The following is a 57,671-nucleotide window of genomic DNA, read 5'->3' on the forward strand; positions in this document are numbered from 1 at the left end:
TTCCATTTGATAACAATCAAGCAGAACGGGATATTCGAATGACGAAAGTTAAACAGAAAGTGTCTGGGACTTTCCGAAGTGAGAAAGGTGCAGAATCTTTTTGTCAAATACGAAGCTTTATGAGTACCATGAAAAAACAAAAACAATCTGTCTTACAAGCGATAGGCCAGGTTATAGAAACCGGAACGGTTCCTTGGAAAATCACGACTTCATAAGAGAATTTCTCGATTTGATCTAGATTCATTCTCTGATTGGAGTCTTTTCTTTATCATGTTTTCAAATCGGAAACATGTATTTGGCATGCCTTGTTTCCTAACTAAGCTGAGTAGTTACAAAGATACTATATATATTCAATCCATTTTCCACTAGTATATTTCACTTTTTCCCTACTGAGATTTACATAACGGAGGTATAACATGACAAATAAAAAAGATATGCAGTACATACTTGCTCTATATGGCATTCTTCTAGGATCTATAGTAGGAGCTACAGTCTGGTTATTTTTAGTCACAATAAATATTGGAATCCACTTTATTTGGGGATACTTGCCTGAAGTTCTCTCTTATCCCTCTTATTACACCCTTTGCGTAACAATAATTGGCGGGGTCCTCGTTGGTCTATCACAAAAATATTTCGGTATATATCCACGCCTTATGCCTGAAGTGATGACTGAATATAAAAAAACTGGTCGAATCGAATATCGCTTTGTCCATCAGGCTACTTTAACAGCGATTATTGTTTTAATTTTCGGAGCTAGTCTTGGTCCAGAAGCCGCACTAGTTGGAATTATAGGCGGACTGTGCACATGGGTAGGGGATCGCTTTAAATTTGCCTTAAAGGGTATGAATGAGCTAACCGAGATTGGAATTGGCGCTACTTTAAGTGTCATTTTTAACGCACCATTATTCGGTTATTTAGCACCGAATGAAAATGAGGGGGAACAAATTGCTGCTTTTTCTAAAGGAAAAAAGGCAATTGTATACTTAGCTACTACTTTCGCAGGTTTTTCTGTTTATTTACTACTGAGTAAACTCGATAATCGTGGATCCTTTATTGTTGATTTCGAGGAAGGTGCACTTTCTTTCAATGAATGGATCGCATTTCTTCCACTTGCTAGTATCGGTGCTATAGTTGGTTTCTTTTATTTCAAGTTAGAATTCACATTAGAGAAGTTAATTCACCCTTTTAGGGAATACAAGCTGACACTCGGAATTATCGGTGGCATTTTATTAGGAATTGCAGGAACTTTTCTTCCGTACACATTATTTTCAGGGGAACATCAATTAAAAGAGTTAGTTGTTGAATGGAGCCATTTATCTTTTTGGATACTACTTCTTTCAGGGATTTTAAAGTTGTGTATTACTGCCGTTTGTTTGAACACAGGGTGGCGGGGTGGACATATCTTCCCAATTATATTTTCTGGGTCAAGTATCGGATACGCTGTAGCATCTATTCTTCCTATAGATCCAGTAGCATCCGTTGCTATCGTAACGACAGCAATTTCAAGCTATGCGTTACGAAAGCCAATAGCTATAACATTACTATTACTTATGTTTTTCCCGCTTAATTTACTATTGCCCATGCTTGGTGCAGCTGCTATCGGGAATGCCTTTCCACTCCCAAAACATAACGAAAATAAAAATTAATAAAAATAGGCAGTGGGGACGAAAGCTCCACTGCCTATTTTTTTATTACACATGCTGCTTTAATAACGCTTCTAACTCCTCAAAATTATGCACTTCATATGTCGGTATAATCCCACTATCATTTAATTTCCTTTCTGGATTAAACCAACAAGTATCAATTCCCGCTACATATCCACCTTTAATATCAGCGCTTAATGAATCACCAATAATCAGCCCTTCTTCAGGTGCAAAGTTAGGAATCCGTTCAAAAACATAATCAAAATACTCTTTCATCGGCTTTTGAAAACCTGTATCTTCTGAAACAAAAACATCTTTAAACAATGAATGTAACCCTGCATTACGCAAACGTTTATCTTGCGTCTTAGAAACACCATTTGTCACTATATACAACTCATACTCCCCTTGAATTTGATTTATAAATTCAAACGCACCTTGCATGAGTTGATTTCCTTCTTCTAAGTAGTTACGGTAATTATTTTCGAATAATATTCCGTCTACTTCTTCTCCATACTCTTGAAACAACAGAGAGAATCGTGTATTTATAACTTCATTGCGTGATAGTTCACCTTTTTCAAAAGCATCCCAAAGACCCTTATTTATTTTTTTATAACGAGCCTCTATCTCGTCTGTTAAAGAGATTCCCTTCTCTTCAAAAAGCACCCGTAAAGCCATTTTTTCAGCCTTTTGGAAATCTAATAATGTATCATCTACATCAAATAGCAATGTTTTATATTTTTTCATAAACTCATCACACTCTCTTTTCTACAAAAACAAATTTACATAAATCGTATCATTCCTTCTTGTAAAGATAATAGGAGATATCTCATACTATAAATAGGGGTGAAAATATGAAAATCAGCAAAAATGAGGAAGAAATTTATCAATACATGCAAATCCATCAATTCCATACCCTATTTTCATTTCATGTCTTGCCATATGTAGAGCTACATTCTTTTCAAACGAAAGAGATGATATGTAGCGAAGGAAATACTCTCCCTTATCTCTATTACTTAATTTCTGGGAAGGCAAAAATATATATGAGTCATAAAAACGGGAAGGTTTCATTAATTAATTTTATTCAAGCACCATCTTTTATCGGGGAATTAGGATTAATAGGAGTAGAAAATATTACTAAGTCCGTTGAAGTACTAGAAGATTGTGTTTGTTTGGCACTTCCTCTTAAAGATTGTCAGCAACTTTTATTACAAGATGCAACGTTTTTACAGCACTTATGCAAATTTATTGGAGAAAAGACAATTACTCGCACTGAAAATTACGCAAAAAACTATAGTTATCCTTTTGAAAATCGATTAGCTGCTTTTATTTTATTAACAGAACAAAATAATTGTTATATAGAAAAGCATACTGAGGCCTCGGAATATTTAAATGTCAGCTACCGTCATCTTTTATATGTATTAAATCAGTTTTGCCAACAAAATTACTTAAAAAAAGACGGAAGAACCTATTACATACGAGATCGAATTCAATTAAAAAAACTTGCTGATGAACTAAAAATATAAAAAAACAGCATTAACGTTTACATGTTAATGCTGCCTTTTCGAGTGACGATTATACTTTTAATTAAAATTTACTTGCTACTTTAGCTGCTTCTTCAAGACCTGCAGCAATGATTTCTTCCGCTTTATCTGGGAATTGGTTATGTCCTTCAATAATTACTGTTTCCATGTTTGTTGCGCCGAAGAAGCCCATCATACTTGCTACATATTTAACAGCCATTTCTACCTCAGCTGCTGGACCTTCTGAATATACGCCGCCTCGTGCATTTAATAATGCAATCTTCTTATCACCGATTGGGCCAACTGGACCCTCTGGCGTGTATTTGAACGTTTTACCAGCACGGTTTAAATAATCAATATATGTGTGTAGCACTGCTGGAATCGTTAAGTTCCATAATGGGAAGCCGAAAACAACTTTATCAGCTTCTAGGAATTGATTTAAATACTTATCAGCAACTGCTACTGCTTTTGCCTCTTCTTCTGTTAAATCAAATCCTTTACCTGCCTTGAATGTACCATTGATCATGTCTACACCTACATATGGTAATTCTTCTTTATATAAATCCAGTTCTACTACTGTATCATTTGGGTGTGCTTCTTTATAGTTTGCTAAAAATGCCTCATATAATTTTACACTAACTGCTTGTTCCGCTGGACGGTTGTTTGCTTTAACGAATAAAACTGTTTCCATTATTTCTTCCTCCTAGTACTCACTCTTATGTTGTTATATGCTTTCAAAAAAGGTATCCCTTGTAATTGTTGTTTTGTTGCTTACAAACATATTTTATCTTTATATCAAGACAATTTCGTCCTCACATAGACGTATTTTTCCATAAAAAAAGTCCACCTTCTAAAGGCGAACTAGGTCTTACGACTTTTGTCTTATACAATTCCATTTTTCACTGCATATAACGCCGCTTGTGTACGATCGGATAAATTTAATTTACTCAAAATGCTACTTACATGCGCCTTAACTGTCTTTTCTGTAATAACTAAAACAGATGCAATTTCCTTATTGCTCATCCCTTTTGCTAATAGTTGCAACACCTCATTTTCTCTCGCTGTTAGCACATCTACTTGAATAGAAGGTTCTTCTTCCTTTTCTTCTACAGGTAATGTTTGAGAGAGAAGAGCATTTGCTATATCCGGATGTAATTGAATATTACCTTTATATGCACTTCGAATAGCCTCAACAAGCTGATCCGGTTCTACATCTTTTAAAATATACCCACTTGCTCCAGCCCTTAATGCAGGTAACACATGCGCCTGATCAGAAAAGCTAGTTAACACAATTACTTTCACATTTGGATACTCTTTTTTAATATATGCCGTCGCCTCAACACCATCCATTTCAGGCATATATAAATCCATTAATATAACATCAGGATTTGTTTCTCCTACTTTCACTAACGCTTCTTTCCCATTATTCGCTTCTCCAACTAAATCTAAATCTTCCTGTGTGCTTAAGAAAAACGCTAATCCTTTTAAAACAACTGTATGATCATCAACTAACAATACTTTTATTTTCACAAAATTCCCTCATTTTCACATCATAATGGTACATTTACTTTTACGCTCGTTCGTTTATTACTACTTACAATTTTAATTGTTCCACCAACTAATTCTACTCTTTCACGCATCGTAGTCATACCTAGTGATTTCTTTTCTTTTATATTCTTTTCCACAAAGCCCTTTCCTTGATCAACTATTTCTAATGATACATTTTTCTCATTCACTGTAAAATAAATCGTCGCTTCTTTTACACCTGCATGCTTACTTACATTGTTCAGTGCTTCTTGGCCAATGCGCCATAAAGCTTCTTCTACTACACGAGGTAAATCACGAACACCCGTAACTTGCTCCCTAATTTTCAGTCCCAAATTTTCACCGTACTGCTTTAGAGCTGGCAATAATCCTTTTTCTAATCCTGCTGGACGAAGCTGCCAAATTAATGTCCTCATTTCTTTCAAAGCTCCTTGTGCAAGTTCACGCATCTCATGCAAAGATTGATCTACCTTTTCATTTTTACCTTTTAAAACTGCCTCGGCGCCTTTTGTCATGAAGGTTAATGAAAATAATTTTTGCGAAACAGAATCATGTAAATCTCTTGCTAATCGGTTTCTTTCTTCCATTCGTACAAGTTCACGGCGCTGCTCGTTTAACCTCAAATTCTCTATTATTAACGAAACATGGTTTGATAGCGCTTGAATTACATCTATTGTATTAGCATCAAACTCTCCATTATTCAAGCTAACACATAAAACACCAAATATATGGTTTTGAATATGTATTGGCGTAGCAATAACAGTTTGATTTAGATGCACATTATGCCCTATTTGATGTTTTATTAGAACTGGTTCATCTTGCTCTAACGCCTTGTTGGCCGCCTCTTTTACATCCTCTTGTAACTCTTCCTGAACGTAAGACGCTCGCAGAGATAATTCTTTTTCCTCCCTAATAAAAAGCGCTACTTGATTCCATTGAAATACTTCACCTACGTGATTTACCACCTTTTCAGGTAGTACATTAAACTTATGAATCGTTTTTAAATCTTGAATGAAACGCTCTAATTTCACATAATAATGTGCTCTTCTTTTTTCATTTTCATATAATTTTGTTCGCTTTAAAGCCGTACCAATTTGGAAAGCAACCGATTGGAGTAATACTAATTCTTCTTCCGAAAAATGTGTTTTACCCGGACTTGCAACATTTAACAACCCAAATTTTTCTCCTCCAGCTTTTAAAGGAACCGTAGCATGATGAAGAATGCCCTCCGTATCTCCCCAATTATATTCAATTGCATTATTAATTCTTTTACATTCAATAATATTAACGGCTCTCTCTAATTTCCCATCTACAAAACCTCGTAAACACCAACACTCACCTTCGCACATCGGGCGTTTATTTTCATATGTAAGTGCCTCTGGTAATTGGTAATCAATCAACTTCGTATACTTCCCATTTTCATCTGCAAGAAAAATCCATCCTGTCGTTAAGCCTGTCACACTTAGTAATTTCTCTAGGACAGCTTGCAATACATGATACGTATCATTTGATGTATTTAATGTTTCTGCAATTTCCTTTAATATAACTAATTCATTTGTACGATTATCTCGAAACATACTCAGTCTCCTGCATACAAGATTTTAAATAGCTCTTAAAATAAATCATCTACTTTTCACTTTGTACTTATTCGTAACATTGATATAATGGTGAAAACATAGTTTTCATTATATCACTTGAGGGGGCTTTCATAATGACATTAAATAAAGCACTTACTATCGCTGGTTCTGACACAAGTGGCGGTGCTGGTATACAAGCAGATTTAAAAACATTCCAAGAACTTGGCGTATACGGAATGACATCTCTTACAACAATCGTAACGATGGATCCACATAACGGTTGGGCACATAACGTATTTCCAATCCCAGCTTCTACATTAAAACCACAATTAGAAACAACAATTGAAGGTGTTGGCGTAGATGCTTTAAAAACAGGTATGCTTGGATCAGTAGAAATTATTGAAATGGTTGCAGAAACAATCGAAAAGCACAATTTCAAAAATGTAGTAGTTGACCCTGTTATGGTATGTAAAGGTGCAGATGAAGCATTACATCCTGAAACGAACGATTGCTTACGTGACGTTCTTGTGCCAAAGGCATTAGTTGTAACGCCAAACTTATTTGAAGCTTACCAATTAAGCGGTGTGAAAATTAATTCTCTTGAGGACATGAAAGAAGCAGCGAAGAAAATCCACGCTTTAGGTGCCAAATACGTACTAATTAAAGGCGGAAGCAAACTTGGTACGGAAACTGCAATCGACGTCCTATATGATGGAGAAACATTCGAACTTCTAGAATCAGAAAAAATCGATACAACCAATACACACGGTGCAGGTTGTACATATTCTGCTGCAATTACAGCAGAACTTGCAAAAGGAAAACCTGTGAAAGAAGCAGTAAAAACTGCTAAAGAATTCATCACAGCCGCTATTCGTTACTCATTCAAAATTAACGAATACGTAGGTCCAACTCACCATGGTGCATATCGTAAATTCGTTGTATCAAAAGAACTTGTCTAATATATAAATAAAAACACTCACAAGGTTCATACATTGACTCTGTGAGTGTTTTTTATAAGCTTTATGTCTTCTGGTCATCTTATCTTTAAGATGCAGAACTAACCTTATTTCTACCATTTCGTTTCGAGTAGTATAACGCATCATCCGCCGCTTGAATAAATTGCTCTGATGACCCTTCATACTCTGAAACCCCTACCGAAACCGTAATTTTTATTTTTGTTCCATCTAACAATTGAAATGGGTGACTTTCAACAGCTGTACGAATTTGCTCGCCCATACAAATTCCGTAAGCTAATCCCTTATTCGGTATCAAAAGCGCAAACTCCTCTCCACCCTTTCGAAAAGCCAAATCTGGAAATTGTGAAGTTTCTCGTAAAATACATCCTACTTGTTTTAACACTTCGTCCCCTGCAGGATGCCCGTACGTATCATTTACATACTTAAAGTGATCAATATCTATAAGGAGTAAACAAAGCGAATCATTTTTCATGTTCTTATTACTAATATGACAATTCATCTCTAAATCAAACTGTCTTACGTTTCCTAAACCTGTCAATGCATCTATCGTTGCGTATTGTTTCATCTTTTGAAATAACTCATTGGATTGTAAAACATAGTTTGTACTTACGAATGTTATGTAACCTGTAGTAATACTTGAAATTAAATATAGTACAACTACAGATATATCATTAAATAATATATACATCGGTACTATCAAAATAGAAAGGCAGTATACGTGTAACCATACTAACTTTAACGTAATCGAAGTTTGTATTCTTGCAATAAAGATAACACCAATTCCACTTAGTAGAATTGTATAGCAAGCCAATTCGGAAGCTAAAGAGTACTCAGTAAAAATTAGCCGAGTAATTAAAATTATAGTAACTGTTATACTACTAGCTACCGGACCTCCAACTATAATTGCCAAAATAACGGCTAAATAACGTAAATCCAACATAATATCTTCAATGTGTACACCAAAATGCATTAACAGTACACCTAATATTCCAGTAAAAATACCGATTACACACTTCTGCAAAAAAGAGAATCCTTCTTTTAACGGCTTATCTCTTAAAAGCTGACCTCCAACAAAAATAAAGGAAATAATAATTGTTGTATTTACAAATAAGTCCCTTAACATAAAATAATCTCCCTACTTTTCCATCTATCCCCTTCCTCACTTTATTGTATACGAAATCCCTATAATTCCCAAAGTTTTTTGTTTATTTTTTTGCTGTTCCACGTGAAACAGCAAAAAAAATAAAAAGGGCGAAAACTCGCCCTTTTTCATTAACAACAGCGTGATATTTTTCCACCCTTTGCGTTAAATCTTGCTTCTTGTGCCTCAGCAAAAAACTGCTTTTGACATACAATCTCTTCTTCTGGATGATGCTTTTTCATATGCTCTACGTATATTTCATAACTTGGTACCCCAACGAGCAAACTAATAAAGCGCTTCCTTTCCCCCCATACTTGCCACAGCTTTTTAAGCATAGTTCCTCGACTCACTTTCATCTCTAGGAATATATGGTGCCTCTTTTAACGGCATTGGCTTATTTCTTAATACTTGTATCCAAATTCGAAGTGCTGAAATTAACACAGCGATTACAACTATCATAAAAATCCCACAAAGCGCTGCATCGATATAATCATTAAAAATAATTTGCTTCATTTGAGTAACATTTTTAGCTGGTGCTAACACTTTCCCTTCATCTAACGCTCCCTGAAACACCTTCGCGTGAGATAGAAATCCGATTTTAGGATTTTCATGAAATAGCTTTTGATAACCAGCTGTCATTGTTACAATAAGCAATCCCACAGTTGGAATAAGTGTTACCCAAACGTACGCCTTTTTCCCCATTTTGAACAAAATTGTCGTTCCAAGTAATAATGCAATACCTGCTAGCATTTGATTTGCAATACCGAAAAGTGGCCATAATGTATTAATTCCACCGAGCGGATCTATTACCCCTTGGTATAAGAAATATCCCCACCCTAATACACATAACGTTGTAGCTATTACATTAGCTAATGTAGAATCTGTTTTCGCAAACGGCTTATATACATGCCCTAAAATATCTTGAATCATAAATCGTCCTACACGAGTTCCTGCGTCAATCGTTGTTAAAATAAATAGGGCTTCAAAAAGAATGGCAAAATGATACCAGAATGCCATCATCGCCGTTCCACCTATTACTTGTGAGAAAATATATGCCATACCTATTGCTAACGTTGGTGCTCCACCTGTACGTGATAAAATTGTTTGCTCTCCAACATTTACAGCAAGTTCTTTTAATTCATTTGGTGTAATAGCAAATCCCCATGAAGAAATAACTTGAGCTGCCTGCGATACATCCGTACCAATAAGTGCCGCCGGACTATTAATCGCAAAATAAGTTCCTGGCGTTAATACACAAGCTGCAATCATTGCCATCGCTGCTACAAATGACTCCATTAACATTGCTCCGTAACCAATTGGCTGTGCATGTCCCTCTTGCTCAATCATTTTTGGAGTTGTACCAGATGAAACGAGAGCATGGAATCCAGAGACCGCACCACAGGCAATCGTAATAAATAAGAACGGGAATAAATTGCCGGAGAAAACAGGACCAGTTCCATCAATAAATTGCGAAACTGCTGGCATTTGTAAATTGGGTGCTACAATTAAAATACCTATCGCCAATCCAACGATTGTTCCAACTTTTAAAAATGTACTTAAATAATCACGTGGTGCTAATAGCATCCAAACTGGTAATGCAGATGCAATAAATCCATATACAATAAGCATAATAGCAATTGTTTCACCACTAAATGTGAACATACTTGCAAGTGTTGGGTTTTCTGCTACATACTGTCCTCCAATAAGAGATAAAATAAGTAGGATAATACCAATTACTGACCCTTCTCCAACACGACCAGGCCTAATATAGCGCATATAAACTCCCATTAAAATAGCGATAGGAATCGTTGCTGCTATCGTAAACATTCCCCAAGGACTTCCGATCAGTGCCTTTACTACGACTAACGCTAATACTGCTAATAAAATAATCATAATTCCTAAAATACCTATCATTGCAATTAGTCCTGTAACAGGTCCAATCTCATCCTTAATCATTTCTCCTAACGATTTACCATTACGTCTCATCGAAGCAAATAAAATGACAAAATCTTGAACAGCCCCCGCAACAACTACCCCAACAATAATCCAAATGGTCCCTGGTAAATATCCCATTTGTGCTGCTAAAATCGGTCCTACTAAAGGTCCCGCCCCAGCAATCGCTGCAAAGTGATGTCCAAATAATACCCACTTATTTGTCGGAACATAGTCTTTCCCATCGTTTAATGTATGGGCTGGTGTTTGCCGATTATCATCTAAATTAAAAACCTTTCTCGCTATAAATCTACTATAAAAACGATAAGCAACTGCATATACACATACGGCAGCTACTAAGAGCCATACAGCATTAATGGTTTCACCTTGTGATAAAGCTATTACCCCAAAAGCACCTGCTCCTACTGCTGTAATAACGCCCCAAAGTAAGATCGATTTCAATGTCTTCACATACAATTCCCCCAATACTATTTCTTAGTGGAGATTGTACTAAATTTTCTGAATATTTAACTTGAATCCTCCTTATCATGAAGGATTTTCAGTTTATCATGTTAAAATACTCTCATTACCTACTATAATTCAATGTTATTTCGAAGGCGTTTTACATAATTACGACTGACTGGAATCGGTTGCTCATCATACCTATCTAAATACAAATTATACGTGCCATTATAATAAGGTTTCAGTTCTTTTACATATGACATATTAATTAAATAGCTTTTATGCACACGTAAAAAATCATATGCATTTAGCTTATTTTCTAATTCCTGAAGTGTATATGTTGAAATATACTGATTATTCGTTGTGTAAATTGAAACAGTTTTATTTTCTTTATTTTTACTTACATATACGATATCTTCTGGAAGCATATATCGTATACCTTCTTGACTTTCTATCGGTAGTTTCCGCAAATAACTCTTTGCTTTCTCACCTTGTTCTTTACCTATTTTATATAAAAGAAATTGTAAATCTTCTTCACGAAATGGTCGTAATAAATAATAAAATGCTTGGAAACGAAAAGCTGTAATAGATTCCTCTATGTTTTCACCTACAAAAATAAATTTTGTATAGCAATTTATTTCTCGTAATAAACTTGCATATTCAAAACCAGTACCATCTAGTAATTTGGAACTTAAAAAAACAAAGTCTGGTATATGTTTTTTCATCATAAATAAAGATTCTGTTCCTGTCTTTGCTTCAAAACATTCTACATTTCTCATATTTTCAGTGAAATTTTCAGCTAACTCTCTTCTCTCTTCTGCCTCTTCCATGATCAGTAAAATTTTCATTTCTTCAACCACCTAATTCTTTGTCCATATGTCCTGCTGTATACATTCGCTTTTATAAGAAATAATCCCTTTTTCTTACTATACCATTATTTATCTAAAAAAACAGAAAAAAGGAAACCCCTTCGGTTTCCTCTCCCCCTTTATCCTACATTAACTGCCTAGAAAGAGCCGAGTAGTGTAGGGTAATAAACGATCAGGCATACATTTAAAATTTCACTTTATACTAATTCTCTTTGCTTCGTTTCTTGTCCAAGTATTACTACAGCAAATACACCAATTAAAATTGATCCGCAGAAAATCGTAAATATTAATGATAGTGAAGCTTCTGAGGCAACTAAATACCCCACTAATAGTGGCCCAAGAATACCACCAATACGCCCAAACGCTGCTGCCATTCCTGCACCTGTACCACGAATAACGGTTGGATACTGCTCAGGTGTATAGGCGTATAATGCTCCCCAAGCACCTAAGTTAAAGAAGGATAGTAACATACCTGCCACGATTAATACTGTTAATGAATCCGCAACCCCAAACAAATAGGCACTGCAAGCTGTCCCGATTAAATACGTAACCAAAACAAATTTACGACCGAGACGTTCAATAAACCAAGCAGCGGTGAAATACCCTGGAAGTTGAGCTAACGTCATAATAAGTACGTATTGGAAACTTTTTATTAAACTAAACCCTTTTAGCACCATTACACTCGGTAACCAAAGGAACATTCCATAATAGGAAAAGACAACACAAAACCATAGAATCCATAGCATAATTGTTGCTTTACGATATTCCCCAGACCAAACTGATTTTATATTTTCAATAACAGATGGTCTTTTTTCAACTTTTTGGAACCTTGGGGAATCCGGTAAATTCCATCTTAAATATAAAGCATATAGTGCTGGAACTGCACTCAATACCATCGCAACTTCCCAACCATATTTCGGAATAACAAAATACGAGATAAGAGCTGCAATTAACCATCCACCTGCCCAAAAACTTTCTAATAACACAACAATTTTCCCACGCTCATGTGCTTCAACACTCTCTGATACTAGTGTAGAGGCAACCGGAAGCTCTCCGCCAAGCCCCATACCAATTACAAAGCGTAAAACGAGAAACATCGCGAGTGTCGTCGTTAACGCAGTTAAACCACTACCGATAGAAAATAATAATAATGTAATAATAAAGACTGATTTTCGCCCTATTTTATCTGATAGTATCCCAAAAATAAGCGCTCCTACTGCCATACCGATTGAGTTAATACTACCTATCCAGCCCATTTCCTGGCTCGTTAATCCCCAATCCTTTTGCAAGGCTACCATTACAAATGAAAGCATTCCAACATCCATTGCATCAAATAGCCATCCAAGCCCAGCTATACCAAGTAGTTTGCGCTTCGAAATTTCTTTTACCTTGCCCACTAGAAGTCCTCCTCACACAGGTGTCTTTACACATCATTTTACATGTGTGAATTGTATAAGTAAAATACTTTTGTGTAAAAAATTTCTCCTTCATCATTCCCAAAAAGTAAAACGTCTATCCCGATTGGTGAGGGCTAATAATCAGTAGGAATGCCTCACTGATTAAAGTTTCAATTTATTAAAAATGAACAAATAAAAAAAGCAGCGATATTTCGCTACTTTTTCGAACGCATTACTTCTTTTAAAAATTCCGCTAATACTAACTGACGACGCCAGCGTGTTGGATTACTGCATAATCTATAAAACCACTCTAAATGAATCGCTTGAATCCATTTTGGTGCACGTTTTACTTCTCCAGCCCATACGTCTAAACTTCCACCCACTCCAACAGCCATTTTCGTTTCTAAACGATGCTTATTGTTTTGGATAAAGTTCTCTTGTCTCGGGAAACCGAGTGCAACAAGTAATAAATCTGGTTTTGCTTCTTGAATGCGAGAAATAATATTCTCTTCGTCTTCTTGTTTAAAATAACCATCTTGTGTACCGGCGATGGATACAGCTGAATATGTCTTTGTTAAATGATCTGCTGCAGCTTGTACAACATGTGGCTTTGCACCTAATAAGAAAACAGATACTGGTTTACTATCTTCTGATAACTTCGCAAGTAAATTACACATTAAATCAAAACCTGCTACACGCTCTTTTAAAGGTGTACCAAGCATACCACTTGCCTTTACAACCCCAATACCATCAGGTGTAATTAAATCTGTATTCAATAATGTTTGATAGAACTTTTCATCCTTTTTTGCGCACATAACAATTTCAGGATTTGCTGTTACTACCTGAAACGTATGAGTTCGTTCCGCTTCTAGTTGTTCTTTTAAATATTGGACCGTTTCATCCATTGTCATTGTAGAAAAAGGAACGCCTAGAATATCAACTGTTTGTACTGCCATAGTTAACTATCCTCTCTATCATTACAAGTTTTTCGCTATTAATTGCTTATATGTTTCTTTTGTATCTTCATATAGTTTTTGAAGTGAGAAGTTCATAGTAGCATGCTCATAAATATGTTTACCCATTGCTGCTAATTCTCCCGTTTTCCACTTATCATACGCTTCTTCTAAAGCTAATGCTAATGTCTTTCCATCACCTGTTGGCACAATCCATCCGTAAGTTTCATCTACGATTAATGGCTCAATTTCTCCAGCCCTAGTCACAATTGATGGTACACGTTGGTTTGCCGCTTCTAATAAAACTAGTGGGAACCCTTCACTATGGGAAGTTAATAAATTTACATGTGACGACGCAAATAATTGTTTTACATCTTGACGATGTCCTAAAAACTCTACTTTATCGTTAATCCCTTTTTCAGTAGCTAATGACTTTAGATTTTCTTCTAATGGGCCATCGCCAACTAATAATACTTTAATTTTCTCTAATTTTGTTTGTTGTAACGCATCGAATAAAACTTCATGTCCTTTGACGGGATGTAATCGTGCTACTTGGATTGCCGTAAATACATCTTCATCAATATTGAACATTTCTTTTTTATTATAGCCTTCTGCTTTTTCCTGATCGTATTCAATTCCATTATAAATAACATGCATCTTGTCATTTGAAATGCCTAATGCTGCCAAGCTTTTTTTCAATCTATTTGTTACAACGAAAAATAAGTCTATATTTTTTAAGGCTTTCAAATTTAATTTCGTAAAAATCCAACCTTTTAAGCCCTGTTTAGTAAAGTCTTGAAATGGATCACTATGAATAGTCGTTACCCATTTTGCCTTTATTCTCTTTTTCATTAAAGAAACATAGAAATTAGCCCTAGGACCATGTGTATGAACTACATCAAATTTTTCTTTATTAATAAATTCACTTATATTCTTTAAAATGGATAAATCATAGCGCGATTTTTGTGAAAACACATGGACTTTTATCCCTAACTCCCTTGCTTCCTTCGCAACAATTCCATCTTCAAATACTGCTAATTCTACTTCACCAGTTGGAAACTGATCGAGAAGTGAAATAATATGTGTTTTCCCCCCCCCATCTTCTGCTCCTGCATTCATATGCAATATTCTCATATTTTTTCCTCCTTTAAATCCTCGCTATGTTTCCATCTATTTTTATTTTACTGTACTAAAAAATAAAAGCTAACAAAAGTTAGCTTTTATTTTTATCATTCAATTTCTAGGTCTACTATTAGATAAGCTAACACCACTACAAAGTAAATTCCAACTCCTGGTGCTGTTAAAATATGTCCTGCAATATAAGCAATACCTAACGCTAACAATAAGCTTGCTGAAATCATTCCATATTTTATATTAAATATGTCCTTAAATCTCGTAGCAAATGCTAGTAGAATTCTTAGCCCGTAATAAATAAATGGAATCATTAGTAATACAAAGCCAATAATCCCGAAATCGTAAAACCAATCATGGAAGTCCATTTCAATTAGTTTTGGATCTGGCTGCTTTTGTTCATTGTATTTAAAGTTACCTGCATAACCCATTCCTAATAACTTTTGTGACATTGGCGCTTCTTTAAAGAACTGCTTATGTCTTTCTTCATATACTTGACGTCCACTGAAAATAAGGTTTTCTTGATTTTCTTTCTTTTGCTCTTTCTCAAGTTCTTTCTTAACTTCCTCTTCTATCTTCGCCTTTTCTTCTGGCTTTTCAACTTTATGATGATTTTCTTCTTTTGCTTTAAGTTCTTGTTCTTTTTTCAACTTATCTTTAATTTCTTGTTCTTTTTGGCCTTGCTGAGCCACATTTTGCTCTGATAAATAATTATTATGAATGCCCATATTTTGTGCTAATGGTGTTTGTTTAAACGTCCCAACTACACCAGCTAATAGGACAATAGCAATTACTGCGTTAAGTGCAAGAGATTTTTTGTTCGGATTTTTTCTATTAAATAATAATTGTAGTACAATGATCCCGATTGCTGCTGCCAACGTAGCACCAATTGAGCCCATTCCTACTTTTGTACCAACTTGAATTAATGAGTAAATCATTAAAATTGATGGAATCCAATATAAAATATGTTTCCAGCTCTTTGTTTTTTGAATAGAATATAGTACCACAATAGGGAAAATAATAGCTAAGATTGAACCTAGTTCATTCCCTGCATAGAACCAACCTCGAGAACCAACCTTCATCCATTCATAACTACCAAAGTCAGTAGATGTTGAAATAGAAATAACCATAATTGCGTTAATGATTAATGTAGAATATACAATACTATTTCGAACCTTATCACTAATATTAACTTTCGTTTTCAATGATTTTAAAGCTAAAATGTATGATCCCAGCATAATATATATATATAATGCTTTCGCAACGAATTTAACTTCTTCACTAAGTACAATAGGATCCTTAACTAGTTTGTTATTAATAAATCCTATCCCTAAAACGCCGGCTAATAATATAAGATAAATTAAAAACTTTCTATTTTCCTTCTCTTTTGCCTGAATTAAAATGTAAATACCACCAACAGCCATAATAAGGAATCTTACTAAAATTCCAACGGTAGCATTTGACTTTAATAAAGTGATGCTAAGAGACGTTAATAAATCTAAAACAGGCTGTAAAATAATAAAAAAGAGCAAAAAATGCTCAAATCTAACCCTAGCTTGATTTGCTAACATTCCAAGACCTCCATACAAAATCTTAACATTATCTTTTAATCATAATTTATTATCGTTAAAACACACCTAGCAATTATAACATAACTCATATTTAAATTGAGAACTTATTTTTATGCCGAAACTAACCAAATCCAGCTTAAGTAGTGCTAGAAAACATTATCCTTTAGCTATTCTTCCCTATCTCTATAAAAACTATCTAACACTCTTCCACTTATTATCAGCATTATAGTAACATTTGTTAATTTATTTATAAGTATATAAAATTTAATAATTACATACAAACACCCACTCGGCTATCCTACAACTAAAGATTAACCTTGCTTCGTTTTCTCCTAAGCATTTTCAAACGCTTTCTTTATGTATTTTATCCGTTTTTATACATGTAACGAAAAGTAATTGTTATTTCCAATACTTTAGTGTATATTTTTTCTCTGGAACATCTTTAAGAGAAAGGGATTAAGGCCATGTTATTAATCGATATATTTACGTTTCTTGGCATTATCGCCGCTGCCATTTCTGGTACATTAGTTGGTTTAAAAAAAGATTTAGATTTATTTGGTGTCCTTTGTTTAGCTGTAGCTACTGCGCTCGGCGGCGGTATTATTCGTGATATCATGATTGGTAACCTGCCCCCTGTCGCATTTGTAAAACCCATTTACTTTTTCGTAAGTGTATTATCAGCATTATTTACTTGTATGTTTTTTGAGCGTATCAATAAACTTCAAGTCGTTATTATGCTTTCTGATGCTGTTGGATTAGGCGTTTTTACAGCTATTGGTGCAAATGCGGCAATGTCACATCATGTTGACGCCTCATTTCTAGTTGTTTCAATGGGAGTCATTACAGGTATTGGAGGCGGTATTTTGCGTGACATTTGTGCTCAAGATATCCCTTACGTATTCCGAAAAGAGATTTACGCAATCGCTTCTATCTTAGGAGCAATTAGCTTCCTAATCACATACGCTATGGGGGCGCACGTATTAGCTTTCTATGTTTGTTTATTAGTAACATTCGTTATTCGTGTCGTCACTGTAATATATAATGTGCATTTCCCTGTTTTCTTTAAAACACATGCTAAAATTAATAAAGGCCATTAAGAGAATTCTATCTAGAATTCTCTTAATTTATATACTATTCAACGAACTAATATAGAGTAATTATATATAAGCATATATAATTACTCTATATTAGTTTTAAAATTGAAAACGTTTTATATACAGGGGGAAGAATGATGCTTGGGGTTTTCAGAAAAAATATTAATAAAACAAATGCCAGTATAATCGAATTAAGTAAGGACCAACAAATAACTTTTAATGTACCTACTAATTCTGAATTGAAAATTCAAATGGATATGCTACATATTTCAAAAGAAGATTTACAAGTTGTAAAAGTACTACAGCCTTTTATTTATGCAGAAATTGATTGGATTACTGAAAAATTCTATGCCAACATTACAAAACAACCTAATTTAATTACTATTATTGAACGTTACAGCTCTATTCCAAAACTAAAACAAACTTTAAAAACACATATTAAAGAATTATTCAGCGGCAATATGCATGAAGATTTCATTGAACAGCGTGTTAGAATTGCCAAAAGACATGTGCAAATTGGTTTACATCGAAAATGGTATACTGCTGCTTATCAAGAATTATTCCGCTCTATCATGAAGATTTTGCAAACAAAAATAAAAACAATCGATGATTTTTCCTATTCTATAAATGTCATAAATAAATTATTCACTCTTGAACAAGAACTTGTTCTTGCAGCTTATGAATCTGAATATGAAAGAATGCAAAAAGAGCATGAGAAAGAAAAAGAACTAACTGCTATGACAATTACGCATATTGCAACAGAACTAGCTGCTGTATCTGAAAAGACAAGCTCTTCTATTCAAAAACTAACCGCTAAGTCTGAAACTATTGTAGAGATTGCTAAAACAGGTACATCATTAGCTACAACATCTGAAGAAAAAGCGAATAAAGGGAAAGAACAATTAAACCAGCAAAACAAACGAATGGGATCTATTCAAATGAATATGGAAACGATTATTACAGATACTCATGAACTTCTTGATATTTCTAACAAAATTAACGAAATCATAGATATCGTTAAATCAATCGCGGAGCAAACAAATTTACTCGCACTAAATGCTGCTATCGAGTCTGCACGTGCTGGAGAATTTGGGAAGGGGTTTTCTGTTGTTGCTGGTGAAATCCGAAAATTATCAGAGCAAACGAAAGAATCTATCTTTAACGTTACAAAGCTCGTCGAAAAAACAAATGAACAAATTATCCGTGTCTCGTCTTCCGTGAAACAAATTAGCTCTCTCGTATCAGAAGGAACCGATAGTATGTCGGCAACAGATCGATACTTCCAAGAAATTGTAAAAGATATGTCTAACTCAAAAGAACAGAATAAGAAAATTGAACATGAGCTACAAGCTATTTCACAAGTAATGAAAGGAATTCAAGATGATTCCTCACAAATGGCTCTAACAGCCGATAATTTACAACTAGAACTAAATCGATAAGATAAAGTGAAACTTTAATCAGCCCTCAACAATCGGGCTTTTACAGGCAGTCCGCCCCCACCTAACTTCTTTGCTTTCGCTGATTTTGAGGTGGGGTCTAACTGTCCGGAAAATAGCGGAATAAAATTCAGGTCCGGCATACTTTCCATTTTGCACTGACTACTAAATTTCATCTTCCATCAAAAAAAAAGAATCCAGAATGGATTCTTTTTATTTTCTGAAAAATATTTTTTGACAATACACATAACTCATATAAACACCAAAGCTCTGCAAAATAAACAATGCCGGCATAATTACATTGTAATATGCCATATCTACTTGGAAAAGCCTTAACAATACGTAGCCACTAATTAAAAATAAGAACAACATATACCCTTCATTTTGTTGTTTCTTAATAAGGAAGTGCAATAGAGCTATAGTCATAAACAATGTTACGGCTATATATATCAGTTTTTCACATTTGAAAAGAATAGAATTTATCCCCTCATCTGAAAACTGATTTATCATCGGTTCTAAAAGTTTAAATCTTTCTCCCTCAATCTCTTTTAACTTTTGATCAATATGCTCTGTTACACTTTGATTTTTCGATATTTTTTCCTCATGTTTCTTTTTTCCAATTAAGACAGATTGAACATACGTCTCATTCGAAATCGTATATTGTGACAATCCCATTGCCTTAATTCCATAATTCACACCAAAATGAGTACTATAAAATAGAATAAGTATCCCTACCATCTTTAGTAACACTTTTTGTTTCGTTGCTGATTGAGACACTTCAATTAATAATACATATACAGTGATAAAAATAGGAAGAAATAATCCTATCGGGAAAATCATATTACTAAATGCAAATAAAACCGCTGAAAACACCCACATATAAGGATGATCTAACCCTTTATATAAAAGTATGTAACAAGCAAAATAAAATAAAAATATTGCAAGTGACTCAGGAGTTAATACGGAACTCAGCAATATATTTGGAATATACAGAGCATAAAATATAGAAGCAATACGACCGCATTCTTCTCCAAAAACCATTGCCGCAATACGATAAATAAAAAATGCGGTTCCTGCGCAAAATAACACATTAAATAGTTGTAAAGCGAATAATGTATCACCGAATATACGAATGATTACTGACTCATATATAATAAAAGGCAAATGAGTTACAGTCCCTATATTATTACCAATTGCAATCTGCTTTGCAGACTCATACATCACTTTCATATCACCAATTATTGGAGCATCTACAAATAACAGCATACTAAGCCTCACAACTATAGATATACTTATAAGAAAAATAAGAAATTGTTTATCTGTAAAACGATATTGTAGAATTGATGCCACTAACAAAATAAGTATGACGAAAATTGCCAATATGATTGTTACACTTGTTGTACTTCCTCCAAAGAATTGCTTACTTGTCTCAAATGCTACCCAACAACTATAAGCGAAAAATGCGAGCATCGCACCGATCGTAATTTTATTGAAGAAAGATGAAAAATTTGTTTGTATATGATTCATATGTCCATTGCACCTCTATTTCCATTCATAACAAAATGATTCTATCATGAATGGGTACACGGCTGATAGGGAATTTCTATGACGAATACATAGTCATTACTTTTTACTTGCAATGTAAGCGAATCCTCTTTTACACTACATTTTAGATAAAATAAATTTTCTTTCAGTTACATGAATACAAATACAGAAGTTTAAATAATCCTCTTTTGGAATACACTTTACTTCATTAAATATCTAATATGAGTACTCCACTTACACATATTATTCTGATTGAAAACAGACTATAGGGGCTGAATATATGGAAAAGAAATTCATGCGAGAATCTAAAGCAATTAAGACAACACGTGTTTTTCCTAACGATTTAAATAATCACCAAACACTTTTTGGAGGGAAATTATTAGCAGAAATTGATAGTATTGCTTCAATTGCGGCTGCAAGACATAGTCGTAAACATTGCGTAACAGCATCTATTGATTCAGTTGATTTTTTAACTCCAATTCACCAAGCTGATTCTGTTTGTTATGAAGCATTTGTGTGTTATACAGGGAAATCTTCAATGGAAGTTTTCGTAAAAGTAATCGCAGAAAATTTATTAGCAGGCGAGCGTAGAATTGCTGCTACTTGCTTCATTACATTTGTGGCTATAAAAGATGGAAAACCTTCGTCCGTACCACAAGTACTACCTGAAACTCAGGAAGAACATTGGTTACACACAACCGGTTTAGAACGCGCGGAAAACCGAAAAAAGGGACGTTTAAAAAGTAAAGAGATGGCTGAAGTTTTAACTTTAAGTAAGCCTTGGAATATTTAACATAATCTTCTCATCATACATGCACAGGTCCTTCCTTGCATGTATTTTTTATTATAAAAAATACTATCGCTTGCTTCATCATAATGCGGAATGGATAGCGCTTCATTAAAAGATATATAAATAATAGTATTGGATATAAAGCAACTTGTAGGCGTAAGTACAATGCTAAAAAGTAGAAAATGTTTCGTTTTATGAGTATCAGCTAATTTTAAGCTCCAATATAATAATCCCAATGAAAAGAATAGAAACTGTCCTTCTGTTAAAGTTAAATTTTCCACAACAATCTCTGGAGGATACACCGCTAATAAGAAAGCACCTATTAATCCTGCAGCGGGATTCAATAAATAAGTACCAATCTTATAAGTTAGTAAAATAATAAGTACTCCTAATAGGATAATAATTAATTTAGCTACAAAAAGGCCTTTATTACCATTTCCAAAAAAGTAAAATACAGTAACTAAAAACACTGGAAAACCTGGCATAATATGAATAGGTGGTTTATCAAGCTCATGATATATTAACATTCCTGTTTCCAATAAAATAGTTTCCATTTTTTGATAACCTATATCATCGCTAGCTAGAGTCAAATCTGCACCATGTGTTTGTAAAGTTGCAAAACGAAGCGCAAATCGCCTTAACATTTCATATTTCCCCTTAAAATACATAATTTTCAAATTTTATTTATATATTTTCACAAGAAAATATATTCTATTATTGTACTTTGTATACAAAGTACAATAATAGAAAGTTGATTTACAAAGTTTATATGCGTTAAACTGATACAGATGTTCTTGTAATCCTCTTCCTTTCAAAAGGCTTGTATATATGGTGCAAGACATAAAAAATTTGAGGAGATAAAAATTCTATGATGGAACAAAAACAACTTGTTTCTGTTGTCATACCTCTGTATAACACAGAAAAATATATTGAAGACACAATGCAGTCAATACTGGATCAAACATATAAAAACATTGAAATTGTAATTGTAGATGATGGAAGTAAAGATCAATCACCTTCTATCGTAAAAAATCTTGCAGAAAAATATCCGGGGCAAGTAAAATACGTTCACCAAAAAAACCAAGGCGTTTCAGTAGCTCGTAATACAGGGATTGAAAATGCTAGCGGGGAATACGTCGCTTTCCTTGATAGTGATGACTTATGGCATCCAACTAAAATTGAGAAACAAATCGAGAGTATGCATAAAAACAACATGGATGCGTGCTATTGTGGTTATATGAATTTTTACGAAGAAACAGGCGAAAAGATTGAGCATACAACAAACTTTATTAAAGGTGATATGGCAAAAGCATTCTTAACACACCAAGTTGTTGCTCAAACAAGTACTTGGATTTTCAAACGCTCTATCGCAATGAATCATAATATCCGTTTTACACCAGGATGTAGCTGGGGAGAAGACTTGGAGTTTTTATTTAAACTAATGAGTGTGACAAATGTATGCTATGTGGATGAATATTTAACATATTATAGAATCTTATCCGAAGGAAATCTTTCTTCTAAATATAAAGATTACGAATTAAAAACAACTAAAGAACTGGAAGTATTCAATCGTATGAAAGACTGGGTACATAATAAATCTCAAGACTTCATTACGAAAGACCCTCAGTCACTTATTGAGATTCTTGAGACTTATTTATTCCCTTATACGGTTATCAATAATGCTTGTATATACATTAAAGAAAACTCTCAATTAAATAATGCCCAAGTTCAATTAATCAAAAAAGATATAAAGAAATATTGCCGTAAAATCTATTCAAAAAATGGAAATCGTAGTAAAAAACTATATGCAATGCTTTGGTTTGTACGAATTAAATTTCTGTTTTCTTAAACTGAAAATATAGTACTCATCTCTCTTTCCGTAAACAAATCAAATTTACAAATAGGACAAACGAAAAAGGTCCTAAAGAATAGAAAGGTTTTTTCTCATGAAAACAAATAAGATTCTTAAAAATGCCTCCTACCTATTTGTAGGAAATATTACTGTTCGATTTGTACTTGCTATCGCGACGATTCTCTTCGCAAGATACGTTTCTCCTGGTGAGTATGGGATGTTTACAACTGCATTAGCAGTTTCCGCTGTTATTTGTTATTTCACAGATGCAGGTTTGACACATACGTTTATGCGTGAAGGAACGAGAAAGGATGCAAATATTAGCGTACTAATCAGTAGTTATTTACGCATTCGTTTCGTATTAGCTGTCGTAATTTCTGTACTCTTCGCTATTTTTGCTCAGTTCTTCTATACAGATGCCTACTTACGCGCCATGGTATATTGGGTTGTACTACCAACAATGTTTGGAGCAACTTTACAAGGTGTCGGGATGGCTTACTTCCAAGTAACAGAACGTATGCAATTTACAGCCATTATTTCTGTAATACAAGGTGTAACAGCCGCAGCTGCTCTTCTACTAGGAATGTCATTTAAATGGTCACTTATGATGGTCGCTGCCATGTACGGAATATCCAGTCTTGTAACAGGTGTCATCGCCTTTATAATGGTAATTCGCCATACGACAGTTCATAAGGGCTGGGACAAAGGGATTTTAGATCAACTGCTGATTTTCACAATCAATGGCATTATCATTATGCTCTTGCCACAGTTAGGGCCTATTATATTAGAAAAAGTCTCAACGTACGAGCAAGTGGGATTCTTTGGAGCTGCTTCTAAAATACCCGCTGTACTTTATCAAATACCCGGTGTAATTGCAGCAGCCTTTTATCCAAAGTTATTTGCTTTTGGAAATGAAAAAAATATTGATGAACATAGAAAACTATCTCTGTTTGAATTAAAGCTTATGTCTTTCTTAGGAATGGGGATTTCTATCCCATTCATCGCTAATCCAAGATTTTGGATTGTTACTTTATTAGGTGAAGAGTATGCCCCAGCTGGTGACGCTCTTGCAATTTTAGCCTTTATGGTCATTTTACAATCTATCAACTACCCACTTGCTGATAATTTAACGACAATTGGCCAACAGTGGAAGCGTGCGACAACGATGGGGATTGGATTAGCTGTTGCTGTCATAAGTTACATCGTATTAGGTAGCCAATTTGGAATGATGGGAGCAGCTGTAGCTGCTATCCTTACCGAGATTACATTATTAATCGGCTTTACTTTATTCGCTCGTAAAGGCTTTACATTACTATTCAAAGGAACAATATTCAATGCACTAGCATTTATAATCAGTTACGCTCTATATCGTACTGTGTTAATTAACTTACCACCACTAGTAGCTTTAACACTTACTGGTATATTGTACGGCATTATCGGTCTTGCAATTGACCCACAAATACGCAGGTTACTTTTAGGGTTTGCGAATAAAAAGCTAGGCAGATAAACAACAACGAAGCAAGTTTCTCTTCCAAATTATGAGGAGAAACTTGCTTTGTTTACTTATATACATTTTTTGAAATGATAGCATTATATCGAAGAATTTAGTATCATGATTCAAGACACTATTTAGAATTGAACGGAGGACATTATGAGCTTATTAACTGTTGAAAAATTAGGCCATACATTTGGTGATCGTACATTATTTAAAGATGTATCCATGCGCTTACTCGCAGGAGAACATGTTGGATTAGTTGGAGCAAACGGTGTTGGTAAATCAACATTTATGAATATAATTACTGGTGAACTTATCCATGATGAAGGCCGTGTCGAATGGACACCTGGCACAAATTATGGTTACTTAGACCAACATACAATTTTAACACCTGGCCGTACAATTCGTGACGTATTAGCAGATGCATTTTTACCTTTATTTAAAAAAGAAAAAGCTTTAAATGAAGTTACAGAAAAAATGGGAACTGCTACACCTGAAGAATTAGAAGAACTCCTTGAGCAAATGGCGGAAATACAAGATGCTCTTGAAGCAGGCGGTTTCTATTTATTAGATATGAAAATTGAGGAAGCAGCGCGCGGTCTTGGAATTGACGCAATTGGTTTAGATCGTGATGTTGCTGCATTAAGTGGTGGACAACGTACAAAAGTATTACTTGCAAAGTTACTACTTGAGCAACCAGAAGTATTACTATTAGATGAGCCTACCAACTATTTAGACGTTGAACATATTCATTGGTTAACAAATTATTTAAAAGAATATCCACACGCATTCCTATTAATTTCCCATGATACGGAATTTATGAATAAATGTGTCGATGTTATTTTCCATCTAGAATTCACAAAGATGACGCGTTATACAGCGACATATGAAAAATTCCTAGAGCTAGCGGAAATTAATAAAAACCAACATATTAATGCTTATGAAAAACAAAAAGAATTTATAAAAAAACAAGAAGATTTTATTGCGAAGAATAAAGCGCGCTACTCAACGACAGGTCGTGCAAAAAGTCGTCAAAAACAACTCGATCGTATGGAACGTATCGATCGTCCTGAGACGGCGATTAAACCTGAATTCTCGTTTAAAGAAAGTCGCGCAAGTAGCCGATTCGTCTTTGAAGGAGAAAATGTAGAAATTGGATATACACACCCGTTATTACCAAAACTAACAATGACAATTGAACGCGGTGAAAAAATTGCAATCGTCGGATGTAATGGCGTAGGTAAGTCTACACTATTAAAAACGATTTTAGGTAAAATCAAACCATTAAGCGGAAAAACAAGCCTTGGTGATTTCTTAAACCCATCATACTTCGAACAAGAAGTGAAAGCTGATAATATAACACCGATTGATGATGTTTGGAACACGTTCCCTAGCCTAGACCAACATCAAATACGTGCAATGTTGGCAAAGTGCGGTTTAAAAAACGAACATATTTCTCGTCCTCTAAGCCAATTAAGTGGTGGCGAACAAGCGAAAGTCCGTTTATGTAAGCTAATGGGGGAAGAGAGCAACTGGTTACTATTTGACGAGCCAACAAATCACCTTGATGTTACAGCAAAAGAAGAATTGAAGAAAGCGATGAGAGCTTACAAAGGAACAATTCTTTTAGTGTGTCATGAACCAGACTTTTATGAAGATTGGATAACAAAAGTTTGGAATGTTGAAGAATGGTCGCAACACAATTCATAACTTTCCACTACATTTTTCTTACATATTAATTTCTATGTAAGAAAAATGTATTTTTATATTCCGTCCTAATAAAAATATAAAATACATCTCCTATATAGCCCCGGGCGTATTTTGATAAGTAAACTAATCATGGTATTCTTTTAGGTGATACTCTACATACCAAGAATAGAATATTCTCAACTACTAAAATATAATTGATTTGAAGGAGTGTATAAATTTAATGCCGATTACAGCATTTAATAGAATCAATTCTTTTTTGACTAAATCTTTATTAATACTATGTCTCATTATCTTGTCATGGATTACGTGGGAATCATATCTCACAATTAGCGATAAACTAGACGTTCCAAATTCAGTAAGTCTTCCTATTATGATTGGAATTGGGCTCGTTTTTCTTATAGTAGCGTGCTTAATAAATAAATATATGTCATCGCTAACATTCGTGATTTCACTTACTTTATTAGCTTTTATCGTGCGCTTAATTTGGATTCTACAAATACCAAGCGTACCTTTATCAGATTTTGCAATAATGTATAATAGCGCTATTCAAGCTGCCCACGGTGATTTTAGTTTTACAAATACTATATATTTCACTTCGTGGGTGTATCAACTTGGATTTACGATTTATGAAGCGCTCATTATAAAGATTTTTGGAGAAGGAATATTCGCTTTACAATTTTTAAATGTCCTATTTTGTACGGGAACTACAATATTTGTTTATAAAATCACTGCGAAAACATTTAATGAATGGTCCGGACGTATCGCTGGATTGATGTATGCATTATATATTCCAAGTATTATGCTAAGTTCTGTGTTAACAAATCAACATCTAGCTACTTTCTTCTTTTACTTTGGATTTTATTTATTAGTAACTAAAGGATTGCAAAGTGAATATATGTGGATTTTTATTGGTATCTTATTATCTTTAGGGGACATTATGCGACCACTTGGTATGTTAATTTTAATTGCTGTTGCTATTTACATCTTCCTACATGGAATGCTGGGGAAACCTAAAAAAATCATTTTCAATTCTTTTAAGAAATTATGTGGGATTTTTATTGTTTTCTACTTAGTTCACTACATGATAAGCTTTGCATTTATCTCTTCTGGAATTACACAATATCCATTATCGAATCGCGATCCTCTTTGGAAATTTGTAGTCGGTCTTAACCATGAAACAAAGGGTGGGTATTCCCATGAAGACGCAGGCCATATTATGTCTCTAGAGATTGGCGAAGAACGCACTTTAGAAGAAAAGAAAATTATTAAAGAACGATTAGCTGACAAGGACAAGGTTATATCATTATTTGAAGAGAAGTTTGCACTTATGTGGGGTGATACCGATTCTTCACCATCATGGAGCTTATATACACCTAACTTTGAAATTCTGGATGGGATGCAAGATTTAAAAGAGAATGCTATTCTATATGAGCGCTATATGTATACAGCTGCGATGTTCTTCGGAATAATAGCGATTCTTTACCTTATAGTAACAAAACAAGACAATCTTCATTACACATTATTCTTACTACTAATTGTTGGATATGTATTAATTCATCTATTAATTGAATACCAAACTAGATACAGGTATTTCATAATACCAAGTTTCAGCATAATACAAAGTTATGGGATATACGTATGTTTTCAATACGTTCGAAAATTCAAAAGAAATTAAGTGCAAAGTACCTCCTTTTCAACCTTGGAGATACTTTCTTATAAATAAATAATATGAAGTTCAAAAATATGTTATACTATCTACTGGTATCTTTTTTCCTATACCACCTAAATTTATATATTTTATAAAAATGAGGATAATATTATGGAGAAACTCTTAAAGTTTGGTTTAGTAGGAATCTTTAATACGCTCATTACAATTATTAGCTTTTGGATATTATTAAAATTTGGGATGAACTACCTTATTGCGAATACCATTGCCTATTTAATTGGTGTTGCCAATAGCTACTATTGGAATAAAAATTGGGTGTTTAAACCTAATAATAAAAGCACGTCAATGTTCTTTAAATTTCTAACTGTAAATTTAATTGTATTGGCTTTTAATACATTATGTTTATTTATATTAGTAGATAAACTTGCCTTTAATGCGCTAATTGCACAGATTTTCGCAATTGGTGTCGGAATGGTTATCAATTTTGTCCTTAATAAAATTTGGACATTCAACCAAACTGAAAAGGCTACTAATTAAACTTAAACAACTTATTAAAACTACGGAGGATACAACATGCAAAAATTAATTTCGGTTGTAGTTCCTATGTACTTCGAGGAAGAAGTAGCGCAGGAATGTTATAACCGTTTAAAGTCCGTTATGCTTCAAAATGATATTAATTACGAGTTTGTCTTTGTAAACGACGGTAGCACAGACCGTACAATGGAAATCTTATCTGAGATTGCATCAAATGATTACCGTACAAAAATCGTTAATTTCGCGCGTAACTTTGGACATCAAGTAGCCGTTACAGCTGGTATTGCTGCTGCAAAAGGTGATGCTATTGTAATTATAGATGCAGACTTACAAGATCCACCTGAAGTTATTCCTGAACTTATTGCAAAATGGGAAGAAGGATATGAAGTTGTTTATGCAAAACGTAAACAACGTAAAGGTGAAACTTGGTTTAAACTTTTAACAGCTAAGTATTTCTATAAATTCTTAAATTACATGTCCGATATCGATATCCCAAAAGATACTGGTGATTTCCGAATCATCGATCGTAAAGTAGCTGATGTTTTCAATCAAATGACTGAGCGCAATCGTTTCATTCGTGGGATGATGTCTTGGGTTGGCTTCCGCCAAACGTATGTTGAATATGAACGTGACGAGCGCTTTGCTGGTGAAACAAAATACCCATTGAAGAAAATGATTAAATTTGCATCTGATGGCATTATTGCGTTTTCAACAAAACCGTTACGTATAGTTATGACTTTAGGCTTATTATCAGTTCTCATTTCAATAATTGTCTTAGTATATACAATTACTGTGAAAATTATTGGCTCTGGTACGCAAACAGGTTGGGCATCTATTATGGTCGCTATTACATTCTTTAGCGGTATTCAGTTACTTGGCCTTGGAATCGTCGGTCAATATATTGCTCGTATTTATGACGAAAGTAAAAACCGTCCAATTTATATCGTGAAAGAAACAATTAACCTTGAAAAAGAAGAGACTGTACAGAAAAAAGAAATAGTGAATATATAATAAAAAGGTAACAATGAAAACCATCATTGTTACCTTTTTATATTGTAATACTCCATAATCCGCAAGCGAAATTCCTTTAAATTTGGATATACCTCTAAGTTAGATAACATCCCTTGAATGACTGGAATTCTAGGGTTTGACCTCATTTCTGACTCTAAAACATCTAATGTAACAAGCAATTCATCATCTTCTAATTGATCAGCTAATGTTCGCTTAAACACAATGATTTCTTTTAAAAAACGTTCTTTAACTTGCTCCTTAATAAGGTCTGATTTACAAACAAACTCCCCAAGCCCTTCTTCGTGTAGAACAGGTTCTTCCAAAGATTCTATGAGCCCATCTACTAAATGATCTATCCTTTTTAAAATAAATATCGATACATAGGACAAATCAATTTCTAGTGCTTGTAAAATAATTAATTCTAAATACCCACGGCATATACCTTCTACCATAATTACTAAATCCAATAAATATGGCATAACCTTTTCACCATAAATGGACAATAAACTATTCCGATAAAATGCATGAGACTCTAACTTCATCCGCATCATAAATTCTTCCACTTCTTTATTAAACGGAATGGCATTTTCTCTTGCATGCATAATAATAAACTCTTTATGTTTTTGCACATCAGTAAACTGAAAGTATAATTGCTTTTCAAATTTTTCACGTGGTAGTAAAGACTCTTTTTCAATATCCAGCATTTTCTTTTGGATTTTTTCATAATAATATCGAAGCGTCGCTAATAAAAGCTCATCTTTCGATTTAAAGTACAAATAAAAAGCTCCCTTTGAAATACCACAAGTGGTGACGATTTCTTGTACCGACGTTGCATTTACACCCTTAGTCGCAAATAACTTCATAGCCGCTTCTATAATTAAACGCTCTTTTTCTTTCATATCTTCTCTCCTAAATTTAATCTCGCATCTTATTATAAATGTATTATACCATCTCTTTTTATTGACGATTGACCAACTGGTCAGTTATATTATGTATTAGACTGACCAGTTGGTCAATACAATAAAAAGGGAGCGCAAACATGAACAAAATCATCAATTTCTCGTTAAAAAATAAGTTCGCAGTTTGGCTACTAACCATTATTGTTACTATTGCAGGGATCTACTCTGGACTCAATATGAAGCTGGAAACAATTCCTGATATTACAACACCGATTGTAACAGTAACTACGGTCTATCCTGGTGCTACACCAGAAGAAGTAGCTGATAAAGTTTCAAAGCCGATGGAAGAACAACTACAAAATTTAAGCGGTGTTAACGTTGTAAGCTCATCATCTTTTCAAAACGCATCTTCTATTCAAGTAGAATACGATTTTGATAAAAATATGGAAAAAGCAGAAACAGAAATTAAAGAAGCTCTCACAAATGTAAAACTCCCAGAAGGTGTTAAAGATCCTAAAGTTTCACGAGTAAACTTCAATGCTTTCCCAGTTATTTCGTTAAGCGTAGCAAGCAAGAATGAATCTTTAGCTACCTTAACTGAAAATGTAGAAAAAAATGTTGTACCAGGATTAAAAGGACTTGATGGTGTTGCATCTGTCCAAATTGCTGGCCAACAAGTAGATGAAGTACAGCTTGTCTTCAAGAAAGATAAAATGAAAGAACTAGGACTAAGTGAAGATACTGTAAAAAATGTGATTAAGGGATCGGATGTATCTTTACCACTTGGCTTATACACATTTAAAGACACGGAAAAATCAGTTGTTGTAGATGGCAATATTACAACGATTAAAGCATTAAAAGAACTTAAAATCCCAGCTATACCTTCCTCACCTAACGGTCAAGGTAGTCAAAATGCTGGCGCTGGTGCACAAACGCCGCAAATGAATCCAACTGCTATGAACGGGATTCCAACAGTTACATTAGACGAAATTGCTGACATTAAAGAAGTTGGGAAAGCAGAATCCATTTCTCGAACAAATGGAAAAGAAGCAATTGGAATTCAAATTGTGAAGGCCTCTGATGCAAATACAGTTGATGTTGTAAATGCAGTAAAAGATAAAGTAAAAGATCTTGAGAAAAAATATAAAGATTTAGAGATCATTTCAACATTCGACCAAGGTGCACCTATTGAAAAATCAGTTGAAACAATGCTAAGCAAAGCAATTTTCGGTGCTATCTTTGCGATTGTTATTATTATGCTGTTCCTACGAAATATTCGAACAACGTTAATCTCTGTCGTTTCAATACCACTTTCTTTATTAATTGCTGTTTTAGTCATAAAGCAAATGGATATTACGCTTAACATTATGACACTTGGAGCAATGACCGTTGCTATAGGCCGCGTTGTCGATGACTCAATTGTTGTTATTGAAAATATTTACCGACGTATGTCGTTATCAGAAGAGAAATTGCGCGGAAAAGATTTAATTCGTGAAGCTACGAAAGAAATGTTTATCCCAATTATGTCTTCTACCATTGTAACAATTGCTGTATTTTTACCACTTGGACTAGTAAAAGGTATGATTGGTGAAATGTTCTTACCATTTGCCTTAACTATCGTCTTCGCTTTATTAGCATCATTACTAGTAGCTGTTACAATCGTACCGATGCTAGCTCACTCTTTATTTAAGAAAGAGAGTATGAGGGAAAAAGAAGTACATCATGAAGAAAAGCCAAGTAAATTAGCAAATGGTTATAAACGCATACTTGCATGGGCTTTAAATCACAAAATTATTACATCAAGTATCGCTGTCCTTCTATTGGTTGGTAGTCTTGCACTTGTACCAGTTATCGGTGTAAGTTTCTTACCTTCTGAAGAAGAAAAAATGATTATTGCAACATATAATCCTGAACCAGGTCAAACGTTAGAAGACGTTGAAAAAATTGCAACAAAAGCTGAGAAGCACTTCCAAGATAATAAAGACGTCAAAACAACTCAGTTCTCATTAGGTGGAGAGAATCCAATGAGTCCTGGTCAATCAAACCAAGCAATGTTCTTCGTGCAATATGATAACGACACGAAAAACTTCGAAAAAGAGAAAGAACAAGTCGTTAAAGATTTACAGAAGATGTCTGGCAAAGGCGAATGGAAAAACCAAGACTTCGGAGCAAGTGGCGGTAGTAATGAAATTAAACTATACGTTTACGGAGATAGCTCAGAAGACATTAAGCCTGTCGTAAAAGATATTCAAAATATCATGAAGAAAAATAAAGACTTAAAAGATATAGATTCTAGTATTGCAAAAACATATGCAGAGTACACTTTAGTCGCAGATCAAGAAAAGCTAAGTAAAATGGGCTTAACGGCTGCTCAAATTGGAATGGGACTTTCTAATCAACATGATCGCCCTGTTCTGACAACAATTAAAAAAGACGGTAAAGATATCAATGTATATGTAGAAGCTGAAAAACAAAATTATGAAACAATCGATGACTTAACAAATCGCAAAATTACAACACCACTTGGTAATGAAGTAGCTGTGAAAGATGTTATGACTGTAAAAGAAGGTGAAACATCGAATACAGTAACACACCGAGATGGACGCGTTTATGCAGAGGTTAGTGCAAAACTAACATCTGATGACGTTTCAAAAGCATCTGCTGCAGTCCAAAAAGAAGTAGATAAAATGGATCTTCCTTCCGGTGTAGATGTTTCTATGGGCGGTGTTACTAAAGATATTGAAGAATCATTCAAACAACTGGGCTTAGCGATGTTAGCTGCGATTGCCATTGTATACTTCGTTCTTGTCGTTACATTTGGCGGTGCTCTTGCACCATTCGCAATTTTATTCTCGCTACCATTCACAATTATTGGGGCTCTTGTTGCCTTATTAATCTCTGGTGAAACATTAAGTGTATCTGCAATGATTGGTGCGCTTATGTTAATCGGTATCGTTGTAACAAACGCAATCGTGCTTATCGACCGCGTTATTCATAAAGAAAATGAAGGTCTATCAACACGTGAAGCTTTATTAGAAGCTGGTGCAACACGCCTTCGTCCAATTTTAATGACTGCAATTGCAACAATCGGTGCTCTTATCCCGCTTGCATTAGGATTTGAAGGTAGTGGCTTAATTTCTAAAGGACTTGGTGTAACAGTAATTGGTGGATTAACAAGTTCAACGTTATTAACACTTCTTATTGTTCCAATCGTTTATGAAGTATTAAGCAAGTTCAAAAAGAAAAAAGCAAAATAACAAAAAAATAACCTCGCTAACTGCGAGGTTATTTTTTATTTCCAAACAAGATTAGGAAATCGCCATAGCCTTCTTTCTCTAATTCCTCTTTTGGAATAAATCGAAGAGCTGCGGAATTAATACAGTAACGAAGGCCATTTGGTCCTGGACCGTCTGGAAATACGTGCCCAAGATGTGAGTCTCCTTCTTTACTTCTCACTTCTGTACGTGTCATATTATGACTCACATCCATCTTTTCTTTCACACTTGCTGACATAACTGGTTTTGTAAAACTAGGCCATCCACATCCACTATCAAATTTGTCTAGAGAAGTAAACAGCGGCTCACCTGAAACGATGTCTACATAAAGACCTTCCTCTTTATGGTTCCAATACTTATTTCGAAATGGTGGTTCTGTACCATTTTCCTGTGTTACATAAAACTGCATCTCATTGAGTTTTTCTTTTAAATGAGCATTATCCTTTGGCCAATGTTGCTTAATAAAAGCATCTCGTCCTGAGCCTTTACGATATAACTCATAGCGGAATGTGTTTTTCTTATGATATCCTTGGTGATATTCTTCAGCTGCATAAAATGTAGCTGCTGGTAATATTTTTGTCGCAATTGGTTTTGAAAAGCGTCCACTCTGCTCAAGCTCTTCTTTTGAGGCCTCAGCTTTTTTATGTTGTTCTTCATTATGATAAAAAATCACCGTTTCATAAGACTGCCCGCGGTCGTGGAATTGTCCCCCAATATCAGTCGGATCAATTTGTCTCCAATATATATTTAACAATTCCTCATACGGCATTTTATTTGCATCAAATGTAATTTGTACTGCTTCATAATGTCCTGTTGTTTCTGAGCACACTTCTTTATACGTTGGGTCCTCTTTATGACCGCCTGTATAACCTGAAACAACCTGTATAATTCCCTCCATCTCTTCAAATGGAGAAACCATACACCAGAAACACCCTCCAGCAAATGTAGCCAATTCTACCTTTTCATTTACAGCCATTACTTCACCCCTATTCTATATTCTCCTTACAGTATGGCATAAGAAACATAATGTTATAAAAGAAAAAGCATCGAACATCGATGCTTTTTCTCTACTTCACTTTATTTTTTTCCAACATCCTTCTCAATTTCATCACTTGTCACGTCTAAAACATCTAGTAAGAAAATGAAGATTGGAATACCGATAATCAGTCCCCATACACCTAAGAAGTGCTCTGAGAAAATTAATACCATAAAAGTATAGAAAATCGGTAAATTTGTTTTTTGCGACATAAACTTCGGATTTAATACGTAACTTTCAAGCGCATGAATCACTGTTACGATAACTAAAATATAAACAACGTACATAATACCGCCAATATTGTAAGCAATCATACAAAGTGGGAATAACGAAATGATAACCCCCGCTACTGGAATTAATCCAAGCAAGAAAATCATTAATGCTAAACCTAATAATTGCGGGAATCCTAATATCCATAGTGCAATCACGGATAAAACACAGTTAACAACTGCAATTAAAAATTGTGCTTCGATTACCTTTCCGAATGAACGTGCAAATTTCTTACCGAAGTACTCAATTTCAGTATAGAAAATTGCAAGCCTGCTTTCTTTAAACTTTGCAGTAAAACCAACAATACGAGATTTTTCTAGTAAGAAAAACAAACTCAAAATTAAAGAAAGTAAAACTTGAAGACCAAATTTACCAACATTCGTAATTGATTTATACAAAATGTCTACGCCTTGTCCTACATATTTAGAAAGCTCCATATGATTGACAGCATTAACTGCATACTTAATTAGTTCACTATCTGGTGGGTTTCTTAAAAATACATTGAATTGGTAAATCAATTGTGAAATTTGTATCGTTAATACTGGTAAATATTTAAATAGCGTAATAGCAATTCCACCAATTAACATTACATATAGAAATGCTATAATAATTTTTCGATTAATAGGCATGAAATGATCTAATTTGCGGGAAATAAACTTTTGGAATCGATCCATTAAATACGTGAGAATAAACGTAATTAATATTAAATTCAACATACTTTGCAGCCCGTATAACACGAGAGCAAGTATTACTAATACGAGTAACCTCTGAAATCCTTTGCTTTGAAACAGGTTTTTTATTTGCATAATCGACGAATACTCTCTCCTGTCCTATAAACTAAAACGTTAATAAGTAGATTTCTCTCTCTTTTCTACTTTTAATTATTCATTCATATTAAGATTTTTATAAACTCATTATATGCCTACCTTAACAGGTATATAGTAGCTTACTTCTTATTTTACAATACAATGACCTAATTCAAAACGTATTCTACATAGTATTAATGAAGATTTAAGGAAACTTACATTTTTTTAAATAGGTCTTACCACTACTGTAACATAAAAAGCAAGCTATCAGTAGAAATCTGTCCTACAAATAGCTTGCTTTTCTTATTTTTTAAGTAAGTTTTACTATCCAATGAATGGCATGAACATCGGGATGACAACTACTGTTACAACCCCAACTACCGTTACAGCAATACTTGCCATCGCTGCCTCTACCTCACCCATTTCAATTCCTACTGCAACTCCTAATGCATGGCCCGCTGTTCCAAGTGCTAAACCTTTTGCAATCGGATGTTTCACTCTAAATGTTTTTAAGAATAATGCTCCTAATGCGTATACGATAACTGCGTTGAAAATAACCGCAAACGATGTAATTGCAGGAATACCACCGATACTTTCTGAAATTGGTAACGCAATTGCTGTTGTTGCTGCTTGTGGTAGCATTGAATTCATTACTGCTGTATCTAAACCGATTGCTTTTGCAACAATGAACACGACAATTACTGAACAAATAGATCCAACCACGATAGCTGATAAAATTTGCCACCAATATTTTTTCAACTTATCAACTTGTTTATATAGTGGGATAGCGAATGCAATTGTTGCTGGCTCTAAGAAGAAACTAATCATTTTTCCACCAGTATTATATTCTTCAAAAGTAAAGTTACCTACCTTTAGAAAGACAATCCCTAATACCATCGCTACGAATAATGGTGTAAATAGGAAGAACCCTTTTGAATGCTTGAATAATAATGTTCCGATTCCGTATGCGATTAATGAAACGACGATTCCGAAATATGGAGTCATTGTGCTTGCCATGTTCATTACCTCCTAACAATATATAAATTCAATGGTTACGCAACCTTTCCGTGCTTGCGTCCTTTATTTACTATTTTCAATTCTTTTGTATCTTCTGTTTCTTTTTCATCTTTTCCTAAAATGAATTGTGCAAATAATCCTGTTACAGCGAGTAAAATAACTGTTGCTACAACAATTACAGTTAAAATTTGTACAAAGTATTGCCCCATTACACCAAGAGAATTAATAACTGAAATACCTGATGGGACGAAAAGGAATCCGATAATACCGGTTAAAGCTGTTCCAAGTGATTCAACTTGCTCCAATTTAATTACTTTTAAACATAATAGACTAAATAAAATAACTAACCCGATTACCGATGAAGGCATTGGAATTGGTAAATGCGTTGCAATAATATTTGAAATTAACATAATAGCTGAGAATATAAATGCTTGTGATAAGAAACTATATACTTTTTTCGTACTCATTTTGGCCACCTCTTTCGATTTGGTACCTTTATTGTATAGGATATAAACACTAAAGTAAGCGTTTACATAACGGAACGTCAAATATACAGAATCAGTTACAAATATAAAAGGATGAAATACAAAAGCTGCTTCTTAAATACGAAGCAGCTTCTTGAGTTCTTTTGCATATGTACGGCTAACAGGTACTTTCGATCCTTCTTTCATGATTAAATTATAAGTAGAATTGAACCATGGCTGAATCTCAGTAATATGATTAATATTCGCAATAAAGCTACGATGGATGCGCATGAAGCTTGCTTGTGGTAACTTCTTCTCTAAAATTACAAGTGTATCATGTGTTACATACGTTTCCCTCATTGTTTTTACTGTTAATTTCCCATCTACAAGCCCTACATATATAATGTCTTCAATATTCACGAGTACGATTGATTCTTCAATTGGTAATGCTAATTTATGCATCTCTGCTGCTACATCTGTCCCCTTTATTTCGTGCTTCGTTTCTATTTGCGCTTGTTTTTGTTTTTTATACTTCTTTAATGTTTGCACAATACGTTCTTCATCAAATGGTTTTAAAATGTAGTCTAACGCATCTACTTCAAATGCTTGCAGCGCATATTGATCATAGGCAGTAGCAAATACAATTGCAGGTGGATTTTTCATCTTCTTTAATATATTCGCGATTTCAAATCCGTTATCATCGGATAATTGAATATCTAAAAACACAATATCTGGTCTACTTTGCATTAGTTCTTCTAATGCGTCTTCCACACAATCAGCCTCACCAACTATCTCAACTTCTTTCGTTCTCTCTAATAAATACTTTAGTTCATCACGTGCTAACATTTCATCGTCAACTACTAATACTTTTAACACCCGGCTCTTCCTCCCCTACTTTTTTTGGAATAATAAAGGTAATCTCCGTCCCTTTATTTAATTCACTTTCGATATGAAGCATCGTTTCTTTCCCAAATAACCCAATAAGACGTTCATTAATATTATATAAAGCTGTTCCAGTCCCTTTCTTTGATGAAACTACCATCTTTCCTAATTGTTCTAAACGTTCTTCCTCAATTCCCTGTCCATTATCTTTTACTTCAAAGTGAACCATACCCTCTTTTTCAAAAACATGCACTTCCACTTCGCATATTGGTTGCTTCTTCGGAAAAGCATGTCGCAGTGCATTTTCAACCAATAGTTGAAGAACAAATGGTGGTACTAAAGTTGTCTTTAGCTCATCCTCAATATACATCTTTACCTCATACTTATTTGGGAACCTTGCTTGTTCTAATGATAAGTATGCCTGTACGTGGTTTAATTCTTGCTCTAGTGGAATCAATAACTGACGTGCCCCTTGCAAATTACAACGAAAATACACGCTCAGCTGTAATAATAACTTCCTTGCTTTTTCTACATCTGTTCGGCATAAAGCTGATACTGTATTAATCGCATTAAATAAAAAGTGCGGGTTAATTTGTGCTTGTAATGCTTTTATCTCCGCATCTTGAAGTAATTTACTTTGCAACTCAGCTTCTCCTAACTCTAACTGCGTGGAGAATATCTTTGCTAACCCCTCTGCTAATTCTTCTTCAACGCGACTTAACTGGTTAGAATTTTTGAAATACAGTTTTAATGTACCTATCGTATTTCCATGTGAAGTTAGTGGAATAACAATAGCGGCTTGTAAGGGACAGCTTTCATGTTGGCAATTAATAACCTCACGTGATTTCGCCTTCATTATTTGTCCTGTATGTAAAACCTCTTTTGATAAACCAGTTATTAAACTATGTGAAGGAATATGGTGATCTGATGCTAATCCAACGTGCGCTAATATTTTCTCTGTATCTGTTAAAGATACCGCATCCGTTCCTGTAAAGCGGTGAATAATTTGTGCCACATGCTTACACGATTCTTCTGTTAAACCTTGACGAAAATACGGTAACGTTTTATCAGCAATACGCAATACTTTATGAGTCTGAAGTGCTTTTGCATTCTCCTCCTGACGCAAAATAGCTTGTATCATAGAAAGTAAAATAAAACTTCCAAAACTATTTACAAGAATCATCGGTATCGCTATTGTTTTCACAACGCTAATTCCATCCTCTATAATTAATAAAATCATAACCATTTCTAAAGATACGATAAAAACACTTAAAACTGCTGAAAACTTAGGAGTAATTGTACGATTATATTTTTTGAAAATATATCCGATATAACCAGTTATAATCCCCGCTAAAATAGAAGAGATTGCGCAACTTAGCGCTGTCGTACCACCAAGCATATAACGATGAATACCAGCAATAAACCCTACTCCAACCCCTACGATAGGGCCACCAAGTAAGCCACTAATACCAACACCCATAATACGCGTATTCGCAATTGTACTTGACGAAGAAACACCTTGTAACCAATTTTCATTCATAATCGTATTTCCTGCTATTTCAATCCCAGTGTAATTGCTTACAATTGTAAATACCGAAAAAATACAAATAAGCTTAAGCTTATCTACATAGCCATCCTGTTTATGAAGGAGACGTCTGAAAGTTTTAATATGAGAGAGTAAAAATCCTAAAATAACTATAAGTCCGACTCGTTCAATCATCATGAGTACTAAATTTAGCATCTTTGATTCATTCCTTTTTATTTAGTTAGTTTTATTATGGGAAAATAATGAAGTCGGCGTCAAGAAGAACGAAGTATTTTTTGAAATATTTTACACATAATAACTTCCTCTTTATTTGACAATACAATAGAAGAGTGCTAAAAATAAAGTAATATAATACAGTCCTTTAACCCAACCCCGTGAGGTTGAGAAGGAAGTCGGAATACAATATACGTATGTTCTTTTTTGGGGATACGTATGCTTTTTTGGCCTTCTCATCATATCAGGTGAGAAGGCCTTTTGTTATTCTTCCATAGCGACTGTAGAAAATAAGGAGGAGTAATAATGAACGTCACTACTGATGTACAACAAATAACAGAGGAGACGAAAGCGAAAAGATATAAAACATTATTTGGTTCTGCGCTAGGATATGCAGCAGAAGGTTTAGATATGTTGCTATTATCTTTCGTACTTGTCTATATTTTAAAAGAGTTTCACTTAAGTCCTGTTGAAGGTGGAAACTTAACATTAGCTACCACAATAGGGATGTTAATTGGTTCTTATTTATTTGGATTTATTGCTGATTTATTTGGACGTATTCGTACAATGGCCTTCACAATCTTACTGTTTTCACTAGCAACCGCACTCATTTATTTCGCAACAGACTACTGGCAATTATTAATTCTTCGCTTTTTAGTTGGAATGGGAGTTGGTGGTGAATTCGGAATCGGAATGGCCATTGTAACAGAAACATGGTCTAAAGAAATGCGCGCTAAAGCGACATCTGTTGTTGCACTTGGATGGCAATTTGGTGTACTGGTTGCTTCACTCCTTCCAGCATTTATTGTCCCGCATTTTGGATGGAGAGCCGTTTTCTTATTTGGATTAATTCCAGCTTTACTAGCTGTCTATGTCCGTAAAAGTTTAAGTGAACCGAAAATATGGGAGCAAAAACAACGCTACAAAAAAGAACTATTACAAAAAGAAGCTGCAGGTAAATTAACACCTACTGAAGCAGAACAACTAAAACATATAAAAAAATTCCCACTTCGAAAGTTATTTGCCAGTAAAAAAGTAACAATCACAACAATCGGTCTTATTATTATGTCATTTATCCAGAACTTCGGATATTACGGAATCTTCACATGGATGCCAACTATTTTAGCAAATAAATATAACTATACATTAGCAAAAGCAAGTGGCTGGATGTTCATTTCTACCATCGGTATGCTAATTGGAATTGCAACCTTTGGTATTCTAGCTGATAAAATTGGTCGTCGTAAAACTTTTGCAATTTATTATATTGGCGGTACAGTATACTGTCTCATTTACTTCTTCTTATTCACAGATTCAACATTATTATTATGGGGAAGTGCATTGCTTGGATTCTTTGCAAATGGAATGATGGGAGGATTTGGGGCAATTTTAGCTGAAAACTATCCTGCTGAAGCTCGCTCTACCGCAGAAAACTTTATTTTCGGTACAGGACGTGGATTAGCTGGATTTGGGCCTGTTATCATCGGCTTACTCGCTACAGGTGGCAACCTACTTGGAGCATTGTCCCTGATTTTTATCATCTACCCAATCGGGTTAATTACAATGCTACTATGTGTACCAGAAACAAAGGGAAAAGTATTAGATTAAACGTAAAAGAGGAAGCATCTCATTTAAGATGCTTCCCCTTTTACGTTTTTATTTATTTTGATTTACTAGCCTTCTGAAATAAGAATGCAGTTTTATCTTCTTCTTTTACAATACCTTGTTTTAATGCTAATTCTCCCGCAACTTTAGGCGCTAACCATAGCATCGGGAATAACAAAATTGATACCGGAACTGCCGTCACTACGATAAACGATTGTAGCGCATTAATACTTCCTTCACCCATATATAAAAGAATTGCTGCAACTGCTCCCATAATAAGCGACCAAAAAATTCGCAAACTAATTCTAGGATCTCCGTCTCCAGTCACTGCCATTGAAATGGAATACGCCATTGAATCTCCTGTTGTCACTACAAATAAAATTGTTAATAAAAGAAATGCTGGTCCAATAATATTAGAAAGTGGCAATTGTCCTGTAATTGCAATCATAGCTGCCGGCATACCAGATTCACTTAATGCATCCGAGATAGAACCAGGATTCATTAACTCATAAAACACACCTGATCCACCTAATATAGTAAACCAAAACGTTGTAATAATAGGTGCGATAATTCCAATTGCAACGATGATTTCTCGAATCGTTCTCCCTCTTGAAATTCGACTCACTAAAATTGCCATCATTGGTCCGTATCCAATAAACCATCCCCAGAAAAATATTGTCCAAGATCCTAACCAACTTGTATCACCACGGTATGTGCTCATCGGTATAAACTCACTTACATAAAATCCAAACGAAGAAACAAACGAATCAATAATAAATCCACCTGGCCCAAATAGTAATATGAATGCCATTAACAAAATTGCTAATCTAACATTTAAATTACTTATAATTTGAATCCCTTTATCAATACCTGTTACTGCCGATATGGTAGACACGGCCACTACACAAACAATAATTGCTAATTGAGTAGTAAATACATCAGAAATTCCAAATAATTCTTGTAACCCATAACTTGCTTGTAAACCTAAAAATCCAATTGGGCCAATTGTACCTGCAGCTACTGCAATAATTGCAGCTGCATCAATTATCGTTCCAAGCAGGCTCTTTCTTAATTTTTCCCCAAAAATAGGATATAAAAGCGTTCGAGGTTTTAGCGGCATACCTTTATGATAATGTCCATACATCATAACTACTGCACTAATTGTACCTAAAATCGTCCATGCTAAAAATCCCCAATGCATATAACTTTGTGCTAAAGCAGGCATAACTGCTTCTTTCGTTCCAGCAGATATACCATCATGTATTGGTGGCACCGTCATCAAATGGTACATTGGCTCTGCTGCTGCCCAAAAAACGCCACCTCCGGCAAGTAAGGTAGACATAATAATAGCAAGCCATTTTGCCGTACTAATCTCAGGTTTTTCTAATCCCCCAAGTTTAACTCTCCCATATTTGGAGAACGCCATACACATCGCAACAATAAATGTACCTAATAATAAAACTTGCCAGAAGGCACCAAAATATTTAATTGAAAAAGCGAAACTGTTATTAATCGCACTCTCTACATAATCCTTGTTCAAAAAAACTGCAATTACAAATAATAAAAGTGAACCACCGCTAATAATAAATACAGGCCAATCAGTTTTTCGACTCTTCATCCTCATTTACACTTCCTCCTTCCTCAGCAATCTAAAAAAACAACTTTATTATGTTTTATTGTTTAAACCCAAAACACAATAATTATATATGCATAACATTTTATCGACTTCCCACATACTTATGTTGTCCCTAAAAATATGCCAAATCCCTTATTAAAAAGAAAGAATCTCTTCCTCTTACATAAAAAAGCAAAACAAAAGACCTTATATTTCTATAAGGTCTTCGAAACAGAAATTTGATTATAACATAAGGAACTCCTTGGTTCAAAAAGCCTCTTCCAAAAATAACCGAGAGTAAAGGCTTCCATTTGCTACATAACAGTAATTAAAAAAAATTATATTTCACAGAAAAAACCTACACTAAATATCATTTATGAAAGAAATTTGGCTTCAAAATTTCATTCGGATACGGTTTATGATAAATGTGGGTGGTAGCTGGAGATAATGGTGGAATAAGCCATACCCAATTACCTGTTACAACACGACCACAAGCAGCTTCTTGCTTCTCAAATTGCTGAAATTGTTGTGCAGCAGTATGATGATCAACAATACTAACTCCTTGTTTTTTAAAAGAGTGTAGTACGGCAATATTCAACTCAATTAGCGCCTTATCCTTCCATAACGTACCGTTTCTCGATGTATCTAAATCCATCATCTCCGCAACAGCCGGAAGTAAATTATAACGATCATGATCCGCTAAGTTGCGCGCCCCAATTTCTGTTCCCATATACCATCCATTGAACGGAGCGGCTGTATAAGAAATACCGCCAATTTCTAAGCGCATATCTGAAATCATTGGAACCCCATACCATTTTGCTCCAAGTGATGAAATAGGGTATTCTGGGTGTTCAATTGGCACTTCTTTTACTTCTTTCCTCGGAATTTCTTTATATGTAGGCGCCTTCCCGTTTATAGAAAATACAAGTGGCAATACATCGAAATTCGTACCTTCTCCTTGCCAGCCAAGCTCCTGACAAAAGTCCGTAAATGTAGCGGAATGCGAGTCACCGATCACTCCCATTTCTGTTTTATATCCTGCATATCGAATCAATTGGTGATTATAAATTCGTATATTATTTTCCTCACCTTGATATTGCTTAAAAATCGTAATAGTTGGTTTAATTTTCCCCTCGTTCGTTGCATATTTAATATGATGAATTAATGCATTATATACACCCTCTTCATCATTTACTTCGCGCGCATCTAATATGTGCATCTTACTCCAAAATAGTCTTCCAATACATCTATTACTGTTACGCCATGCCATTCGTGAACCATGAACAAGTTCTTCAAATGTATGCTCATATGTCCCTGTCTTCTCTATCTCAATTTGAATTTCTTTTATACGTTCTTCTATCAATTGTTCTTTATGAAGCTCCTTATAACAAATCGTAATAAAATTACTTGCTTCCTCTATTAATTGTTTCGTTTTACTCATAAACAATCTCCTTCTATTTCAACAAAACCTTGCTACTTTACAGTATAAGCAAAAAGGATAGGAGTCACAAATGAAATTGAGAGTGTTACTTTTATTGTAATATTTTTCAGAAAATTAACAGACTTACTATTGACTTATATGGAAAATGGGTGTATTTTTGACTCAGGTAAAGTATTTTTACCTAGACCAACTTTTTTAAATAGAAAGGAGGTAATGTTATGTCTTCATTTCAATTGCCAAAGCTTTCATATGACTATGATGAACTAGAGCCACATATCGATAGCAATACACTTTCCATTCATCATGGAAAGCACCATGCGACATACGTAAACAATTTAAATGCTACTTTAGAAAATTATACTGAATTACATAATAAATCTTTAGAAGAATTACTATGTAATTTAGATGCTTTACCGAAGGAAATTGTTACATCTGTAAGAAATAACGGTGGTGGTCACTATTGTCATAGTCTTTTTTGGGAAGTGATGAGCCCACGAGGTGGCGGTGAGCCTAATGGAGACGTTGCAAAAGTAATTGATTATTATTTCAATACCTTTGACAACTTAAAAGATCAACTTTCCAAAGCAGCTATTAGTCGTTTTGGAAGTGGCTATGGATGGCTTGTTCTTGACGGTGAGGAACTCTCTGTTATGAGTACACCAAATCAAGATACGCCTTTGCAAGAAGGGAAAATCCCCTTACTCGTAATTGATGTATGGGAACATGCTTATTATTTAAAGTATCAAAATCGGCGCCCAGAGTTTGTTACCAATTGGTGGCATACAGTAAACTGGGACCAAGTAAACGAGAAGTATTTACAAGCAATTCAATCACAAAAACATTAGTCGTATGTATAAGGTAAATTTGGTAATGTAAAATCAGTATTGTCGAAATCCTCCAGAATCCCCCGGATTGCCACCGGGGGATTTATGATTACTTCATTGTATTTATATAATGTTTTAAAACATTTTTTATTTCTAGTTTCAGCTCTCGGAACAAAAATCCAAATTTACGAGCCTTTCCATTATGTAACGTACAGTTAGTTACCTCATTATAAGGAGCTATATTTTCTCCAGCTTCCTGGATGAGTGCTTTTATTCCCGTCTTCTCTTCTATGAAATGAATAATTTCTTCCGTAGAAACTACCCCGTTACTACAGGCGTTAATTGGTCCTTTCACATTTTCCATTCCGCACCAAGCTAGAAACTCTCCTGCCTCTTTTTCATGTATAAATGACAAAGTTCCATCTACATGATCCACAACGATAGGTTTTTGGTTCACAACACATTCAACGTAAAATTGTAACCTCTTCGTATAGTCATTTTCTCCAATAACAACTGGAAAACGCACTGCAACGACTGGGAATGTTGCATATTGAAATAAAACCGCTTCGGCTAATCGCTTTCCTTCACTATAATTAAAATCATTTCTATCTCCATATGTAATTGCATATTCGTATGGATTAAAGTCCTCTTCTAACAAACTTAATGCAGGTTCATAGACAGCCATTGAAGATGTCATAATATACTTCTTCGTTTTTCCTTTCAAAACTTCACATACCATTTTCGCTGCATTTGAACTATAGCATAAATTATCGTATACAATATCATAACTTTTTCCTTCTAGACGCTCTTCTAGTAGCTTTCTATCTTCTCTATCGACAATTATTCTTTTTACTGCGCTACCAAAAGAATCTTCAGTGACTCCCCTTGTGGCAATTGTTATATCGTGTCCAGCTTGCAAAAGGTACTCTACTAAATGTTTACCAAAAAACCTTGTTCCTCCTAGCACCAACACTTTCTTCAATTTCATCATCCCCATTTTCATGATTTATGAGATACCACCTCTTTTATTATAAAACGCTAATATATAAAAAAGCATGAAATCAGTTTAACGATTCCATGCTTTTATGCAGATCATATATTAACGTACTCGATATTTATAAATACAATAACAGAAGTACAAAATAGAAATTACTGATACATAAACCCATAGTTCATATACGAATCCCTCTCCCCATACTCCCATAAAATAAAATAGTGAAGGTAAAGTCAATGTTACCCATGATTGTACGAAGGCAATCCTTCCAAGATATTGATTGATGTTCTTCTTTTGTGTATTTAATACAAAGAATAAATACCAAAGTAATGCCCACATAAACCACGTTAATGCATTAACAACATCATGGAATTGAACAAATGAAACAACCATATAGAATAAAGCAATAATTGCTACCCAAATACAAAACCATCCTAGACCACTACTATCCATTCCTTTTATAAAAGTAACACCTACATATAAATAAGTTAATCCAAATAAGAAAGTAGCCGCATATGAATACACTGTCCAATTGCTTTGGTCAGAAATCATGATCAAATAAAACGGAATAATAATTTGTAGTGCACCCACAAATAAATTAAAAACACCCGCACTTTTCATCTCTGCTTTCCCTAATATAACAAGACTATTTAAAAATAAAGCTGCCCCTGAAAGTAATAATCCTATATAACCCATATATATTCGTGTGAAAATCTTTACCTTTCACACTTTTAACCTCCCCACACTATAAAGTGATACTGATATTATTTTTCTTCCCATTTAAAACTACATACATAATTTTTTATCTGAATAAGTCAGACCTCCTACCTCAAAAAAGAGGAAACTTAAAACGCTTTCAATAATAAATAATCCTATCAAAATATGAAATAGGATTCCTTGATTATAAACGGACTCTAGCAATGATACAAGTGTTGGAATACTTTTCAATAATACGCTTTCAATTTCTATAAAAAATTAATAAAATAATACATTCCTCTATCTCATTCTACTATCTTCTAGCATAAGATATTGTAAAATCATATCATTTAAAACAGCAAACGTTCTTTTCTAGGTTCGCTAATAAACCTAATAAAAAATGACCTCTTGCTTTTATGCAAAGGTCATTTTTTTATTCATCATTAAACTTCTAAATAGCCATTTTTATTATTTGATTGCCATTTCCAAGAATCTGCACACATCTCTTCTAATCCGCGTGTTGCCTCCCAGCCTAATTCACGCTTTGCTTTAGATGCATCAGCAAAACACACTGCCACGTCACCTGGGCGACGCTCTGTAATTTTATACGGAACTTTCTTGCCCGAAACTTTTTCAAACGCTTTAACCATCTCTAGTACACTATAGCCCATGCCTGTGCCTAGGTTATAAGCATCTACTCCTGTTGTATTCAGTACTTTCTCAAGCGCCTTTACGTGACCATTTGCTAAGTCCACAACATGAATGTAATCACGGACTCCCGTTCCATCTTTCGTTGGATAGTCATTTCCGAATACACTTAATTCTTTTAACTTACCTACTGCTACTTGCGTTACATATGGCATTAAGTTATTTGGAATTCCATTTGGATCTTCTCCAATACGCCCACTCTCGTGTGCACCAAATGGATTGAAATAACGCAGTAACGCGATACTCCATTCTGCATCTGCAAATGCTACATCACGCATAATTTGCTCAATCATTAATTTCGTTTGACCATATGGATTTGTTGCACTTAATGGAAACTCCTCCGTAATCGGTGACGTTTCCGGGATACCATATACAGTTGCAGATGAACTAAAGATCATCTTCTTAACATTATGTTTCTGCATTACTTCACATAGCACTAACGTGCTTGTAATGTTGTTATGATAATATGTTAATGGAATCGCTACTGACTCCCCTACAGCTTTAAATCCTGCAAAGTGAATAACTGCGTCAATTGCATTTTCTTCAAAAATTGCGTCAAGCACTTCATAATTTAAAATATCTTCTTTATAAAACTTAAATTGTTTTCCTGTTATTTCTTTGACTCGATTTATAGATTCTACCGAGCTATTCGAAAGGTTATCCACTACTATAACTTCGTAACCGCTATTTAGTAATTCTACGCATGTATGACTACCAATATATCCTGCTCCACCTGTTACAAGTATTGCCATAATTATAGTCCTCCATATTTCATTCATTATAAACTTCTCAAAGTATATCACATATTTCTTATCCTATGTTTAACATGCGAACACATAAACTTACATTTTATCCCATAATAATTTTATAACATATACGATTCTAATCAGGTAATAAAAAAACGCCACATAATTTTTATTATGTGGCGTTTTTTTATTAAATTACGTAACAATATACACTTAGAAAATGGGCAAGACTACCTAATAATACAAAAACATGAAAAATTTCATGATGCCCCATATATTTAAACTCTAACCATTTTGGCTTTGTTCCATAAATAAATCCACCAATTGTATAAAAAATGCCTCCAAGTACTAAGAAAATAATGCCTCCTGTACTTAAATTCTCAGCTAACGGTGCAAAGAATAAAACAATTAACCAACCCATCGTAATATAAATTGCTGTCGATAACCATCTTGGACAATTAAACCAAAACATTTTAAATACAATGCCACAAATCGCAGTTGCATAAACTAAACAAAATAATAGTAAACCACTTGCTGAATTTAATGTAATTAAGCAAAAGGGTGCATATGTACCTGCAATTAATATAAAAATCATAGAGTGATCAAGCTTTCGAAAGAAATAAATAACTCGTTCACTGGCTACCACACTATGATATACAGCTGATGCTGTATACAGAACCATCATTCCGATGCCAAACAAAATAACAGCTGTAATTGCCGCAAAAGATGGCATCTTAATAGAAACTTTTACAAGCATAGCTAATAATGCAATAAATGATAATACAGCTCCCCCCAAGTGGGTAAAAGCATTAACCGGTTCCCTTATATAAGCATTCATATAAACACCCCTCATATAATTACATGTAGTTTCGATAACTACATGTAATTATATACGCATTATTATTAGAGGTCAACATTTACAATTCATTTGTTTCGTAATACCATATTTAGAGATAAATTTAACTTTATGCTCCACTAAGTTATAAAAGTGAGGGGTTCTACGTGAAAAATATAAATAAATTGCTTGAAACATTACATTTAGAAAAAAATATTACGCTTGAGGATATTCCAAATGTCGACTTGTATGTAGACCAGGTTGTCCAACTATTTGAAAATACTTATGCGGATACAACAAGAACCGATAATGAAAAAGTATTAACAAAAACAATGATTAACAATTATGCAAAAGGGAAACTGTTTATTCCAATCAAAAATAAAAAATACTCAAAAGAGCATATGATTTTAATTAGCCTAATTTATCAATTAAAAGGGGCCCTTTCCATTAATGACATAAAAAGCTCCTTAGAAAATATAAATGAATCCTTATTAGGCGATGATTCCTTCGAATTAAATACGCTATATAAAGATTATCTTACCCTTACCGAAAACAACGTTGAAAACTTTACGCAAGACGTAAATAACCGTGTTTCAGAAGTAAGTGAGATTTCTTCCTTAGAAAATCCGAACCTAGAGAAATTTTTATTACTAACATCATTTGTGTCGATGAGTAATATGTACAGACGCTTAGCTGAGAAGTTGATTGATGATTTAAAAGAGTCCTAATAACTATCCGAATGATTGTAGTATTTTAGAAATTATATTTTCTAAGTATCCTCTCATGTTTATTTTTCTATTGGAATTTTACTCTTTCAAACTAAAAAAGTACATTTTGCATACTGGCAAAATGTACTTCTCTCTAAAATTATAATTTTTACTGTTTCTTTATTAGTAATTCAAAGCGATCACAATACTCTTTTACTAATAATTTACACATAGCATAGAAAATAAAAACATTAATAGTAACGATAAACATTCCCATATTCGTATTAGAGCCTGCATACAGAACCATTACTAGATTTAAAAAGATTGTTAACGTTAATCCTAAAGCTATTCCTGTCCACTTCATTTCATATAGCAATAAAAAGATGACAAATACTAATGCTGGGAAAGCATATCTCTCATGCATTTGCGTAGGTAACATAAAGAATGCAAAACTTATAAAAGTCGCTGCTTTTAATAGAATTGCCGTATTCATATGGCGATGGAAAAAGACATATAAACAAGTTAATGCCGCTGCAATAGACAAGAGTATTAATCCAACTGTTTTCAATGTAATATGTGGTAAAACTTGAATAGTATCTACCGTATTAGGATCCGTACCAATCGCGTAATACCAAATATTCATAGCAAATACAGTTACCGTTGGGAAAGTACCCACCGCATTTAAATATGCTTGTGTCAACATAGTAATAAATGTTCCATGTGCTGCGAAATAAAGGCCGAATATTAATAACGGGATACAGAACCCTATTATAAATTTAATTAATTGCTTACCTTCTCTTTTTTCAAAAATGATTTTTAGGAAATACATAGCAAATACAGGCGCAATTACGATTGATTGAAATTTAGCTAGTAACGCTATAGCGTAAATAGCACCAGACCAAGTTGGCTTATACATTAGCAATAAAATAGAACTAACCATCAATATACTATGTAACATGTCTACTTGACCCCAAATAGTCCCATCCACTATAACTGCTGGACTAAATGCAAAAAATGTCACTAATGCTGCTCTCACAATCGAATTTTCTATCCTTTTAGAAGCTATAGCAAAAATAATTATAGCCACTACTTCAAATGCAATTGATGGAACTCGAATTAAAACACCAGCAGCATCCACGGATATATTAAAAAATGACAATATCACTCCATAAATACCTAAAAGAGCTAAGAAAAACGGAGGGTAGTTTACTAAATCCCCATGTGCATACACATCACCTAATCCATATTTACCTACCGTGTTCATCCAATCCACGAAAAATAGTTGATCTCGTTCATATCCTTCTAAATGAAATGCTAAATATATTCGTAATAAAAGAGATGCAACAACTACTACCATCAAATAAAAATGAAGCCATTTAAAACTCCACCTATCTTGAGTAAAATTCATTTCATAAACACCGTCCTTATTTTTTATAGCTTACAACAATTAAAATAAAATTGATTTACTTATATAAAAATATACTCCTAAACGAATTAACAATTTTCCCATTAAACGGTAGAAAAAACCAATTAAAAATACTAACATACAAAAAAACAATCGTCAATCACGTATTGGTTAAAGTCCATTCACATTATCCACTCTATAAGTAAGCCCCAAAAAAATATCCACCTTTAAAGTGGATATTTTCATTTATTTAATTGCCTCATGAACTTTTAATTGTTTACCTTTTATCGTTGTATTTCTCATAACCTTTAAAACCAGTGGTCCTTTTCCATTTAATATTTCAACGTAAGAAACGTTATCTTGTATCGTAATAATGCCTATATCTTCTGCTGTAACACCTTTAATTTTAGCAATTGTCCCGACGAAATCTACCGCTCTAATTTTCTTTTTCTTCCCGCCATTAAAGTACAGCTTCATAATGCCTTTGTTTATGTCCGCATTTTTATCTGTCTTTATAATTGGTTTAGCATATATCTTTTCTTCAAATGCAGCTTTCTCTTTCATAACTTCTTCTTTTGAAGGTCCAATTGCCTTTGGAATTTCAAAACCAATATACTCCTCAATCTCTTCTAAAAATCTATTTTCATATGGTGTTATAAATGTAATAGCTTTTCCACTATTTCCAGCTCGTCCCGTTCTTCCAGTACGATGTACATAGCTTTCTTTTTCAAGTGGAATATCATAATTAATAACATGTGTAATATTATCAATATCAATTCCTCTCGCAGCCACGTCTGTTGCTACTAAATAACGGAATTTCCCTTTTCTAAAATCATCCATGACTTCAAAACGATCTTCTTGTACCATACCACCATGTATTTTGTCGCAAGGATAGTTAGCTCGTTTTAACTGTCTATATACATGATCTACATTTTCTTGTGTACGGCAGAAAATAATACAACTATCAGGATTCTCAATCGTTGTTACATCTTTAAGTAGTGAAAGCTTCTCGTCTTCTATCACCTCAAAAAGAGTATGTTCAATTTTATCCGTTGTAATCCCAGCTGCTTTAATTTCGATATGAGTTGGTGAATTCATATATGTACGAGACAATTTTTCAACATCTTCTGGAAGTGTTGCTGAGAATAGCATTGTCATTCTTTTTATAGGTAATTCATCAATAATTGCCTCTACTTGATCGATAAAGCCCATATTTAGCATCTCATCTGCTTCATCAATAACTAAATACTTCAAACACTCTAAAGAAAGGGTACCCTTTTCAATATGATCCAACACACGACCAGGAGTCCCAACTACAATATGTGTCTTTTGCTTTAATTCTAATTTTTGACGTGCAAATGGAGATTTCCCATAAACTGCCGCAGCCTTAATCCTTTTGAATCGACCTATATTTGTAATATCTTCTTTTACCTGTACCGCAAGCTCTCTCGTCGGTGTTAAAACTAATGCTTGTGGTTTATTCTCTTCCCACTCCACCATTTCACAAAGCGGAATACCAAATGAAGCTGTTTTTCCACTTCCAGTCTGGGACTTCACAACAAGATCCTTCTTTTGTAATGCGACTGGAATAACCTCACCTTGTACTTCTGTTGGATGATCATATCCTAACCCAGTAAGCGCCCTTACAATTTCCTTACTTAATTTATAATCAGAAAAACTTTTTTTACTCATATATTAACCTCATTTTATTCTGTATTATTTTCTTTTTTATCTTTTGTATACGTTACTATCACCCTACTTATTATACTTGAAACCTCACATAAAAAGGTGGATCATATCAGATTCATCTTTTTATATAGAAATAAACCTTATCATTTCATATATTGTTCAACTAATTGATAACATCTTTTGCTCGTATTGTTAGCATTAACCCTTTCATAGTACCCTCATCCTACCAAAAAATAAAAAGAATACATACAACCTTGTATAATTATCTCAATTTTTCAACCTTTTTTCATAAACGAACAATACAATTGAAAAAACGTTTTAAATTCGTTTTTAACGTTTTTTTTCAGATATAAAATCTACTTTTTAAAAAAATGTTAAGAAATCCTTTGACTTCTTAATAAAAATAATGTAAATTATCCTATGGACGAACATTTTTGATTAATAAAAATAAAATATTCGTATTTTAGGGGTGTAAATGATGGAAAACGTATTCGACTATGAAGATATTCAATTAATTCCTGCAAAATGTATTGTAAATAGCCGCTCTGAATGTGATACAACTGTCACTTTAGGAAAACATAAATTTAAATTACCTGTCGTGCCTGCAAATATGCAAACGATTATTGATGAAAGAATCGCAACTTATTTAGCTGAAAACAATTACTTCTATATCATGCATCGTTTCCAACCAGAGAAACGAATCTCATTCATTAGAGATATGCAATCACGTGGATTAATCGCTTCTATCAGCGTTGGTGTAAAAGAGGACGAATATGAATTCGTACAACAATTAGCTGCTGAGCAACTTACACCTGAATATATCACGATTGATATCGCACACGGTCATTCTAATGCTGTGATTAACATGATTCAACATATTAAAAAACATTTACCAGAGAGCTTCGTTATCGCTGGAAACGTTGGAACTCCCGAAGCGGTAAGAGAATTAGAAAATGCTGGTGCCGATGCAACAAAAGTTGGTATTGGACCTGGTAAAGTTTGTATTACTAAAATTAAAACAGGCTTCGGAACTGGTGGTTGGCAGCTAGCTGCACTTCGTTGGTGTGCAAAAGCTGCAAGTAAGCCAATTATCGCTGATGGTGGTATTCGTACACACGGCGACGTAGCTAAATCTATTCGATTTGGGGCAACTATGGTCATGATCGGTTCTCTATTCGCTGGTCACGAAGAGTCTCCAGGGGAAACAATTGAAAGAGATGGCAAACTTTATAAAGAATACTTCGGTTCTGCTTCTGAATTCCAAAAGGGTGAGAAGAAAAACGTTGAAGGTAAGAAAATGTTCGTTGAGCATAAAGGTTCTTTAGAAGATACGTTAATCGAAATGGAACAAGATCTTCAATCTTCTATCTCTTACGCTGGTGGAACAAAACTAGATGCTATTCGTACTGTAGATTATGTTGTCGTGAAAAACTCAATTTTTAATGGTGACAAAGTATATTAATTCTTAAAATTAAAAAGAAGGAGAAGCATAGAATTGCTTCTCCTTCTTTTTAATATATAAAAATGTTAAATATTTTTATTTTACTGAATTTTCTAGTATCATATTTTTAGATGCTTTTAATAAGGAGGATATAAGACATGAAAACTATAATTGAGAATCGTCTTGTTCGTGCGAAAGTACCTAACGAACTAAAATGGGATTTGTCTGATTTGTATAAGTCCAATGATGAGTGGCATACCGCATTAAACATATTAGAAAATGATATACAGAAACTTGATGCATTTAAAGGACGTTTACATACTAACTCCACAACTTTATTAAATTGCCTACTTTTAGAAGAAGAGCTTTTAATGAAGTTAACAAAACTGTACTCATATGCAAATTTAAAAGAATCTACTGATCGTACAAATCCAGTTATTCAAGCGAACTCTTCCAAAATTTCTGCTTTATGGACGAAAGTACATACTGCACTATCCTTTATTCATAATGAAATCCTCTCATTCGACGAAGGAACAATTGAAAAATATTTAACTGAAGAAACAAAACTCGAACCTTTCCGTAAGTCGTTACTAGAAATACTCAAAAAAAGGCAGCACACACTCTCTCCTGAAACAGAAGAAACACTTGCTGCACTTGGCGAAGTTCATAGTTCTCCATACAAAATTTACGGCATGACTAAATTGGCAGATATGGATTTCACTTCTATACAAGACGAACAAGGAAACGAACTCCCTGTTTCTTTCGCATTATTTGAAAGCAAATATGAATTTTCTCCAAGCGCATACATACGTAGAAAAGCATACTCATCATTTGTTTCCACCTTGAAACGATATAAAAATACAGTTGCGACAACATATGCTACCGAAGTAAAAAAACAAGTAACACTTTCTCGTTTACGTAAATATGAATCCGTTACCCATATGCTATTAGAACCACAAAAGGTTCCACTTGAAATGTATAACAACCAACTTGATATTATTTATAAAGAATTAGCACCTCATATGCGCCGTTTTGCAGATTTAAAAAAGAAAGCATTAGGACTCGATCAAATGCTTTTCTGCGACTTACATGCACCTTTAGATCCCGAATTTAATCCGACGATTACTTATGAAGAAGCAGCCACGCTCATTCAAGATTCTTTAAAAGTATTAGGCGATGAATATAGTTCCATAATCGAAAAAGGATTCAAAGAAAGATGGGTAGATCTTGCAGATAACGTAGGCAAATCAACAGGGGCATTTTGCTCAAGTCCATACGGCTCTCATCCCTATATTTTAATTACATGGCAAAATACGATGCGTGGATGCTTCACATTAGCACATGAATTTGGACATGCTGGTCATTTCTATTTAGCAAATAAAAACCAACGTATCATGAACGTACGCCCATCTATGTACTTTGTTGAAGCACCATCAACTATGAATGAATTACTATTAGCTCAGCATTTACTAGCGACTACTGACGATAAGAGGATGCGCAGATGGGTCATTCTACAACTACTCGGCACATATTATCACAACTTTGTTACTCATTTACTTGAGGGTGAATACCAACGTAGAGTATATGCTCTAGCAGAAGAAGGACAGCCCCTTACAGCTACAACTTTAACTGAAATTAAAACAAATGTCCTTTCGACATTCTGGGGAGATTCTGTAGAAATCGATGAAGGTGCGGGCTTAACTTGGATGCGTCAGCCTCATTATTATATGGGTCTATATTCTTACACATATTCCGCAGGCCTCACTGCATCTACTGCAGTAGCTCAAATGATTAAAGATGAAGGACAACCTGCTATTGATCGCTGGTTAGATGTGCTTCGCGCTGGTGGTACAATGAAACCACTTGAACTAATGAAACATGCCGGAGTAGATATGTCAAAACCAGATGCAATCCGTCAAGCTGTTTCTTACGTTGGTTCATTAATTGATGAATTAGAGCATTCTTATCAATAATAAAAAATAAGCCCTCGCTTTATGAGGGCTTATTTCATATTTACTTCCCAAACCTTTTACGATATCCACATTTCCTACAAAGCTCTTCAACCGCAACTCTTTTGGAAAATCCATCGACAATGTTTGTTGCTCTTTCACCTTCTATAATGTTAGAAAATGAATCGTTATTAATATTTCCAAGGTTAATAATCCCTTCACCATCTAAACAACAAGGAATAACCGTCCCATTCGCTAAAATCCCTGCTTGATTACGAAGTCCATGACAGAATCCTTTCCCATCATCCTCTTCTTCATGTAATGCTGGCCACTGGAATTCATAGTCTTGATTAATAAAGACACGTTCTGCAATTTTTATACCTTTTCCTGGTGTAAGCTTCTCTTCAATCTGATAAGATAGATCAAATTCATTTTCAATTATGGATAATAACTCCCTATTTTTCTGAATTTCAGCATTTGTTTTATTATCCTGAGTTAAATTCCATAACCTTAACGATACAATTAAATCTGATTGACTTGTCGCTTCCCTAATGAAGGAAAGTATACTCCTTACATAGCCCTCTTTATCTTGCGAACCTGGGTGTCCATCAAAACTATGCAGTGAAAAATTCATTTGTCTTAACGCGGGCTTATTTAACAGCCTATGCCTTCTCTTATTAATTAACGTTCCGTTCGTTGTAATATTAACTTTAAACCCTTTTTCATGACTTAAGTCTAATAGTTGATCTATTTTCGGATG

The 57,671-nt window shown here is 34.3% G+C and carries 49 protein-coding genes and 2 pseudogenes (1 of these 51 running past the window's edge); 20 read left to right on the forward strand and 31 right to left on the reverse strand.

The features are described from left to right. Nucleotides 1-215, forward strand: a 215-nt coding sequence (locus ATL10_RS21825) for an IS66 family transposase (RefSeq protein ID WP_142669988.1), incomplete at its 5' end; no start/stop codon positions are given. Nucleotides 216-416: 201 nt separating this feature from the next. Next, nucleotides 417-1,646 carry a chloride channel protein gene (locus ATL10_RS21830; protein WP_090978325.1) on the forward strand — a complete coding sequence of 410 codons (1,230 nt, stop codon included), beginning with the start codon at nt 417-419 and terminating at the stop codon, nt 1,644-1,646. Nucleotides 1,647-1,691: 45 nt separating this feature from the next. On the opposite strand, the gene ATL10_RS21835 is transcribed toward ATL10_RS21830, so the two are convergent. Beyond that, on the reverse strand, nt 1,692-2,387 hold the full coding sequence (locus ATL10_RS21835) for a YjjG family noncanonical pyrimidine nucleotidase (RefSeq protein WP_090978327.1): 696 nt from the start codon (nt 2,385-2,387) through the stop codon (nt 1,692-1,694). 107 nt (nt 2,388-2,494) lie between these two features. On the opposite strand from ATL10_RS21835, the gene ATL10_RS21840 reads away from it, so the two are divergent. Beyond that, on the forward strand, nt 2,495-3,166 hold the full coding sequence (locus ATL10_RS21840; protein ID WP_000703310.1) for a transcriptional regulator YeiL: 672 nt from the start codon (nt 2,495-2,497) through the stop codon (nt 3,164-3,166). Nucleotides 3,167-3,227: 61 nt separating this feature from the next. Here the strand turns inward: ATL10_RS21840 and ATL10_RS21845 are convergent, their stop codons facing one another. The 3 genes from ATL10_RS21845 to ATL10_RS21855 form a co-directional block, all read right to left on the reverse strand. Beyond that, entirely contained in the window at nt 3,228-3,854 is a 627-nt protein-coding gene (locus tag ATL10_RS21845; protein WP_110497528.1) for an FMN-dependent NADH-azoreductase, read from the reverse strand. 191 nt (nt 3,855-4,045) lie between these two features. Continuing rightward, entirely contained in the window at nt 4,046-4,693 is a 648-nt protein-coding gene (locus ATL10_RS21850; protein WP_071713913.1) for a response regulator, read from the reverse strand. A 20-nt stretch (nt 4,694-4,713) separates the two neighbouring features. Then, nucleotides 4,714-6,285, reverse strand: a complete 1,572-nt coding sequence (locus ATL10_RS21855) for a GAF domain-containing sensor histidine kinase (protein ID WP_000488131.1) — start codon at nt 6,283-6,285, stop codon at nt 4,714-4,716. Nucleotides 6,286-6,419: 134 nt separating this feature from the next. On the opposite strand from ATL10_RS21855, the gene pdxK reads away from it, so the two are divergent. After that, the gene (pdxK, locus tag ATL10_RS21860; protein ID WP_000174259.1) at nt 6,420-7,244 is read left to right on the forward strand and encodes a pyridoxine/pyridoxal/pyridoxamine kinase; all 825 of its coding nucleotides are present in this window, start codon (nt 6,420-6,422) and stop codon (nt 7,242-7,244) included. Between the two features lie 85 nt (nt 7,245-7,329). Here the strand turns inward: pdxK and ATL10_RS21865 are convergent, their stop codons facing one another. The 8 genes from ATL10_RS21865 to ATL10_RS21900 all read right to left on the reverse strand — a co-directional run bounded on the left by ATL10_RS21865 (nt 7,330) and on the right by ATL10_RS21900 (nt 16,718). Next, a complete protein-coding gene (locus ATL10_RS21865; protein ID WP_000942876.1) occupies nt 7,330-8,385 on the reverse strand; it encodes a GGDEF domain-containing protein in 1,056 nt (351 codons plus the stop codon). 149 nt (nt 8,386-8,534) lie between these two features. After that, nucleotides 8,535-8,738, reverse strand: a complete 204-nt coding sequence (locus tag ATL10_RS21870; RefSeq protein WP_000914502.1) for a YbdD/YjiX family protein — start codon at nt 8,736-8,738, stop codon at nt 8,535-8,537. After that, a complete protein-coding gene (gene cstA / locus ATL10_RS21875; protein WP_016513279.1) occupies nt 8,731-10,806 on the reverse strand; it encodes a carbon starvation protein CstA in 2,076 nt (691 codons plus the stop codon). Before cstA ends, ATL10_RS21870 begins: the two co-directional genes overlap by 8 nt. 122 nt (nt 10,807-10,928) lie before the next feature. Continuing rightward, nucleotides 10,929-11,645 carry a LytR/AlgR family response regulator transcription factor gene (locus ATL10_RS21880; protein ID WP_000698259.1) on the reverse strand — a complete coding sequence of 239 codons (717 nt, stop codon included), beginning with the start codon at nt 11,643-11,645 and terminating at the stop codon, nt 10,929-10,931. A 218-nt stretch (nt 11,646-11,863) separates the two neighbouring features. Further along, complete coding sequence (locus tag ATL10_RS21885; RefSeq protein WP_000521106.1) at nt 11,864-13,063, reverse strand: MFS transporter; 1,200 nt, start codon at nt 13,061-13,063, stop codon at nt 11,864-11,866. Between the two features lie 215 nt (nt 13,064-13,278). Beyond that, entirely contained in the window at nt 13,279-14,019 is a 741-nt protein-coding gene (locus ATL10_RS21890; RefSeq protein ID WP_000290751.1) for a WecB/TagA/CpsF family glycosyltransferase, read from the reverse strand. Between the two features lie 21 nt (nt 14,020-14,040). After that, complete coding sequence (locus ATL10_RS21895) at nt 14,041-15,150, reverse strand: glycosyltransferase family 4 protein (RefSeq protein WP_001221224.1); 1,110 nt, start codon at nt 15,148-15,150, stop codon at nt 14,041-14,043. Nucleotides 15,151-15,245: 95 nt separating this feature from the next. Next, nucleotides 15,246-16,718: an O-antigen ligase family protein gene (locus tag ATL10_RS21900; RefSeq protein ID WP_110497530.1), complete on the reverse strand. Its 1,473-nt coding sequence runs from the start codon at nt 16,716-16,718 to the stop codon at nt 15,246-15,248. A gap of 464 nt (nt 16,719-17,182) precedes the next feature. Here ATL10_RS21900 and ATL10_RS21905 point away from each other — a divergent pair, with 464 nt between their 5' ends. The 3 genes and pseudogenes from ATL10_RS21905 (at nt 17,183) to ATL10_RS32395 (ending at nt 19,251) form a co-directional block, all read left to right on the forward strand. Then, nucleotides 17,183-17,815, forward strand: a complete 633-nt coding sequence (locus tag ATL10_RS21905) for a trimeric intracellular cation channel family protein (RefSeq protein WP_000924377.1) — start codon at nt 17,183-17,185, stop codon at nt 17,813-17,815. Between the two features lie 134 nt (nt 17,816-17,949). Continuing rightward, nucleotides 17,950-18,495 (forward strand): annotated as a pseudogene (locus ATL10_RS32390) (protoglobin family protein); the annotation flags it as partial. 54 nt (nt 18,496-18,549) lie between these two features. After that, nucleotides 18,550-19,251 (forward strand): methyl-accepting chemotaxis protein, encoded by a 702-nt coding sequence (locus tag ATL10_RS32395; protein ID WP_372430521.1) that lies wholly within the window; start codon nt 18,550-18,552, stop codon nt 19,249-19,251. Between the two features lie 14 nt (nt 19,252-19,265). Here ATL10_RS32395 and ATL10_RS31945 read toward each other — a convergent pair whose 3' ends face one another. Both ATL10_RS31945 and ATL10_RS21915 read right to left on the reverse strand, forming a co-directional pair. Continuing rightward, a complete protein-coding gene (locus tag ATL10_RS31945; protein WP_258375784.1) occupies nt 19,266-19,400 on the reverse strand; it encodes a hypothetical protein in 135 nt (44 codons plus the stop codon). A 61-nt stretch (nt 19,401-19,461) separates the two neighbouring features. Next, entirely contained in the window at nt 19,462-20,775 is a 1,314-nt protein-coding gene (locus ATL10_RS21915) for an ArnT family glycosyltransferase (protein WP_001015628.1), read from the reverse strand. A gap of 298 nt (nt 20,776-21,073) precedes the next feature. Between ATL10_RS21915 and ATL10_RS21920 the strand changes: the two genes are divergently transcribed. Continuing rightward, a complete protein-coding gene (locus tag ATL10_RS21920) occupies nt 21,074-21,586 on the forward strand; it encodes an acyl-CoA thioesterase (RefSeq protein WP_000412126.1) in 513 nt (170 codons plus the stop codon). A 61-nt stretch (nt 21,587-21,647) separates the two neighbouring features. Here the strand turns inward: ATL10_RS21920 and ATL10_RS21925 are convergent. Then, a pseudogene (locus ATL10_RS21925) lies at nt 21,648-22,251 on the reverse strand (4-amino-4-deoxy-L-arabinose transferase); the annotation flags it as partial. 200 nt (nt 22,252-22,451) lie between these two features. Here ATL10_RS21925 and ATL10_RS21930 point away from each other — a divergent pair. The 6 genes from ATL10_RS21930 (at nt 22,452) to ATL10_RS21955 (ending at nt 29,851) form a co-directional block, all read left to right on the forward strand. After that, nucleotides 22,452-23,432 (forward strand): glycosyltransferase family 2 protein, encoded by a 981-nt coding sequence (locus ATL10_RS21930; protein WP_110497532.1) that lies wholly within the window; start codon nt 22,452-22,454, stop codon nt 23,430-23,432. Between the two features lie 97 nt (nt 23,433-23,529). Beyond that, nucleotides 23,530-24,942: an oligosaccharide flippase family protein gene (locus ATL10_RS21935; protein WP_000856145.1), complete on the forward strand. Its 1,413-nt coding sequence runs from the start codon at nt 23,530-23,532 to the stop codon at nt 24,940-24,942. A 144-nt stretch (nt 24,943-25,086) separates the two neighbouring features. After that, on the forward strand, nt 25,087-26,640 hold the full coding sequence (locus ATL10_RS21940) for an ABC-F family ATP-binding cassette domain-containing protein (protein ID WP_000055383.1): 1,554 nt from the start codon (nt 25,087-25,089) through the stop codon (nt 26,638-26,640). Nucleotides 26,641-26,860: 220 nt separating this feature from the next. Further along, nucleotides 26,861-28,315: a glycosyltransferase family 39 protein gene (locus tag ATL10_RS21945; RefSeq protein WP_110497534.1), complete on the forward strand. Its 1,455-nt coding sequence runs from the start codon at nt 26,861-26,863 to the stop codon at nt 28,313-28,315. Nucleotides 28,316-28,459: 144 nt separating this feature from the next. Further along, nucleotides 28,460-28,843 carry a GtrA family protein gene (locus ATL10_RS21950; protein ID WP_000413280.1) on the forward strand — a complete coding sequence of 128 codons (384 nt, stop codon included), beginning with the start codon at nt 28,460-28,462 and terminating at the stop codon, nt 28,841-28,843. A 36-nt stretch (nt 28,844-28,879) separates the two neighbouring features. Next, on the forward strand, nt 28,880-29,851 hold the full coding sequence (locus tag ATL10_RS21955; RefSeq protein ID WP_001170716.1) for a glycosyltransferase family 2 protein: 972 nt from the start codon (nt 28,880-28,882) through the stop codon (nt 29,849-29,851). Nucleotides 29,852-29,880: 29 nt separating this feature from the next. On the opposite strand, the gene ATL10_RS21960 is transcribed toward ATL10_RS21955, so the two are convergent. Beyond that, nucleotides 29,881-30,750, reverse strand: a complete 870-nt coding sequence (locus ATL10_RS21960) for a TetR/AcrR family transcriptional regulator (protein ID WP_000659599.1) — start codon at nt 30,748-30,750, stop codon at nt 29,881-29,883. A gap of 140 nt (nt 30,751-30,890) precedes the next feature. Here ATL10_RS21960 and ATL10_RS21965 point away from each other — a divergent pair, with 140 nt between their 5' ends. Continuing rightward, entirely contained in the window at nt 30,891-34,007 is a 3,117-nt protein-coding gene (locus tag ATL10_RS21965) for an efflux RND transporter permease subunit (RefSeq protein WP_110497536.1), read from the forward strand. A gap of 28 nt (nt 34,008-34,035) precedes the next feature. On the opposite strand, the gene msrB is transcribed toward ATL10_RS21965, so the two are convergent. The 6 genes from msrB to lytS all read right to left on the reverse strand — a co-directional run bounded on the left by msrB (nt 34,036) and on the right by lytS (nt 40,241). Next, entirely contained in the window at nt 34,036-35,001 is a 966-nt protein-coding gene (gene msrB / locus ATL10_RS21970) for a peptide-methionine (R)-S-oxide reductase MsrB (protein ID WP_097924441.1), read from the reverse strand. A 101-nt stretch (nt 35,002-35,102) separates the two neighbouring features. Further along, a complete protein-coding gene (locus tag ATL10_RS21975; RefSeq protein WP_097924439.1) occupies nt 35,103-36,137 on the reverse strand; it encodes an AI-2E family transporter in 1,035 nt (344 codons plus the stop codon). Nucleotides 36,138-36,461: 324 nt separating this feature from the next. Then, complete coding sequence (gene lrgB / locus ATL10_RS21980) at nt 36,462-37,154, reverse strand: antiholin-like protein LrgB (protein WP_000168869.1); 693 nt, start codon at nt 37,152-37,154, stop codon at nt 36,462-36,464. A 35-nt stretch (nt 37,155-37,189) separates the two neighbouring features. Then, the gene (gene lrgA, locus ATL10_RS21985) at nt 37,190-37,621 is read right to left on the reverse strand and encodes an antiholin-like murein hydrolase modulator LrgA (protein ID WP_053563271.1); all 432 of its coding nucleotides are present in this window, start codon (nt 37,619-37,621) and stop codon (nt 37,190-37,192) included. A gap of 132 nt (nt 37,622-37,753) precedes the next feature. Then, nucleotides 37,754-38,494 (reverse strand): LytR/AlgR family response regulator transcription factor, encoded by a 741-nt coding sequence (locus tag ATL10_RS21990; RefSeq protein WP_097924427.1) that lies wholly within the window; start codon nt 38,492-38,494, stop codon nt 37,754-37,756. Next, the gene (gene lytS, locus ATL10_RS21995) at nt 38,472-40,241 is read right to left on the reverse strand and encodes a two-component system sensor histidine kinase LytS (protein WP_000933592.1); all 1,770 of its coding nucleotides are present in this window, start codon (nt 40,239-40,241) and stop codon (nt 38,472-38,474) included. Before lytS ends, ATL10_RS21990 begins: the two co-directional genes overlap by 23 nt. A gap of 324 nt (nt 40,242-40,565) precedes the next feature. Here lytS and ATL10_RS22000 point away from each other — a divergent pair, with 324 nt between their 5' ends. Further along, the gene (locus tag ATL10_RS22000; RefSeq protein ID WP_016513283.1) at nt 40,566-41,864 is read left to right on the forward strand and encodes an MFS transporter; all 1,299 of its coding nucleotides are present in this window, start codon (nt 40,566-40,568) and stop codon (nt 41,862-41,864) included. Nucleotides 41,865-41,916: 52 nt separating this feature from the next. Here the strand turns inward: ATL10_RS22000 and ATL10_RS22005 are convergent, their stop codons facing one another. Next, nucleotides 41,917-43,485 carry a BCCT family transporter gene (locus tag ATL10_RS22005; protein WP_001242450.1) on the reverse strand — a complete coding sequence of 523 codons (1,569 nt, stop codon included), beginning with the start codon at nt 43,483-43,485 and terminating at the stop codon, nt 41,917-41,919. 361 nt (nt 43,486-43,846) lie between these two features. Continuing rightward, nucleotides 43,847-44,917, reverse strand: a complete 1,071-nt coding sequence (locus tag ATL10_RS22010) for a nitric oxide synthase oxygenase (protein WP_090978335.1) — start codon at nt 44,915-44,917, stop codon at nt 43,847-43,849. 218 nt (nt 44,918-45,135) lie between these two features. Between ATL10_RS22010 and sodA the strand changes: the two genes are divergently transcribed. After that, nucleotides 45,136-45,762: a superoxide dismutase [Mn] gene (sodA, locus tag ATL10_RS22020; protein WP_110497538.1), complete on the forward strand. Its 627-nt coding sequence runs from the start codon at nt 45,136-45,138 to the stop codon at nt 45,760-45,762. 88 nt (nt 45,763-45,850) lie between these two features. Here sodA and ATL10_RS22025 read toward each other — a convergent pair whose 3' ends face one another. The 4 genes from ATL10_RS22025 to trhA all read right to left on the reverse strand — a co-directional run bounded on the left by ATL10_RS22025 (nt 45,851) and on the right by trhA (nt 49,723). After that, on the reverse strand, nt 45,851-46,744 hold the full coding sequence (locus ATL10_RS22025) for an NAD-dependent epimerase/dehydratase family protein (protein WP_000781720.1): 894 nt from the start codon (nt 46,742-46,744) through the stop codon (nt 45,851-45,853). Nucleotides 46,745-46,840: 96 nt separating this feature from the next. Next, on the reverse strand, nt 46,841-47,431 hold the full coding sequence (locus tag ATL10_RS22030) for an AmiS/UreI family transporter (RefSeq protein WP_000540540.1): 591 nt from the start codon (nt 47,429-47,431) through the stop codon (nt 46,841-46,843). 443 nt (nt 47,432-47,874) lie between these two features. Then, nucleotides 47,875-48,891: a UDP-glucose 4-epimerase GalE gene (gene galE, locus ATL10_RS22040; RefSeq protein ID WP_000996538.1), complete on the reverse strand. Its 1,017-nt coding sequence runs from the start codon at nt 48,889-48,891 to the stop codon at nt 47,875-47,877. Nucleotides 48,892-49,075: 184 nt separating this feature from the next. Beyond that, complete coding sequence (gene trhA / locus ATL10_RS22045) at nt 49,076-49,723, reverse strand: PAQR family membrane homeostasis protein TrhA (RefSeq protein WP_000995320.1); 648 nt, start codon at nt 49,721-49,723, stop codon at nt 49,076-49,078. Between the two features lie 164 nt (nt 49,724-49,887). On the opposite strand from trhA, the gene ATL10_RS22050 reads away from it, so the two are divergent. After that, entirely contained in the window at nt 49,888-50,448 is a 561-nt protein-coding gene (locus ATL10_RS22050; protein ID WP_000789961.1) for a DUF1836 domain-containing protein, read from the forward strand. A 148-nt stretch (nt 50,449-50,596) separates the two neighbouring features. Here the strand turns inward: ATL10_RS22050 and ATL10_RS22055 are convergent, their stop codons facing one another. Both ATL10_RS22055 and dbpA read right to left on the reverse strand, forming a co-directional pair. After that, on the reverse strand, nt 50,597-51,835 hold the full coding sequence (locus ATL10_RS22055; RefSeq protein ID WP_002094212.1) for a hypothetical protein: 1,239 nt from the start codon (nt 51,833-51,835) through the stop codon (nt 50,597-50,599). 243 nt (nt 51,836-52,078) lie between these two features. Further along, nucleotides 52,079-53,524 (reverse strand): ATP-dependent RNA helicase DbpA, encoded by a 1,446-nt coding sequence (gene dbpA, locus ATL10_RS22060; protein WP_110497540.1) that lies wholly within the window; start codon nt 53,522-53,524, stop codon nt 52,079-52,081. A gap of 475 nt (nt 53,525-53,999) precedes the next feature. Between dbpA and guaC the strand changes: the two genes are divergently transcribed. After that, complete coding sequence (gene guaC, locus ATL10_RS22065; protein WP_000432447.1) at nt 54,000-54,983, forward strand: GMP reductase; 984 nt, start codon at nt 54,000-54,002, stop codon at nt 54,981-54,983. 137 nt (nt 54,984-55,120) lie between these two features. Continuing rightward, nucleotides 55,121-56,935: an oligoendopeptidase F gene (gene pepF / locus ATL10_RS22070; RefSeq protein ID WP_110497542.1), complete on the forward strand. Its 1,815-nt coding sequence runs from the start codon at nt 55,121-55,123 to the stop codon at nt 56,933-56,935. Between the two features lie 40 nt (nt 56,936-56,975). Here pepF and ATL10_RS22075 read toward each other — a convergent pair whose 3' ends face one another. After that, a protein-coding gene (locus tag ATL10_RS22075) for a radical SAM/SPASM domain-containing protein (protein WP_000713633.1) crosses the window boundary here: on the reverse strand, nt 56,976-57,671 show its 3' portion. Its footprint extends 183 nt past the window's final position; 696 of the gene's 879 nt are visible here — the last part of the coding sequence; its start codon lies off the right edge, out of view — the gene reads right to left on this strand; its stop codon occupies nt 56,976-56,978.

The organism is Bacillus sp. 196mf, assembly GCF_003217275.1.
Lineage (GTDB): Bacteria > Bacillota > Bacilli > Bacillales > Bacillaceae_G > Bacillus_A > Bacillus_A thuringiensis_S.

What these genes read in the sequence shown, in the direction of transcription:
- ATL10_RS21830 (WP_090978325.1), top strand. Translation starts at nt 417, where the DNA reads ATGACAAATAAAAAAGATATGCAGTACATACTTGCTCTATATGGCATT.
- ATL10_RS21835 (WP_090978327.1), bottom strand. Translation starts at nt 2,387, where the DNA reads ATGAAAAAATATAAAACATTGCTATTTGATGTAGATGATACATTATTA.
- ATL10_RS21840 (WP_000703310.1), top strand. Translation starts at nt 2,495, where the DNA reads ATGAAAATCAGCAAAAATGAGGAAGAAATTTATCAATACATGCAAATC.
- ATL10_RS21845 (WP_110497528.1), bottom strand. Translation starts at nt 3,854, where the DNA reads ATGGAAACAGTTTTATTCGTTAAAGCAAACAACCGTCCAGCGGAACAA.
- ATL10_RS21855 (WP_000488131.1), bottom strand. Translation starts at nt 6,285, where the DNA reads ATGTTTCGAGATAATCGTACAAATGAATTAGTTATATTAAAGGAAATT.
- pdxK (WP_000174259.1), top strand. Translation starts at nt 6,420, where the DNA reads ATGACATTAAATAAAGCACTTACTATCGCTGGTTCTGACACAAGTGGC.
- ATL10_RS21865 (WP_000942876.1), bottom strand. Translation starts at nt 8,385, where the DNA reads ATGTTAAGGGACTTATTTGTAAATACAACAATTATTATTTCCTTTATT.
- ATL10_RS21870 (WP_000914502.1), bottom strand. Translation starts at nt 8,738, where the DNA reads ATGCTTAAAAAGCTGTGGCAAGTATGGGGGGAAAGGAAGCGCTTTATT.
- ATL10_RS21880 (WP_000698259.1), bottom strand. Translation starts at nt 11,645, where the DNA reads ATGAAAATTTTACTGATCATGGAAGAGGCAGAAGAGAGAAGAGAGTTA.
- ATL10_RS21890 (WP_000290751.1), bottom strand. Translation starts at nt 14,019, where the DNA reads ATGGCAGTACAAACAGTTGATATTCTAGGCGTTCCTTTTTCTACAATG.
- ATL10_RS21895 (WP_001221224.1), bottom strand. Translation starts at nt 15,150, where the DNA reads ATGAGAATATTGCATATGAATGCAGGAGCAGAAGATGGGGGGGGGAAA.
- ATL10_RS21900 (WP_110497530.1), bottom strand. Translation starts at nt 16,718, where the DNA reads ATGTTAGCAAATCAAGCTAGGGTTAGATTTGAGCATTTTTTGCTCTTT.
- ATL10_RS21905 (WP_000924377.1), top strand. Translation starts at nt 17,183, where the DNA reads ATGTTATTAATCGATATATTTACGTTTCTTGGCATTATCGCCGCTGCC.
- ATL10_RS32395 (WP_372430521.1), top strand. Translation starts at nt 18,550, where the DNA reads ATGACAATTACGCATATTGCAACAGAACTAGCTGCTGTATCTGAAAAG.
- ATL10_RS31945 (WP_258375784.1), bottom strand. Translation starts at nt 19,400, where the DNA reads ATGGAAAGTATGCCGGACCTGAATTTTATTCCGCTATTTTCCGGACAG.
- ATL10_RS21915 (WP_001015628.1), bottom strand. Translation starts at nt 20,775, where the DNA reads ATGAATCATATACAAACAAATTTTTCATCTTTCTTCAATAAAATTACG.
- ATL10_RS21920 (WP_000412126.1), top strand. Translation starts at nt 21,074, where the DNA reads ATGGAAAAGAAATTCATGCGAGAATCTAAAGCAATTAAGACAACACGT.
- ATL10_RS21930 (WP_110497532.1), top strand. Translation starts at nt 22,452, where the DNA reads ATGATGGAACAAAAACAACTTGTTTCTGTTGTCATACCTCTGTATAAC.
- ATL10_RS21935 (WP_000856145.1), top strand. Translation starts at nt 23,530, where the DNA reads ATGAAAACAAATAAGATTCTTAAAAATGCCTCCTACCTATTTGTAGGA.
- ATL10_RS21940 (WP_000055383.1), top strand. Translation starts at nt 25,087, where the DNA reads ATGAGCTTATTAACTGTTGAAAAATTAGGCCATACATTTGGTGATCGT.
- ATL10_RS21945 (WP_110497534.1), top strand. Translation starts at nt 26,861, where the DNA reads ATGCCGATTACAGCATTTAATAGAATCAATTCTTTTTTGACTAAATCT.
- ATL10_RS21950 (WP_000413280.1), top strand. Translation starts at nt 28,460, where the DNA reads ATGGAGAAACTCTTAAAGTTTGGTTTAGTAGGAATCTTTAATACGCTC.
- ATL10_RS21955 (WP_001170716.1), top strand. Translation starts at nt 28,880, where the DNA reads ATGCAAAAATTAATTTCGGTTGTAGTTCCTATGTACTTCGAGGAAGAA.
- ATL10_RS21960 (WP_000659599.1), bottom strand. Translation starts at nt 30,750, where the DNA reads ATGAAAGAAAAAGAGCGTTTAATTATAGAAGCGGCTATGAAGTTATTT.
- ATL10_RS21965 (WP_110497536.1), top strand. Translation starts at nt 30,891, where the DNA reads ATGAACAAAATCATCAATTTCTCGTTAAAAAATAAGTTCGCAGTTTGG.
- msrB (WP_097924441.1), bottom strand. Translation starts at nt 35,001, where the DNA reads ATGGCTGTAAATGAAAAGGTAGAATTGGCTACATTTGCTGGAGGGTGT.
- ATL10_RS21975 (WP_097924439.1), bottom strand. Translation starts at nt 36,137, where the DNA reads ATGCAAATAAAAAACCTGTTTCAAAGCAAAGGATTTCAGAGGTTACTC.
- lrgB (WP_000168869.1), bottom strand. Translation starts at nt 37,154, where the DNA reads ATGGCAAGCACAATGACTCCATATTTCGGAATCGTCGTTTCATTAATC.
- lrgA (WP_053563271.1), bottom strand. Translation starts at nt 37,621, where the DNA reads ATGAGTACGAAAAAAGTATATAGTTTCTTATCACAAGCATTTATATTC.
- lytS (WP_000933592.1), bottom strand. Translation starts at nt 40,241, where the DNA reads ATGCTAAATTTAGTACTCATGATGATTGAACGAGTCGGACTTATAGTT.
- ATL10_RS22000 (WP_016513283.1), top strand. Translation starts at nt 40,566, where the DNA reads ATGAACGTCACTACTGATGTACAACAAATAACAGAGGAGACGAAAGCG.
- ATL10_RS22005 (WP_001242450.1), bottom strand. Translation starts at nt 43,485, where the DNA reads ATGAGGATGAAGAGTCGAAAAACTGATTGGCCTGTATTTATTATTAGC.
- ATL10_RS22010 (WP_090978335.1), bottom strand. Translation starts at nt 44,917, where the DNA reads ATGAGTAAAACGAAACAATTAATAGAGGAAGCAAGTAATTTTATTACG.
- sodA (WP_110497538.1), top strand. Translation starts at nt 45,136, where the DNA reads ATGTCTTCATTTCAATTGCCAAAGCTTTCATATGACTATGATGAACTA.
- ATL10_RS22025 (WP_000781720.1), bottom strand. Translation starts at nt 46,744, where the DNA reads ATGAAAATGGGGATGATGAAATTGAAGAAAGTGTTGGTGCTAGGAGGA.
- ATL10_RS22030 (WP_000540540.1), bottom strand. Translation starts at nt 47,431, where the DNA reads ATGGGTTATATAGGATTATTACTTTCAGGGGCAGCTTTATTTTTAAAT.
- galE (WP_000996538.1), bottom strand. Translation starts at nt 48,891, where the DNA reads ATGGCAATACTTGTAACAGGTGGAGCAGGATATATTGGTAGTCATACA.
- trhA (WP_000995320.1), bottom strand. Translation starts at nt 49,723, where the DNA reads ATGAATGCTTATATAAGGGAACCGGTTAATGCTTTTACCCACTTGGGG.
- ATL10_RS22055 (WP_002094212.1), bottom strand. Translation starts at nt 51,835, where the DNA reads ATGAATTTTACTCAAGATAGGTGGAGTTTTAAATGGCTTCATTTTTAT.
- dbpA (WP_110497540.1), bottom strand. Translation starts at nt 53,524, where the DNA reads ATGAGTAAAAAAAGTTTTTCTGATTATAAATTAAGTAAGGAAATTGTA.
- guaC (WP_000432447.1), top strand. Translation starts at nt 54,000, where the DNA reads ATGGAAAACGTATTCGACTATGAAGATATTCAATTAATTCCTGCAAAA.
- pepF (WP_110497542.1), top strand. Translation starts at nt 55,121, where the DNA reads ATGAAAACTATAATTGAGAATCGTCTTGTTCGTGCGAAAGTACCTAAC.